Raw genomic sequence first — 55,983 nt, forward strand, 5'->3', positions numbered from 1 at the left:
CCGATCATGGTCGGCACGTCGTGGCCCATGGCGTTCATGGTGTGGTGGCTCTTGTGGCAGTGCATGGCCCAGTCGCCTTCTTCGTCGGCGATCAGCTCGATCTGGCGCATTTGCCCCACCGCCACATCGGTGGTGACTTCGTACCAGCGTGTGCCGGGCGGGGTTGGTCCACCGTCGGTGCCGGTGACCAGAAACTCATGACCATGCAGGTGAATGGGGTGGTTGGTCATGGTGAGATTGCCCACCCGGATGCGCACGCGGTCGTTCAGACGCACGTTCAAGGTGTCGATGGCCGGGAACACCCGGCTGTTCCAGCACCAGATGTTGAAGTCGGTCATGGTGTTGATCTTGGGTGTTTTGCTGCCGGGCTCGACGTCGAAGGCGTTGAGCAAAAAGCAGAAATCCCGGTCCACGTCGCTGATGTGCGGGTGTTTGGCCTTGGGGTGGGTCACCCACATGCCCATCATGCCCATGGCCATTTGCACCATCTCATCGGCGTGCGGGTGGTACATGAAGGTGCCGGGGCGACGCGCCTCGAACTCGTAGACAAAGGTCTTGCCCACAGGAATGGCGCGTTGGGTGAGTCCGCCGACGCCATCCATGCCGCATGGCAGGCGCTGGCCGTGCCAGTGGATGGTGGTGTGCTCTGGCAACTTGTTGGTGACAAAAATGCGCACGCGGTCGCCTTCAACCACTTCAATGGTCGGGCCCGGGCTTTGGCCGTTGTAGCCCCACATGTTGACCTTGAAACCCGGCGATACCTCGCGCACCACCGGCTCGGCCACCAGGTGAAATTCCTTGACGCCGTTGTTCATGCGCCAGGGCAGGGTCCAGCCGTTGAGGGTGACCACCGGGTTGTAGGGCCGACCCGTGCTGGGAACCAACGGTGGCGCGGTGGCCACCGAGTTCTGGATCACCGGCTCGGGCAAGCCGGCCAGCGCCGAGCGCGCGACGGCCAGGCCCGCCACCGATGCGGCTGCACCGGCAAAAAATTGTCTGCGTGAGTTAAGTTGCATGTTGTTCGTTCCTGTTAATGCGCAGCGGGGGTAGCTGCCTCACCGCCACCGCCCAGTGCTACAAAACTGTCGGGTGCGCCGCCTTGCAGCACCCACTGCAGGTCGGCCTCGGCGATCCAGAAGTCACGCTGCGCAGCGATGGCATCGATCGCCGCCTGGGACTGGTTGCGCGATGCGTCCAGCACATCCCACACGCTGCTGAGCATGCCGTTGTAGCGCAACACGGTTTCTTCGCTGATGAATTCTTGTGTCTTCTGCGCATCGCGTGTGCCCTTGGCCAGCGCGTGGCTGGCCTGGTAAGCCGCCAGCGCCAAGCTGAAGTTGGCCTGGTTGCGCAGGCCCTCGGCCTCCGGCAGTTGCGCCTGCACGGCCTGTGCCTTTTGTCGCCATACGTCAGGCAGGACAAGTTCCGGCGGCAGCTCTGGCAGGGCTTCGGGCAGCGTCACGTTGGTGACATTTCCAGTCAGGCCCAGTGTTCTGATCAAAGTGGCCTGGGCCTGCGTGGCGGCGTACTGCGCGCGCGCCAGGGCCATCTGCGCCGATGATTGCACCAGCTGCACCCGGGCTTGTTGCAACGCGCTCCAGTTGCCCACGTTCACCATGCGCTGTCCCAGTTCGCTTGCTGAGTCAGCAGCAAGCACGATGGCCTGGTGATGGGCCAGGGACTGACGTGCGGCAAGTGCCTGCAACCACGCTTTCCTGGCTTGCACCGCCACGTGCAAGACCTCGTCCATGTCGTCCACCTTGCGTTGCAGGACAGGGTCGATGTCGGTCCAGCGACCGGTTGCCACCCGTGCCTCATTGGCCGTGCCCAGGCGTGCCAACGGCCGTGCCAGATCGCGGTGGTTGCGCCAGGCCTGACGCGTGACATCCTCCACCGTCAACAACTTGATCCCCTCTGCGACCGGCCCTTGCAGCGCCGGGGGCGGCACATTGGCTTGCTCCCATTTGAGTACGTCCGCATGGCCGCGTTTGAGCTGGCCCACCGCCTCGTTGGCTCGTCGCCAGTCGGTCTCGGCGCCGGGGGCTGCCGTCTGTGCAGCCAGCGCCAACGGCACCGACACGAGGCCCAATGCCATGGCCGGCCACATGTTTTGTGGTTTAAATTTGAGAATCACTATTTCCAATCCTTTTGATATAGATCAAACAAGTTTTATTTTGCTGGTGTTTCGGTATCAGCCCGATGTCGCGCAAATTACAAAAAAGTAATGTCGCGGTCATGTCGAAGTCGACACCCCGGTCACACACTCCATCTACAGTTTCAACAACGACAAAGGAACCAGAAAATGCATGCAAGCTCAATGACAGGCCGTCGCTTTTGGCTCATGGGGGCACTGATGTTGCCGCTGGCGGGCATGGCCGCCGCACCGAAAAGCATTCCCATGGAAGTCTGGAAAGACCCCAGTTGTGGCTGCTGCAAGGACTGGATTGCGGCGATGGAGCAGGCCGGGTTTTCGGTGCGGGTGTCCGACATCGGCAACAAGGGTGTGCGTGCCCGGCTGGGCCTGCCGGCCTCACTGGGCTCGTGCCACACCGCCCGCGTGGGCGGCTACGTGGTTGAGGGCCATGTCCCGGCGCGCGAGATCAAACGCCTGCTGCGTGACAAGCCCGACGCCCTGGGGCTGACCGTGCCCGGCATGAAGGTGGGCTCACCCGGCATGGATGGCCCGGCCTACCAGGGCCGCAAGGACCCGTATGACGTGTTGCTGGTGCGGCGCGACGGCAGCACTTCCGTTTATCAAAGCTATGCGTGACGGGATTGCAAACCGCCCGGATGAAAATACGAGTGACTGTTTGCGCCGCGGCGCGCATTGGGTATCTGACTGCGCTCATGTCCCCCGGTTCGGGCTGACGCCCGAACCTCCTCCTTGACTTCGCTCCGCCAAACACCCAACACACGCTGCTCGGGTTGTGGTCGCCGCGTTGGTGCGTAAACCCGATTGCACCAATCAGGGCAGAATAGCCACAGCTTGATCCTGAAAGAAAAACCACCATGAAAATCCTCATCGTCGAGGACGAAGTCAAAACCGGGGACTACCTGAAACAAGGCCTGACCGAGGCCGGCTTTACGGTGGACCTGGCGCGCGATGGTGTCGACGGGCTCCACCTTGCCTTGACCGAGCACCACGACATGGCCATTCTGGATGTGATGTTGCCCGGCATCGATGGTTGGGGCGTGCTGGCCGGCATTCGACGTTCCGGCAAAGACCTGCCCGTGATGTTTTTGACCGCCCGCGATGCGGTGGATGATCGCGTCAAGGGACTGGAGTTGGGCGCCGACGACTATTTGCTCAAACCCTTTGCGTTTTCCGAGTTGCTGGCGCGCGTGCGCACGCTGTTGCGCCGTGGTGGCAAAGCCCCGACCGACCCCTTTTTGCGCGCGGCCAATCTGGAGCTGGACTTGATGCGTCGGCGTGTCAGCCGCGCGGGTCAACGCATTGACCTGACCGCCAAGGAATTTGCTCTGCTTGAGCTGCTGCTGCGGCGTCAGGGCGAGGTGCTGCCACGCTCGCTGATCGCCTCGCAGGTGTGGGACATGAATTTTGATTCCGACACCAATGTGATCGAGGTTGCCATGCGCCGCCTGCGTGCCAAGGTGGACGACGACTTTAGCCCGAAACTGATCCGCACGGTGCGCGGCATGGGTTATGTGCTGGAAGACCCCACTTGCGCGCCCTGAACCGAATTTCGCTGACGCAGCGCCTGACGCTGATGTTCGTTCTGGCGGCCTCCAGTGTGCTGCTGGGGCTGGGTTTTGTCGTTGCCGCGTCGGTGGAGCAGCACTTTGAAGACCTTGACATGGAGGTGCTTTCGGGCAAGATGGAACTCACCCGCCAGGCTTTGCTGCGCGTGCATTCCCAGCAAGGCCTGACCGAATTCACCCACCAGCTGGCCTATTCCCTGGTGGGCCACCACGGCATGGAAGTGATGGTGATCGACGCCGATGAAGCGGTGATTTTTGCCACCGGTCACGCCGGTTTTGATCCTGCGCTGGTGATCCGGCAAGCCACTCAGGCGTCAAATCAACCGGCGCTGTGGCAGCTCGACGCACAGACTTACCGCGGCCTGGCCGCCCGATTCCCCACGGCGATCGCGGATGCCGCCGGGCAGCCGCTGCGGGTCTATGTGGCGGTAGCCGCCGACATTGGCCACCACCAGGCCTACATGCAGTCTTTTTTGCAAACCCTGTGGCTGTTTGTGGCCGGCGCGGCCTTGCTGACCGGCATGCTGGGTTGGGTGGCGGTGCACCGGGGTTTGGCGCCCCTGCGCGCCATGCGCCGGCAAGCACAGGGCGTGACCGCGCAGCAGCTCAGCCAGCGTCTGCCGGTGAACACCATCCCGCGCGAGCTGGCCGAACTGGCGCAGTCGCTCAACGAGATGCTGGCGCGCCTGGAAGAAGCTTTTCAACGGCTCACCGAGTTTTCGTCGGACATTGCCCACGAGTTGCGCACGCCGGTGAGCAACCTGTTGACGCAAACCCAGGTGACCTTGTCGCGCGCCCGCGGCGCCGACGACTACCGGCAGATTCTGGAGTCGAACGCGGAGGAATTCGAGCGCATGGCACGCATGATTTCAGACATGCTGCTGCTGGCCAAGTCAGACCACGGCCTGGCGTTGTTGCAGCGGCAAGAACTGTCACTGGCCGATGAAGTGCGCGCCCTGTTTGATTATTTTGACGCGTTGGCCGAGGAAAAAAATGTGACGCTGCGCCTTCTGGGGGACGGCACGGTCAGTGCCGACCGCCTGATGCTGCGCCGGGCGCTGGGCAACCTGCTGTCCAACGCGCTGCGCCACGCCGACCCCGCGAGCACCGTGACGGTGCGCGTGCAGATGCTGGAGCGGGGCGTGGAAATCAGCGTGGCCAATCAGGGCGAACCCATAGCGCCCGAACATTTGCTGCGCGTCTTTGACCGTTTTTTCCGGGTCGACCCGGCGCGTCAGCGCAGCTCCGAGGGCACCGGCCTGGGCTTGGCGATTACCCAGTCGATTGTGCAAGCGCATGGCGGCAGGATTTCGGCGGCATCGAATGAGGGGGTCACCACGTTCACGATGTCCTTGCCTGATCAGTTGGGGTCAGAGCACGTCGCTGCGCGAGTGGTCTGACCCGCAAAGTATCAGTCTTGTTGGGGTCCGCGCACGTCGCCTCGCGAGTGGTCTGACCCGTAAGTTTTCAGAGTATCCGGTGATAGGCCTTCAACACCAGCGAGGTCAGGCGCAGTGGGGCATGACGCAGCGGCCCGGGCAGCCACTGCGGCGCATTCAATGAGAAACGCGTTGCCCAGCGCGTCACCGGGCGCAGCCATTGCGTGGACTGGACAAAACGTTGCTGTTGGTTCATGGCGGGAAACCTTTGATGGCGTGAAAAGATGCTGCATTGTTGTGCTTTAACGAAAACCTTGCTGGCTGTTCAGGAAGTTCGGACCATGGCCGCAATGTCAGTCAAGCTGCAAGGCTTCCGCTGTTGTGCCCTAATCCGGCATCGTTGCCCTGTGAACCTTCGCCTTGAAAACACCCCCTGACGCTCTCAGCTCGCCCGTGCCCAGCAGCCGTCTGGGCCGACTGGCGCGCCTCGGGCAAATGGCCACGGGGGTGGCTGGCAACATGTTGCTGGCAGGTGCACGCCAATTGGCCCAGGGTAAACGGCCCAATCTGAGCGATTTGCTGCTGACCCCTGCCAATGTCAGCCGGGTGACGCAGCAACTGGCGCAAATGCGTGGTGCGGCGATGAAGCTGGGGCAGTTGGTCTCGATGGATGCCGGCGACCTGCTGCCGCCCGAATTGGCCGCCATTCTGGGGCGTTTGCGCTCCGACGCCCAGCCCATGCCGCAGCGCCAGGTGCAGGCGGTGCTCAGCGCCGCTTGGGGAGCAGGCTGGCAACAGCGTTTTGAGCCGTTCTCGTTCACCCCGATTGCCGCCGCGTCGATTGGCCAGGTGCATCGCGCCAGGACACTGGACGGGCGCGACCTGGCCATCAAGATCCAGTACCCCGGCGTGCGCCGCAGCATCAGCAGCGACGTCAACAATGTGGCGTCGCTGCTGCGCCTGTCGGGCCTGATTCCCAAGACGCTGGACATGGCGCCGCTGCTGTCTGAGGCCAAGCGCCAACTGCGCGAAGAAGCCGACTACCTGGCCGAGGGTGCCCACCTGCAGCGCTTTTCCGAGCTTCTGGCCGATGCACCGGAATTTGTGGTGCCCGCTCATCACGCCGACCTGAGCACCCGAAACGTGCTGGCCATGTCTTTTGTTGGCGGTGTGCCGGTGGAGTCGATGGTGGATGCATCCCAGGCCGAGCGCGACCGCATCGTCAGCCTGCTGGTAGGCTTGCTGTTTCGGGAATTGTTCGAGTTCGGTTTGATGCAGACCGACCCCAACTTTGCCAACTACCGCTATGACCGGGCGACCCGACAGCTGATCCTGCTCGACTTTGGCGCCACGCGCAGTTTTGCTCCTGGCTTTGGTCAAGGCTATCGCGCGTTGATGACGGCTGCCATGGCAGGCGACCGTGCCGCCATGCGGCGGGCGCTGCTGGCGATTGGTTATTTCTCCGGGCAGACGCAGCCCAAGCACCAGGAGGCCGTGTTGTCCTTGTGTGAAATGGCGCTGACGCCGTTGCGCCATCAGGGTCACTTCGACTTTGCCAATTCTGATTTGGTGCCGCGCCTGCGCGAAGCCGGCATGGCCCTGGGTCTGGAGCGCGACTTCTGGCACATTCCTCCCATCGACACGCTTTTTTTGCACCGCAAGCTTGGCGGTCTGTACCTGCTGGCGGCCCGCCTCAAGGCGCGCGTGAACGTGCAGCAACTGGTGCGTGCCTACCAGGCCACCTGAGGTCGGTGCCGGGCTCGACTTGTCGGCCATTCAATCTGTTACAGAACTTGCATTTTCAGTGGCGACTTGGCGCACCCAAACGCCTAGCATGAGGGTTTTAAAAGGAACCCCATGGCCATGTCACCGAATTTCTTCAATAAACGTGAAACCGAATCTGCCACCGCGCGGCATGTGGTGCCTCTGCCGGCGCAAGGCACGACTTACGGTGCCCCCGTTGCTGCGGCAACCCCGCCCGTGGCGAGTTCTGCGGTCGTGGCTGCCAACAATGCCAGCGCAGCCGCGCCGGCGGGCGGCAGCAAGCTCATCGTGGGTCCCAACATCAAGCTCAAGGGCGTGGAGATCACCGACTGTGACACGCTGGTGGTTGAGGGCTTGGTCGAAGCCACGATGGATTCGCGGGTCATGGAAATTGCCGAACAAGGGGCTTTCAAGGGCTCTGCGGAAATTGACGTGGCCGAGATCTACGGCCAGTTTGACGGCAATTTGACGGTGCGCCAGAAACTCGTGATCTATGCCACGGGCAAGGTCACCGGCAAGATCCGTTACGGCAAACTGGTCATTGAAGAAGGCGGACAAATTTCTGGCGATATCCAGTTTGGTGCCGCCCACAGTCCGCGCGCGGACAAGCCCGCCTTGGCCGTGGCCAGCCGGTAAAAATCGGAGCGTCAGAGTGCTACAGGGCGGGGCTGGTGGTCGCGGCAATCTGGCGCAGCGCCTGCTCAAAGACTGCCGCCGGCTGGCCGCCTGAAATCAGATGGCGGTCGTTGATGATGACGGCGGGCACCGAATGGATGCCCAGTCCCGTGTAAAACGCTTCGGCCGCGCGCACCTCGGCAGCAAATTCGTCGCTGGCCAGAATCTGGCTGGCGCGCGCCACATCCAGACCCACTTGCGCCACCGCATCCAGCAACACCTCGGCTGATTCCATGGCCTGGCTGTGGCTGTGGCAGGCCACCAGCAGGGCTTTCTTCAGGGCCAGTTGCCGCTCGGACGATGCCAGCCCGACCCAGTGCAGCAGGCGGTGCGCGGCAAAGGTGTTGTAGACGCGACCGCGCCCCGACGGGTTGAAGACAAAACCGACACCGGCGCCGCGCTGGCGGATGGTGTCGCGGATTTGCGCCTGCTCCTGTGCGGTGGAGCCATATTTTTGCGTCAGGTGTTCGGTGATGTCCTGGCCGCCGGCCGGCATCTGCGGGTTGAGCTCAAAGGGCTGGACGTGCAACTGCACCGCCACGTCGCCCTGCACGTGGGTGATGGCCTGCTCCAGCGCGGCCAGACCAATGGCGCACCACGGGCAGGAGATGTCGGAGACAAAATCAATTTTGAGAGAAGCGGTCATGTGTCGGTTCAGGCTGAAGATGCCAGATTGTCCGGCAAGCCTGATAACCGTGTGTGGCGGGCTTATTTGACGGGTGTGACGGTCACGCCCTGGCGCAGGATGCCACCGGTGGCCGCGCTGCCTTCGGTGCTGCCCTCGGCGCCCATGCGCGCTTCACAGGCCAGCCGGTCCTCGCCTTCATGCACTTGGCAGCGACGCAGCGCATTCTGTTGGTACTGCCCCGGTGCATCGTTCAGCTGGCCGCGTCGGGCCTCCGCCAAGGCGTTGCCGGCCTCGCGGCGGCAGGTGGCGAGGTCCTGATGGCTTTGGCCGCTGTTGCAAGCGGTCATGTCCTGGCGATACCGTGCCTGGGCCTCGGTGGCTGCCGTTGGCGGCGCAGCCAGTGCCGCAGCGGAGCACAAAAGGCTGACCGCCGCAATGGCGGTAAGAGAACGAAATGGGAGAAGGAAAACGGTCATGATGGCGCCTCTTGAAGTGAGGGGCCAAGACTAAAGTTGCGGCAGAGGCCTGTCTGTGTGGTGACGCACGGTGTGCGGCTGCGTCAATTTACTCCGGCTGGGAATATCAGGCTCACGGTGGTTCCTTCTGCGGGGGCGCTGCAGATGTCCATGCTGCCATAGTGCAGCGCCATGATCTCCTTGACGATGCTCATGCCCAGACCCGTGCCCGATACCTTGCCGGAGGTGTCGGCGCGGTAAAAGCGCTCGCCCACGCGCCCGGCCTGTTCCGCCGTCATGCCTACGCCCTGATCGGTGATGTGGATGGCGATTTGGCCCGGCAGGCTTTGCACCGTAATGTGCACCGGCTGGCCCGGCGCTGAATACTTGTAGGCGTTGGACAGTACATTGAGCAAGGCCATCTGGGCCTTTTTTTGATCCGCCCGCAAAAATGCCGGCTCGGCGGTAAGCGCCATGGTGGGCGGCGTCCGGTCCTTGGGCAGCTTGAGGCCGCGCACCACGTCCTCGATCAGGGATTGCACCGGTATGGTTTCAAAGACAACGTCCTTACCCTGCAAGGCTTCGATCCGGGCCAGATCCAGCAGTTCATTCAGGATGGATGCCATGAGCTTGGACTGGCGGTAAATGATTTCCAGAAACTCCTTGCGCTCCGCCTCGCTCAGCTGCTCGGTCAGCAGCACCTCGGCGAAGCCGAAAATGCCCGACATGGGGGTGCGCAACTCGTGCGCGGCGGTGGACAGGAATTCGCTCTTCATGCGCTCCACCGCCGTTTCATGGCTGATGTCGCGCAGCGAGAGAATCTGCGAGACCGATTGCTCCTGCGATTCGCGCAAGCTCATTCTCAAAACGCGCCGGCCGGCGGCGGCGCCTGCAGCCTGCTTCAACTCGAACACCTGGTGCGACTCATGGCCACGGCCGGTGTGCGCCGCGCTGCGCAGCGCGGCCAGATCCTGAAAACGTGCCTCTGGGAGACACAAGGCCGCCAGTTTGTGTGAAAACGCCAGCTCGTCGAGCCCGATCACCTCGGCGGCAGTCAGTCCGGTGAGGGTGGTGAACGCCGGGCTGACATACTTGACCAGGCGCCTGTGATCAAAGGCCACATAGCCGTCCGGGCTCAGGGCAAAGATGGCATCGAGTTGTGCGCTGTGCTCGCTCAGCAGCGCCTCGGCGGCCTTGCGCTGGCTGATGTCGACAAAGCTGCCGACCATGCGCAGCGGCTGTCCGTCGGCGTCACGCTCGACCACGTCGCCACGGTCCAGTACCCAGACTTCCTGCTGGCCGCTCAGACGCATGCGGTGTTCGCTTTGGTAGCGTCCCTTGCCGGCCAGGCAGTCTCGCAGCCGGGCCATCACCCCGGCTTTGTCGTCGGCATGTAACAGCGCGGCAAATTCGTGCAGCGGGTGCTGCAGGTAGGCCTCGTCGAGCCCGGTGATCTGGCACCAGCGCCGGTTGTGCGTGACGACGCCACTGCGGATGTCCCAGTCCCAGATGCCTTCACCCGTGGCGTCAAGCACATAGTTGAGACGTCGCTCGCTTTCTTCCAGCTTGAGCTGCACCCTTTTCAGTTCCGAGACATCATTGGCGATCACCAGGATCTGCTTTTTGCCTTCGGGCGTGGTCAGGGGGATCTTGATGGACTGGTAGTAAACGGTCTCGCCGGTGGTGGCGTCGGTGGACTCTTCCATGACCACCCGGGTCTCGCCCTGCGACATGACGTCACGCACGTTTTGCAGGTAAAACGCCACCTGCTCGGCGTTGGGGTTGAAGGCACCATCGTCCTTGCCCTCCAGCTGGTCGGGCGTGGTGCCGTAGAGCTGGGCCAGCGCGCGGTTGCCGAGCAAAAACTTGCCATCCCAATCCTTCATCAGGATGATGTTGGGGTTCTCGTCGATGACGGTGCGCAGCAGCGTGTTGGCGTCCTGCAAGTGGCTGTTGAGCGTGTCGGTGCTGCGTCTACGGTGTGTTGTCATGACTGGGAGTGCTGAAGTTGGCGCTGTAAGCGGGTCAGTTGCCGACGATCGTGGCCAGGTGGGCCGCCTTTTTCTGCAACGCTTCGTCGCTGTCGGCATAACGCGCAGCGATGTCCCGAAATTCATCTTCGAGCGCCAGGAAGGCATCGACCACGTCCGGGTCAAAGTGTTTGCCCCGGCCCTTCACCAAAATGGCCCGGGCCTTGTCGTGGTCCATGCCGTCCTTGTAAACGCGACGGCTGATGAGGGCGTCATAGACGTCAGCCAGTGCCATCAGGCGCGCGGGGATCGGAATCGCATCCCCCACCAGGCCTTGTGGATAGCCCGAACCGTCCCACTTCTCGTGGTGCGAATAGACGATCTGCTTGGCAATCTGGATGAATTCCAGCGACTCCATGCTCGCCACCTGCGCCTGCATCAGGGCTTCATAACCCAACCGGGGATGCGTTTTCATGATCTCGAACTCGTGAGGCTCATAGCGCCCGGGCTTGAGCAAAATGCGGTCTGGAATGCCCACCTTGCCGATGTCGTGCAGCGGCGCGCACTTGAACAGCATGTCGATCACGCTGGGGCTCAGGAAACTGGAAAAACACGGGTGCCCGCTCAGGTGTCGGGCCAGGGCCCGGATGTAGTGCTGGGTGCGCCGCAAATGGTTGCCGGTTTCCACGTCGCGCACCTCGGCCAGCGAGGCCAGCGCCAGAATGGTGACCTCTTGCAGCGCTGCCATGTCGCGCGCCCGTTTGGCCACCTCGAATTCCAGATACTCGTTGTTGACCCGCAGGGTCCGGGCGTGCGTGGCATCGACCAGGTGCGCGCGTAGCCGGGACAGCAGGATCTCGGGGCTGATCGGGCGGGTGATGTAGTCGACCGCACCCAGGGCCATGCCCATTTCCTCGTTTTCCACCTCGTTCTTGCTGGTCAAAAAAATCACCGGGATATGCTGCGTGCGCGGGTTCCGCTTGAGCTCGCGGCAGACCTCGTAGCCGTTGATATCGGGCATCATGATGTCGAGCAGGATCAGGTCGGGCTCGTCCTGGCTCACCATGGCGAGCGCCTTGGCGCCATGGTTGACTGCCTTGACGGTGTAGGACCCGTGCAGCAGGCCAAACAGCAGGGACAAGTTGGCCGGCGAGTCGTCCACGACCAAAATGGTGGGTTTAACGGGGAGAAACAGGTCCATGGCCACTCTAGTTTGGGGCGATGCGCGCGTCGGCTGCCGCTTGCTGGAGCGTTTGCAGTGCGTCCGAGAATTCAAACTCCTGCACTTGTTGCGCCAGTAGCTCGAATTTAACACCCAGTCCGTTGCGCAGCAAGCCGGCTTGGGTTTGCAGCAATAACTCGGCTTCCGCATTGTTGGCCGCCAGCAGCCTGGCCAGCGTGCTGCAGGTGTCCGACAGTCGCTGGGCATCCATTGGCTGCCCGGCTTGGACCGGGTCTGGCGTGTCAGGCAAGGCCTTGCGCAGACGCAGTGCCAGATGCGCCAGGTGCGCCGTTAGCGGCGCAAGCAGGCTCTGTACGGCCATGGGTGGCTGGCCCGCTTGCACCGCCTGGTGCAGGGTGTGCTCGACTTCGCTGCTCAGCGCGCTGCAACGGACGGCACCCACGTTGGCCGAGACGCCCTTGAGGTTGTGCACCAGGTGCTGTGCCTGTAACCACTGGCCGGCATCGGCGAGTTCTGCCAGCTGGTCCGGCAGGCGGCTGATGGTGTTCAAGAATTTCTTCAGAACGCCGTGGTACAGCGTCTGGTTGCCCCCGCACAGTCGCAAGCCCTGCACCGTGTCGATGCCGCTGACGCGCAGCGTGTTGCGTGGCCGCTGCGGCGCGTCGGGCACGGCCGATGCACTGGCAGTGGGCCGGGGTGACGCCGGTTGGCCCCACAGGGCCAGGCTTTGATGCAGTGCTTCGGGGTCGATGGGTTTGCTCAGGTGGTCGTTCATGCCCTCTTCGAGGCACCGGGCCGCGACCTCGATGTCCGCGTGCGCCGTCAAGGCGATGATCGGCAAATCTTTAAAACGCTCTTGCTGGCGCAGTGCCAGCGTGGCCTGGTGGCCGTCCATGACTGGCATTTGCAAGTCCATCAGCACCAGCGACCAGGGCAGGGGCTGGGCTGTGTTTTGCAGCATGTCCAGCGCCTGCTGGCCGTTGTCCGCCAGCGTCACGCGCACGCCCATCGCGGTCATGAGTTCGCTGGCAATTTGCTGGTTGATCTCGTTGTCTTCGACCAGCAGCACGGCCAAGCCATCCAATGGGTGCCTGCCAGTGGCCGACAAGCTCGATTCACCCGGCGTCACGGGCTCCGGCCATGCTGCCAGCGCCGCAGGCAACTCTTCAAAGGCCGTTGGTGGGGCGTCCTGCGTCGGGCTGTCGTCCACGTCGGTGCGGGCTTTATGGGTTGGCAGATCCAGCCAGGCGGTGAAGGTGAACGTGCTGCCCACCCCCTGCTCAGACTGCACCACCAGATGGCCGCGCATCATTTCAACCAGGCTTTTTGAAATCGTCAGGCCCAGCCCGGAGCCGCCAAAACGGCGGGTGGTCGAGCTGTCGGCCTGGCTGAAGGCGGTGAAGAGTTTGCTGCGCTGTTCCGCCGTCATGCCAATGCCACTGTCCTGCACCGACACCGTCAATTGCACCCGCTGACGCTGGCGCTGCGTCGCCACAACAGTCACCTTGACGCGGCCGTGCTCGGTGAATTTGATCGCGTTGTGGCTCAGGTTGGTCAGCACCTGTTTGAGGCGGGTGGCATCGCCCATCAGGGTTTGCGGTACGTCGGGCTGCACCTCGATCGAAAATTTGATGAGCTTCTGATGCGCCAGTTGTCCCACCAGCGTGGTCACGCTGTCGAGCACCTGGTTCAGCCTAAAGGGCGCTGATTCCAGGTTCATCTTGTTGGCACCAATCTTCGAGTAATCCAGGATGTCGTTGATGATGCCCACCAGCGCCTTGCCCTCGGTGTTGATTTTTTGCAGATAGTCGCGCTGCTTGGCATTGAGATCGGTTTCCAGCGCCAGGCCTGACAGGCCGATCACCGCATTCATCGGGGTGCGGATTTCATGGCTCATGTTGGCCAAAAATTCACTCTTGGCGCGGTTGGCCTCATCGGTCTGCTGGCGCGCTGCGCGGGTCAGTTCGAATTGCTGGTGCAGTTCACTGGCCTGCTGGATCAATTCCTGTTGCTGCACCTGGAGCACTTCCCCGGACTGTTGCAGGTCGTGCGCCTGGTCCTGCGTTTTCGCCATCAGGTCTTGGGTGACCCGGTTGCGCTCGAAGATTTCCAGGTTCAGCGCCACCAGCGGCAGCAGTTCGTCCAGCAGGGCCCGGTGGCGCGGGTCCAGGGCGCCATGGGTGGCGAGCACCAGGTACGCCAGCACCTGTTTTTTTCCTGCCGGTATCACCGGAACCATCAGTACCGAGCCTGCTTCAAACCCCGGCAGCTCGGCCAGCTCGTCGGTGTTGGCAAAATTGGTTACCAGTGGCGCAGGGTCCGCCACGCCGGCCACGCCGAGCAGGGCATAACGCTGGCTCGGTCTGTCCAGAATATAGAGCAGGCCGGCCTGGGCGCCCAACAGCGCGATCAATCGGGCCAGCAAGGTGTCGGCAAACGCGTTCAGCGTTTCCAGCGACAGCACGCTGGAGGCAATGTCAGCGGTGTTGGACTTGATCCAGCGCAGCACTTCCACCTCGCGCGCGGCATGCTGCAGCACGGTGAGGGCGCGGGCCATGGCGCCCACATCGTTGTGGAAATCGGTGTGCGGCACGGGGCTGTCCAGCTGGCCGCGCGCCATGGCTTCAATGCGCAAACGCAGGCGCTCCAGGGGTTGGCTGATGGATCTGATCAGCAACAGGCCGGTGCCCAGGGCCACCAGCAGTCCCAGCACCAGCAGCAGCAAGCTCAGGTGCTCATAAGCTGTGGCAAAAGCTTCGGCGTTTTCCCAGGCCTGGAGCGCGTTGCTTTCCTTGTGCTGCACCAGCGCATCCAGCCGGCGGTCAACTTCCTCAAACAAGGCCAGGTTGCCCGGCTCGAACAGCAAGGCCGCTGCCGCCGGGTCAAAGCGCTGGTCGGTTGCCACCCGATCGGTGATCTGGTTCACGCGCTGCAGGTAGCGCTCCAGCGTGTCAAGGGTCTCGGCCAGCAGGCGCTGGCCTTTTTCCGAACGGAAGCGAGTTTTGCTCTCTTCCATGTTGCGCCGCAACTCCTGGTGCGCGAGGTCCAGCGCGCGCCGGGCATTGTCGCGCTCACCGGCATTGCGGGCCAACAGCATTTGCCGCAGGTTGCGCCCAACTTCCATCAGGTGGGTCTGGGCCTCCTTGGTCACAGACAAGCCCACCAGCTTGAGTGTGTACATGTCGCGCAGCTGCGCTGCCTGCTGGCGCTCGCCGTAGATGGCGTGCGCACCCAGCAGCAAAATAATGCCCAGCAGGACACCCAGTCCGAAACGAAGCTTGCAGCCCAGCGTGAGCCGCTCAAGAAAGTCCATGCCGCTGTGCAACAGGAGAGGCTGTGACTTGATTGCACTCACAGGCGTCAGTCCAGCACGACGGGGCGGGTGTCCTGGATTGTGTCGTCCAGCTCTGAGCGGCTGGGACCGGCCGCGTCAAAGCTGTCCTGCAGGGTGGTGTAGGTGGGCAGGCACAGGCGTACCGTGGTGCCCGCGCCGGGCGCGCTGTCAATCTCAAGCGTGCCATGGTGCAGCGCAATGATTTCCTTGACGATGCTCATGCCCAGACCGGTGCCGGGAATCCTGCCCGAGGGGTCGGCGCGATAAAAGCGTTCACCCACGCGCGCCCGTTGCGCTGCGTTCATGCCGATGCCGCGGTCGGTGACCTCGATGCACACGCCGGGAGCCTGGGCGGCCGTGTTCCTGACCCACGCCTTGAGCACCACCGGACCACCGTTCGGCGAGTATTTGAATGCGTTGGAGACCACGTTGAGCAGGGTCTGGCGTAGCTTGCCGGCGTCGGCCATCAGGTACAGGGGGTGTTCGGGCAACGTCAGTTCCAGGCCCCTGCGGCCATTGGGCACGGGGTAAGTGCGGGCCAGGTCGGTGACCAGCAATTGCAGGTCGACACGGGTGTAGCGGAAGTCCTTGTCACGGCGCGCCTCGATGCGGGCCAGGTCCAGCAGTTCGTTGAGGATGTTGTTCATCAGCTTGGACTGGACGTAAATGGTATTCAGGAACTCGTGCTGGGTTGCCTCGTCGAACTTATCGTTGAGCAAGACCTCGGCGTAGCCAAAAATACTGGCCATGGGGGTGCGCAGTTCGTGAGCGGCGGTGGCCAGGAATTCGCTCTTCATCTGGTCGACCTCGGCCTCATGGGTGACGTCACGCAGGTGCAAAATTTGAGACACGCTGGTGGATTGGCTGGAGCGCAGACCGAGTTGCAGTACGCGCTTGCTGTCTTGGTTGAGTTCAATCAGCACGCGCTGGTCGGGTCGGCCCCTGTTGACGGCTGTGCGCAGCGCGGCCACGCCCAGGAAAGGCGTGCTGGCGGAGCAACGCCACGACAGCCAGATCGAGAAATCGTTTTCATCCACGCCTTCCAGCGCCTCCTTGCCCATGCCGGTCAGCTTCCTGAAAGCCGGACTGATGTAATTGACCCGTTTTTTGGCATCGAAAGAGACAAAGCCGTCGGGGCTCAAATCGAAAATGGCGTTGAGCTGGGCGTTGAGCTCTTCGGTCTGATGTTGTTCCCGCTCGCGCAAGCGCATTTCGCTGCGGATTTGCCGCAGATGGCGCGTCAGTGCCGTGGCCAGCGCCAGCACCAGCAGGCTCACAATGGCGGCCTGCAGCCACAAGGCCTGCTTGGCCGTGTTGTGGTTGGCCAGCACCGTCTTGGTATCCAGACCCGCTGCCACCACCAGGGAATGGCCGGGTAGCTTTCGGAAATGCACCATGCGCTCGACCTTGTCGACCGGCGAGTGGGCGGTGAATTGGCCCTCCTGCTCGCCCGCGGCGATGCGCGCAAAAACGAGGGAACTTTTGGCCTCGCTGCCAAACTCTTCGCGGGTGCCCACGCTTCGGGCACGAGCCACACCATCGAGACCGTAGAGCGCCATCAAGCCTTGGTCGCCCAGTTTGAGTTCTTTGTAGAAGCGGGTGAAGTAACCCGGGTCGACCGACACCACCACCACGCCGGCGAAGTCGCCATTCGGGCGGCTGATGCGGCGCGTCAGCTGGATCGACCACTTGCCGGTGGCGCGCCCCAGCACGGGTTGTGAGACAAACAGCGCATCGCTGGGGGTGGTGACATGCACCTTGAAGTGCTCCCGGTCGGACAGGTCGATGTTGCTTGTGATGGGCCGGTTGGCCAGAACATAAATGCCTTTGGCGTTGATGACGCCCACCTGCGGAAAAATCTCTACGTCGATCACACCCTGTGTGGTCAGCGCCGTCAGGTCAAGCTGGTCGCCCAACTCGAGGTAGCGCGACTGAATGAAGCGAATCACCTGGTCGGCGCCGCGAAAGGTCCGGTCGGCGTGCTCCTGGCTGACGCGGGTCAGGTTGGCCAGGTCACGCCTGGCGTTGGCAAGTTCCCTGGTGTGGCTGTCGTTCACCAGCGAGAAAACGTGCCACCACGTCAGGCCCAGCAGCACCGCCGCAGCCAGCCAAAGCAGCAGCACAATACGTCGGTAATGGGAAATGCTGGCAGGCACGGCAGGCTTTCGGGGAGAGGGATATTCGGCTGACGCTTGTTTACTTGAGGTGGTTGCGCACCCAGGTGACCACTTGCAGCGGGCTGAAGGGCTTGATGAAATAGGCATCCGCGCCGCGCGCGCGCGCATCGTCGTGGTCGGCGACTTGACCGCGTGCGGTGATCATGCCCACCAGGGTGTCGCGCGTGTCGGGGTCGGCCTTGATGGCTTGTAGCACCTGCAGGCCGTCGATTTCACCCGGCATCATGATGTCGAGCAGAACCACTTTGGGGTGGTGATGGCGCACCGCGGCAAGCGCGCTCACGCCGTCCTCGGCTTCAAGAATATGGTACTCCTTGCCCAGTGTGATGCTGATCAGGCGGCGGATGTCGGAGTGGTCGTCGACGATGAGGACGGTGTTCATGAGGGCACTTTACGCAGGGGTGTTAAGCAAATAACGGCTTTGGTTGACGATGACGGCGGCAATTTCTTGCAGCCGGTCGAACGGAATGGGTTTGGCCAGGACGAGGATCCCAGGTGGCAGGCCGCCGTGGGCGGCGATGGCCGCCTCATCAAGGCCGGTCACGGCGACGATGGTGGTGTGGGCCAGTTCGGGCGCTTGTTGCAGGATGCGCAGCATGCTGAAGCCGTCCATCTCCGGCATGCTGAGGTCGGTGATCAACAGGTCCGGACTGCGCCGGCCGATCGCCAGCAGGGCTGCAATGGCGCTGCTCATTTCCGTGACTTTGGTGGGCATGGGCCAGCGCGTCAGCTTGGCCTGGTACAAACGCAACAGGTCTGCATCGTCCTCGACCACCATGACGTCGAGCTGGCGCGGCGGGTTGAACAGGGGCTCGGCCGACACCGACTTGACGGGCAGCTCTGGTTCTTGGCGCAGCAGTTGCGCAATGGAGTCGCGCATCACACGGCGGTGGCCGCCTGCGGTTTTCCAGGCCCGTAGCAGGCCGCTTTCTACCCAAAGCTGCACGGTGCCTACCGACACACCAAGCAATTTGGCGGCCTCACGGGTGGTGCAAAACGATTTTTCAATGGTGATGGTGGACATGAGTGTGCGTGCCGGTTTCGCTAAATTATACAATAATTATCACTTTTTGATAAATATTGTTGAATTTAAAGCTGTGATTTGAATTATTTGTGTTGTAACTGCAGCGTCAAAGCGCTTTATTGCACGGTTTGCATGGGTGTTTTCCTTAATGGTCGGACGAGTGCAGACCCGCTAAGCTTGTGCCATGAGTCATTTTCCCCCCGAAGTACCGCCCCCGCTGTATGTGCCGCCGCCCTCCGAGGCACCCCCCAAGGAAGTCATTGCCATGGCCTGGTCTGCGCCGCCGGGTTGGCTGCTACGGGGCTGGCGCGATATGGCAGCGCATCCGGCCATCAGCCTGTTTTACGGCCTGGCATTCTGGTGCATGGCGCTCATTTTGGGCGCGGTGTTCCGCGCCAACCCCGAATACACCATGACCATCGCGTCGGGCTGCCTGCTGGTGGGGCCGTTCCTGGCGATGGGCCTGTATGAGGTGAGCCGCCGCCGTGAACTCGGTCTGGCGGCCGGTTTTGCCAGTTCCATGACCTGCTGGAAAAGCCACTTGCGCAGCATGGGCCTGCTGGTGGGCGTGCTGATCGTGCTGGAGTTGCTGTGGGGCCGGGCCTCGCTGGTGGTGATCGCGGTGTTTTTCAACACCGGCATGCCGTCGTCGGTGGGCGTGGTGCAGGCGGTCTTCAATCCGGACAACCTCGAATTTGTGCTGGCCTACACCTTGGTCGGGGGCGCCTTTGCGGCGCTGGTGTTTGCCATCACCGTGGTCTCTATTCCGATGATTCTGGATCGCGACACTGATGCCATTACCGCGGCCATTGGCAGCATTGAGGTGGTGGTGACGCAGCCCGGTGTCATGCTGTTGTGGGGGGCGCTGATTGTGGCGCTGGTGGCGATGGCCTTGCTGCTGCCCTGGGCGATCGGTCTGGTGCTGGTCGGACCGCTGCTCGGGCACGCTACCTGGCATGCCTATCGGGGGTCAGTGCGCTGGCTGTAGCGCTTCTTTTTATGGGCACCATCCAGCGCCGAATATATTTGTGTTCGCAAGATCCGCGTCGTCGCGAATTGCTCAAACAGATCGGCATCAATTTCGAAGTGCTGCTGTTGCGCTGTGATCCTCGCCGCAGTTCGGATGTCAACGAAACGCCGTTGCACGATGAGTCGGCAGAAGTTTATGTGCGACGCCTCTGTCAAGAAAAAGTCCGTGCAGGTTCGGAATCGCTGCGCTTGCGTAATCTGCCGCTTTTTCCGGTGTTGGCCGCTGAAACCGTCATTGTGTTCAACGGCCAAATTCTTCGCAAGCCGGTCAACGCCAATCAGGCAGCTGACATGTTGCGTCAGTTATCCGGCCATGAGCATCAGGTTCTGAGTGCCGTTGCGGTGGCCTTGGGCAATCGAACTGAAGTTGCGCTGTCGGTCTCTTCGGTACGGTTTGCCAGGCTCAGTGAAGACCGCATCAGCCGCTATCTGCGCAGTGGCGAATATGCCGGCAAGGCCGGTGCCTATGCGATGCAGGGTTTGGCCGGCGCCTTTGTTGAGCATCTGGCAGGGAGTTATTCGGGTGTGATGGGGCTACCCTTGTCTGAGACGGTCGATCTGTTGCAGCGGTTTGATTACCCGACACCCTGAACACGGTCATGCCCAACGGCGTGGTGTCGTGATTGGCCTTACAGCCCCAGCGTCTGCCAGAGTGCGTCAACCTTGGCGGTGACCTCCGGGCTCATGGTCAGCGGCCGGCCCCACTCACGGCTGGTCTCACCGGGCCACTTGTTCGTGGCGTCAATCCCCATCTTGCTGCCCAGCCCGCTCACCGGGGAGGCAAAGTCGAGGTAATCGATGGGCGTGTGGTCGGCCAGCAGGGTGTCACGCGTCGGGTCGACCCGGGTGGTGATGGCCCAGATCACGTCGTTCCAGTCGCGCGGGTTGATGTCGTCGTCGACCACCACAATGAACTTGGTGTACATGAACTGGCGCAAAAAGCTCCAGATGCCAAACATCACGCGCCGGGCGTGGCCGGGGTAGGCCTTTTTGATGCTGACCACCGCCATGCGGTAACTGCAGCCCTCGGGCGGCAGGTAAAAGTCGGTGATCTCGGGGTACTGGCGCTGCAGCAGCGGCACAAAGAGTTCGTTCAGCGCCAGCGCCAGCATGGCCGGCTCGTCGGGCGGCTTGCCGGTGTAGGTGGAGTGGTAAATGGGCTCACGCCGCTGCGTGATGCGGTCAACAGTGAAGACCGGAAACTCGGCCTGCTCGTTGTAGTAGCCGGTGTGGTCGCCAAACGGACCTTCCAGCGCATGCTCGAAGCCGCTTTTGTGGTTGGCGTCCGGGTAGATGTGACCCTCCAGCACAATCTCGGCAAAGGCGGGCACGCGCAACTCGCTGCCCAACGCTTTGACCAGTTCGGTGCGGCTGCCGCGCAACAGCCCGGCAAACTGGTATTCGCTCAAACTGTCGGGCACTGGCGTCACCGCGCCCAGAATGGTGGCCGGGTCGGCACCCAGCGCCACGCACACCGGGTAGGGTTGGCCCGGGTTCTGCTGGGTGTGGTCGCGGAAGTCGAGCGCGCCGCCGCGGTGCGGCAGCCAGCGCATGATGACCTTGTTGCGGGCCAGCACCTGCTGGCGGTAAATCCCCAGGTTTTGCCGCGCCTTATGCGGCCCTTGGGTAATCACCAAGCCCCAGGTGATGAGTGGCGCCACATCGCCGGGCCAGCAGTGCTGGATCGGCAGCCGGGCCAGGTCGACGTCGGTGCCTTCCCACACCACGTCCTGACACGGCGCGCTGTGCAACTCCTTCGGTGCCATGCTCCACAGCGTCTTGACCAGGCTGCCCATGCCCATGAGTTCTTTGAACCTCTTGGGCGCCTCGGGTTCCTTGAGCGTGGCCAGCACATGGCCAAACTGGCGCAACTCGCTCACGTCATTGACGCCCATGCCCAAAGCGACGCGGCGCGTGGTGCCAAACAGGTTGCCCAGCACCGGGATGTGGTGGCCGGTGGGCTGCTCGAACAGCAGGGCCGGGCCGCCGGCGCGCAGCGTGCGGTCGCACAGGACGGTCATCTCCAGGTGTGGCGACACCTCGGCCTGGATGCGCTTGAGCTCGCCCAATTGTTCGAGTTGGGTGATGAAGTCTCGGAGGTCGCGGTAGGCCATGGTGATGAAATGAATGGGGGTCAGATTCCAATTAAATTGGGCGTAGCGTTGCGGACTGCCTGCCTTGCGGGTTTTATAGCGGAATTTACAGCCCGTTCCAGCGAACGGCATCGGCCTGCGGCAGGTCCAGCAAATCGAGCACCCGGCTCACCGTGTGACCCACCATCTCGTCAATCGTCTGCGGCCGCTGGTAAAAACCCGGCACTGGCGGAAAAACGATGCCGCCCATTTCGGTCACGCTGGTCATGTTGCGCAGGTGCGCCAGGTTGAGCGGTGTTTCGCGCACCATCAAAATCAGCTTGCGGCGCTCCTTGAGCATCACGTCCGCTGCGCGCGTGATCAGGTTGTCCGACAGGCCCAGGGCCACGGCCGCCAGGGTGCGCATCGAGCAGGGGGCGATCACCATGCCGTCACAGCGAAAGGAACCACTGGCAATCGTGCTGCCAATGTCGTGCACCGGGTAGGTCACATCGGCCAGGGCTTCGACCTCGGCGCGCGGCAGGCCCAGCTCCTGCTGCACATTGAGCCAGCCCGCGTCGGACACCACCAGGTGCGTTTGCACATCAGCCAGCTCGCGCAAACCTTGCAGCAGGCGCACGCCGTAGACAGCACCGCTGGCGCCAGAGATGGCGACGACGATACGTTTGCTGGGCTCGACTGTTGTGGGCATGGTGAACTAGCGCGGCTTCAGGTTGGCGAACAGCGACTTGAAGTGTGCCCGGGCCTGCGCCAGCACATGCGGCGGCCTGAATGACGCCAGGTTCATGACCGGCAGCTCGATCGCGTCGATGGTATTTTTCACCAGCAGGCCGAGTTCGGTGTCGCCCTCCATGGCCAGGCGGCGGTTGAAAAACAGCGTGTCGGGGTCTTCCTCGCGGCGTGCCAGCTTGACGAAATCATGCGCGCTGGCGCTGATGGTGAGATCGGCCGTGCCGGCGTTCTGGCAGGCGACAAAACGGCCGTTGCGCCATTCAAAGTCAAAGGCCCAATGCGCGTCCAGCACACACAGTCGCAATTTCTTGCCGATCAGCATGCTCGTGACGTCGGCATTGAGTTGCTTGGCCAGCGCCAGATTCAGGGCCGTGACAAACAACATCGAGCCAGGCAAGCCAGGCAGCCGCCCCAGCAGTTGTCCGACAGGTTTCGGGATCAGCCATGTTTTTTCGCTCATCAAAGACTCCTTTAAGCCGGAACCGCCACCGCCTGGGGGCTGACCAGCTCCAGCCCGGGTTTGCCGTACCAGTAACCGTTGCAAGGCTTTTCAACCATCAGGCCCAGCAGCTCGGTGTTGGCCGTGGCTGGGTCGGCACGGCCCTGCATCACGCTCTTGAACAGGTCGATGATGCGCTGCGTGTGTTGTGACTGTGGGCTGATGCGCACCACGTCCACCCCCATTTCCTGCATGGCAGGCAACTCGGGCAGCAGGTTGTGCACGCGCGCGGATTGGGTCTGAATACCGTTGAGCACCAGGAATTCCTCGTTCTCGCGGGTGCGCATCAGCAGGCCATCGGGGTGTTCGATGCACTTGAACTGGCAGTCGTCCTTGGGCAGATTGCAGTGCCGCGCGGTAAAACAGCGCGCTGAAAACGCCAGCGGCATGCGGCCGTAGGCAAAGACCTCGGTTTGCAGACCCGCCGGGCTGCCAGCCAGCAGCAAGCTCAGGTCGTCCCTGCCCATTTCCAGTGGCATGACCCAGCGCTGCAGCCCCAAGGCCGCCATCCATTGCAGCGTGGGCAGGTTGTAAATGTTGAGGTGCGGCCCGGCGACAAAAGGCACCTTGCCCTCCAGGCAATGCACCGCGCCCATATCGTTGGCTTCGACCAGATAAGTTCCGTTGGCGCAGATCTTGTGCAGCACCGTGACATCGGCACCTGATTCGATCAGCACCTGGGTCGACAGCACAACCTCCTTGCCGGCCTCGCGTAGCACCGCCGCAATGTCGAGCCAGTCGCTCAGGCGCACCTCGTGGCGGCGTGAACAGACGGCTTCGCCCAGGTAAACAATGTCCATCGGCGACTGTGCCACGGCGTCGTAAAAAGCCAGCACCTCGTCGCGCGGCCAGTAGTATTGGATGGGGCCTAGAGAGAGTTTCATGGTTACTTCCACGGGCGATGGTAAGCGCCGAGTGTGTGCTGCTGGCCTTCGGCGACCTTGTCGAGCGCGCTGAACCAGGCGGTTTTGGCGTTGTAGTGGTGCGGGTTGGCCTGACAGCTGTCAATGGCCGCGCGCCAGACCTTGGTGACCTGTGCCACGTAGGCCGGGCTGCGCTGGCGGCCCTCGATCTTGATGGCGCGCACGCCGATTTTCATCAGGTCAGGCAGCAGCGAGAGTGTGTTCAGGCTGGTGGGCTCTTCGATGGCGTAGTAGTTTTTTTCGTCACCGACGTCAAAACGGCCCTTGCACAGCGTCGGGTAACCGGCGTTTTCGCCGGGCGCGTAGCGGTCGATCAGCACGCCGTTCAAGCGCGACTCGCGGCCCTGCGGTGTCTCGACCCAGCGCACCGCTTTGGGTGGTGAACACACGCCATTGGTGTTGGGTGCCTCGCCGGTGGCGTAGCTCGACAGGGCACAGCGCCCTTCGACCATCACGCACAGGCTGCCAAAGCCGAACACCTCGATTTCGACCGGGGTTTTTTCGATCACCTGGGCGACCTGGGTGATGGAGAGCACGCGTGGCAGCACGGCGCGCGCAATGCCAAAGTGCTGGTAATAGAAGTCCAGCGCCTCGTAGTTGGTGGCCGAGCCCTGCACCGACAAATGCAGGCGCAGTTGCGGCTGGTGGCGGGCTGCATAGGCCATCATGCCGGGGTCGGCCAATATCACGGCATCAACACCACTGTGGGCGGCCCGGTCCACGGCGCGCTGCCAAAGTTCGGCCTTGGCCGCCTGCGGGTAGGTGTTGAGCGCGACAAACACCTTGCGCTGGCGGTCATGCGCGTAGCGAATGCCGGCCTCAATGGCGGCTTCGTCAAAGTTCAGGCCGGCAAAATTGCGTGCATTGGTGGCATCGCGAAAACCCAGGTAGACGCAGTCCGCGCCGTTGTCCACGGCGGCCTTGAGCGCGGGCAGGCTGCCGGCGGGGCAGACCAGTTCCATGGGCGTGGACGCGGCGGGTCGTGTTGGGGGTATGGGGTCAGCAACTGTGTTCATGGAGATTTGAAAAGCGCCTTGGGCGCGAAGGCAAAGTCAAGCGGCAGAGCGTAACCATGCTTGGCTTCCAAGTAAATGATGCAGGTCAAGCTATTCAAAAAAATAAAAAACTGGTGACAATCAGTCTCTCCTTATATTCTGGTCTTCGCCCCCATGAACCGACACCTCTGGCTACTGGCCATCTGCCAAGGCCTTTTCCTGACCAACAACGTCACTTTTATCGCCATCAATGGCCTGGTCGGTTTCAGCCTGGCGCCGCTGGGCTGGATGGCCACGCTGCCGGTGATGGGCTACGTGGTGGGCGGCGCGTTTTCGACCGGGCTGGTGGCCAAAAGCCAGCACCGCTTTGGCCGCAAGACGGCGTTTCAAATGGGCTTGGTGGTGGCGGCCTTGAGCGCGCTGCTGTGCGCCTATGCCGCCTGGAGCAGCAACTTCTGGCTGCTGTGCACGGCCACGCTGATTGCCGGCTATTACAACGCCAATGCCAACCTGTACCGCTTTGCCGCCGCCGAACTGGCCAAGGTCGGTTACAAGGAAAAAGCGGTGTCGATGGTGATGGCCGGCGGCCTGATCGGTGCCGTGGCCGGACCCAATCTGGCTGCGCAAACGCGCACCCTGACCGATGTGCCTTTCATGGGGGCTTACCTGGCGCTGGCCGGCGTGGCGCTGCTGTCAATGGCCGTGCTGGCCTTCATCACCTTTCCCCCTTCACCGGCCAAACAAGCCAATAACGAGGGCCGGCCGCTGCGCGAGATCATGCGCCAGCCGGTGTTTATCGTCGCGGCGGCCTGCGGTGCCCTGGGTTTTGGCGTGATGAACCTGCTGATGGCGGCCACGCCGCTGGCCATGCAGCAGTGCAGCCTGCCGTTTTCCGATGTGGCGCTGGTGCTGGAGTGGCATGTGATCGGCATGTTTGCGCCGGGCTTTTTTACCGGCCACCTGATCAAGCGCTTTGGCGTGTTGCCGATCATGGGGGTGGGTGTGCTGCTCAATGCCGCGTGTATTGTCGTGGCCCTGTCGGGCGTGGACCTGCACCAGTTCCTGATCGCGCTGTTCCTGCTGGGCGTCGGTTGGAACTTCTTGTTCACCGGCAGCACCACCTTGTCGCTGCAAACCTACACCCCGGCCGAGAAAGACCGGGCCCAGGGGGCGCTGAATTTCTTTGTGTTTGCCGTCACCGCTTTAAGCTCTTTTGCCTCGGGCGTGCTGGTCACCACCCAGGGCTGGCAGCTGCTCAATGCAGGCTCGCTGATCCCGGTGGCCCTGACTGGCGCAGCCCTGGTTTGGCTCAAGATGCGGCCCCAAGCCGCACCGCTCCATTCCCTGTGACCCAGCCGCTATGATTCGCTTCTGACAGGGCTCATTCAGAGGCCCTGCTTTTAACCACCTGGAGACATACCTCATGCAAAGAAGACACCTGATTGCCGGCGGCCTCGTTGCTGCCACCCTGCCGCACTGGGCGCTGGCGCAAGCGCTGGAAAAGCCGAAAGTCACGCTGGCCGTGGGCGGTAAAAACCTGCTGTATTACCTGCCGCTGACCATTGCCGAGCAGTTGGGCTACTTCAAGGCCGAGGGGCTGGATGTGACCATTGTTGACTTTGCCGGCGGCTCCAAGGCCCTGCAGGCGGTGGTGGGTGGCAGTGCCGACGTGGTCTCAGGTGCGTTCGAGCACACCATCAACATGCAGTTCAAGGGCCAGCCCATGCGCGCCTTTGTGCTGCAGGGCGCGGCGCCGCAAATTGTGCTGGGCGTCAACCCCAAGACCATGCCCAACTTCAAGACGGTGGCCGACCTCAAGGGCAAAAAGGTGGGGGTCTCGGCACCGGGCAGCTCGACCAATGTGATGGTCAATTTTGCGCTGGCCAAGGTGGGCCTGAAACCTGGCGATGTCAGCATCGTCGGTGTTGGTACCGGCAACGGTGCGGTGGCTGCCATGCGCTCGGGCCAGATCGATGCCATGAGCAACCTCGACCCGGTCATCACGTTGCTGCAGCGCTCGGGCGACCTCAACATTGTGTCGGACACGCGCAAGGTGTCCGAGTCCGAAAAAGTGTTTGGTGGCCCCATGCCCGCCGGTTGCCTGTACGCACCGCAAGCCTTCATCGACAAGAACCCGGCCACCACGCAGGCGCTGACCAATGCCATGGTGCGCGCGCTCAAGTGGATCCAAAACGCGGGTGCAGCCGACATCATCAAGACCGTGCCCGAGGGCTTTTTACTGGGCGACCGGGCGGTCTACATCGACGCCTTTCTGGCGGCCAAGGGCGCGCTGTCGCCTGACGGCACGATTCCCGACAAAGGTGCGCAAACGGCCTTCAATGCGCTGGCCAGCGTGGACGCCAAATTGGCTGCCGCCAAGCTTGACCTGAAGGCGGTTTACACCAACGACTTTGTCAAAAAGGCCAACGCCAAATACCCCAAGGGCTGACATGACGGCGGCCTTGGCGTTGCAGGACGTGGCCTGCACCTTTGTCAGCAAGGACCAGCCCGGCCAGCGCTACACCGCGGTCCAGCAGGTGGACCTGACGGTGGCGGCGGGCGAGTTTGTCAGCGTGGTCGGGCCCACCGGCTGCGGCAAAAGCACGCTGCTCAATGTGGGCGCCGGCCTGCTGGTGCCCAGCACCGGCTCGGTCACGGTGTTCGGCCAGCCGCTGACCGGCATCAACCAACGCGCCGGTTACATGTTCCAGGCCGACAGCCTGATGCCCTGGCGCACCGCGCTGGCCAACGTGTCGGCCGGTTTGCAGTTTCACGGCGTTGCCGAGCGCGAGGCCGCCGCCCAGGCCGATGACTGGCTGCGCCGCGTGGGTCTGGGTGGTTTTGGTGACCGCTACCCGCACCAGATGAGCGGCGGCATGCGCAAACGCGTGAGCCTGGCGCAGACTCTGGTGCTCGACCCCGACATCATTTTGATGGACGAGCCGTTTTCGGCGCTGGACATCCAGACCCGTCAGCTCATGGAAAACGAGTTGCTTGAGATTTGGCAGGCCAAGAAAAAGGCCGTGTTGTTCATCACCCACGACCTCGACGAGGCCATTGCCATGAGCGACCGCGTGGTGGTGATGAGCGCCGGGCCTGGCAGCCGCCTGATAGGCGACTTCCCCATTGACATCGAGCGCCCGCGCGACGTGGCCGAGATCAAGACCTCGCCGCGCTTTTTGCAACTGCACAAGGCGATTTGGGACGTGCTGCGCGAAGAGGTGCTCAAGGGTTACCAGCAACAGTTGAAAGCGGCCTGAAACCATGTGGAAATTGATCAAGCCGCACGGCGGTAATTTGTGGCTCTGGCAAGTGGGCCTGCTGCTGGCGCTGTTTGCCTTCTGGCATGTGATGACGGTACCGGGTCTGATCCCGCCGATGATGTTTGACAACGACAGTCAGGCCGCTTTTTTCTTTGGTGAACCACTCAAGGTGGCCGAACGCATCTGGGCCTGGTTTGTCACGGATGCCGACATCTACCAGCACCTGGGCGTGACGCTGGCCGAGACCATGATGGCCTTTGCCGTGGGCGCCGGGCTGGGCCTGGGTGGTGGGCTGTGGCTGGCGCTGGCGCCCATGGCGTCCGCCATTCTGGAGCCCTACATCAAGGCCATGAACGCCATGCCGCGCATCATTCTGGCGCCCATTTTTTCGGTCTGGTTCGGGCTGGGCATGGGCTCCAAGGTGGCACTGGGTGTGACGCTGGTGTTTTTCATCGTGTTTTTCAATGTTTACCAAGGCGTGAAAGAAGTGAGCCCGGTGGTGCTGGCCAATGCCCGCATGCTGGGTGCGGATGCGCGCCAGCTGCTGCGCCACGTTTATCTGCCCAGCGCCACCAGCTGGGTTTTCAGCTCCTTGCACACCAGCGTTGGACTGGCGTTTGTGGGTGCCGTGGTGGGCGAGTACCTGGGCTCCAGCCAGGGCGTGGGGTATTTGATTTTGCAGGCCGAGGGCAGCTTTGACATCAACACCGTGATGGCCGGCATCGTGGTGCTGACCGCCTTTGCGCTGGTGCTTGACAGCCTGGTGGGCAAGGTGGAAAAACGCCTGATGAAGTGGCAACCCAAGTCCGGGGAGACCGAGAAGCTTTAGCTGCCCTGCAAAATCCGCTCGCTCTTCCAGTACACGTCATCCCCCACGCTGCCGTCGGTGCGGTAGCGGTTGAGCACGCGGGCCAGCACAAACATCAGATCCGACAAGCGGTTGAGGTAATGCCGGGGCGTGTCTTTCAGCGCCTCCTGGCCATCGAGCGCCACCACGGCGCGCTCGGCGCGGCGGGCCACGGTGCGGCAGACATGGGCCAGGGCGGCGGCGCGGGTGCCGGCGGGCAGGATGAATTCCTGCAGGCGCGGCAAGGCCTCGTTGTGCTGCGCCAGCGCGTTGTCCAAGACCAGTACCGCGTCGGCCTTGAGCAACTCAAAGCCCGGGATCGACAGTTCGCCGCCCAGGTTGAACAACTCGTGCTGGACTTCGACCAACAGGGCGCGCACGTCGTCGGGCATGGCCTCGCACAGCAGCACGCCGATGTTGGAGTTGAGCTCGTCAACGTCGCCCATGGCGTGCACGCGCAAGCTGTTTTTGGAAACGCGGGTGTTGTCACCCAGGCCGGTGGTGCCGTTGTCCCCGGTGCGGGTGGCGATTTGTGTCAGTCGGTTGCCCATGGTTCAGCTCTCAAAAAAGTGGAAAGACGCTTTGTGTAACGCACTGGTGAGGGCGCATTTGAGGATAATGATTGATTATCACGGAGACCCATCTTGAACGCACCCGCCCCTTCGTTACACCCGGAAATTGACAGCCGCCCGGTACCCGCCGCCTTGTTGCAAGCTCTTTCAGAGCGCTTTGGCGCGCAGTACTCCGCGGCGCTGGTGGTGCGCGAGCAACATGGCCGGGACGAGTCGTCCTTCAGCGTGCCACCGCCCGCAGCCGTGGTGTTTGCCGAATGCACGCAGGATGTGGCGGATGCCGTCAAGCTGGCTGCGCAGTTCAAGGTGCCGGTGATTCCTTTTGGCGTCGGCTCGTCGCTGGAAGGCCATTTGCTGGCGGTGCAGGGTGGTATCAGCATTGATGTGGGTCGCATGAACCAGGTGCTGGCCATCAACGCCGAGGACCTGACGGTGACAGTGCAGGCTGGCGTGACGCGCAAGCAGCTCAACGAGGCGGTCAAGTCGACCGGCCTGTTTTTTCCAGTGGACCCGGGGGCCGATGCCACGCTGGGCGGCATGGCGGCTACGCGCGCCAGCGGCACCAACGCCGTGCGTTACGCCACCATGCGCGAAAACGTGCTGGCGCTGGAAGTGGTCACGGCCCGTGGCGAAGTGATGCGCACCGGCACGCGTGCCAAGAAGTCCAGCGCGGGCTACGACCTCACGCGCCTCATGGTGGGCAGCGAGGGCACGCTGGGCGTGATCACCGAAGTCACGGTCAAACTCTTTCCGCTGCCCGAGGCGGTGATGGCCGCCACCTGCTCGTTCAACAGCCTGGCCGATGCCGTCAACACCACCATTCACATCATCCAGATGGGTGTACCAATTGCGCGCTGCGAGCTGCTTGACGCCAACACCATTCGTATCGTCAACAAGCACTCGAATCTGAGCCTGCGCGAGGGTGCCATGCTGCTGATGGAATTTCATGGCTCGCCCGCCAGCGTGCAGGAGCAGGTCGACACCGTGCAGACCATTGCCAGCGACTTTGGCGGCCAGACCTTTGAGTGGGCCAGCACGCCCGAGGCGCGCACCAAGCTCTGGACGGCGCGGCACAACGCCTACTACGCCGGCATCCAGTCGCGCCCGGGCTGCAAGGTCATCACCAGCGACACCTGTGTGCCGATTTCGAAACTGGCCGACGCGCTGCTGGACTCGGTGCTTGAGGCGCAAGCCAGCGGCATCCCGTACTTTCTGGTCGGCCATGTGGGCGACGGCAATTTCCACATGGGCTACCTGATCGACCCCGATTCAGCCACCGAGCGCGCCACCGCCGAACAGCTCAATAGTCAGCTGGTACAGCGCGCACTGAACCTGGGCGGCACCTGCACCGGCGAGCACGGCGTGGGCCTGCACAAAATGGACTTCCTGGTGCAGGAAGCGGGTGTCGGGGCCATTGCCATGATGCGCGCCATCAAGCAGGCGCTGGACCCCGACAACGTGATGAACCCGGGCAAGATTTTCAGGTAGCCCGGATTGTCACCCGGGCTACTTGCCGTTGATCGCCAGCAGCTCGACTTCAAACAGCAGCGTCGCGTTGGGCGGAATCACCCCACCGGCACCGCGTGAGCCATAGGCGATGGACGCGGGACAGGTCAGCTTGGCCTTGCCGCCGACCTTCATGCGCTGCACTCCTTCGGTCCAGCACGGAATGACGTTGCTTAAGGGGAATTCAATCGCCTTGTTGCGCTTGTACGAGCTGTCGAATTCCTTGCCGTCCGGGAAGGTGCCTCGGTAATTGACCTTGACGGTGTCACTGGCCTTGGGGCTGGCGCCGCTGCCGTCCTTGACCGACTTGTAGACCAGACCGCTGGCGGTGACCACGGCACCGGCTTCCTTGGCGGCGGCCGCCAGCGTGGCGTCAGTGGCGTGGCTGGCAGTGGCAAAAGACAGGGTGGCGGTCAGAAGGGCGAGGGGAAGAAAGTTTTTCATGGGGTTGGCGCTTGCGGGTTGAGGTACTTGTGTAAAAAAATGGGAATGACAGGGTTTACAAACTGGCCGCCGGCATGGACAAAATGCGTTCATCCAGCCAGCGCGGGCGGTCGTCGTTGTTGATGACCAGGCCCAAGGGGCAATTGTGAGTGTTGATAAATTCAGATAGCGACCGCAGCGCGCGTTTGTCGCCATGCTGATTGAGTTTGATTTCAACGGGCAGCAGGTCACTGGGGCCAAACCGACCCTGCAGAATCAGGTCAATTTCTGCGCCACCACGGGTGCGGTAGTGATAAGGCTGCACTTCAAGCCCCGCATTTTCGAATCCTCTGAGCAGCGTTTCCACCACCATGCCCTCCCACGATTTGCCCGCCACCGGATGCGTGCGCAACATTTGCGCATCAGGAATGCGCAGCAATCGATGCAGCAAGCCGCTGTCGCGCAAATAGCCCTTGGGATGTTTGACCAACTGCTTGGCGGTGGATTGATCCCAGGCGGGTATGTGCCGCCACAGAAAGGTGTCGTTGGCAATGGCCAGCCAGTCGCGCACCGTGGGTTCGCTCACGCCCAGGGTTCGGGCGATGTCGGCGTTGTTGAGAATGTTGCCGGAATGTTGGCTCAGCACGGTGATGAATTGGCGAAAGCGATCCCGATTGAGCCCGGGGAACAAGGCGGCAATGTCGCGCAGCAAATACGAATCAAGGTAATTGCGCTGCCACAGTGCGCGGAATTCGTCACTGGTGCTTAACCATGGCTCGGGGTAGCCACCGGCAAACCAGTAGTCACTGACCTGTTGTGCGCTCAAGTTGGGTGCGGCGGCGGCCATCACGTCTGCCAACGGGGCGCCTTGGGTGAGCAAGCCGTAGAGCCTGGATGGCGCCTGTTGCCAGGCTTCCGATAAAGACAGGGGCGCCATTTCCGCCCGGGCCACGCGACCGGCCAGACTTTCGGAAATCTGACTCACCAGTTGGGGTGAACTGGAGCCCGAGAGCAAAAAACGGCCTTTTTGCGAGCGATTGCTGTCAATGGCCACTCGCAGCGCGGCAAACAAGGACGGTGCCAATTGCGCTTCATCCACGATCAGTTTTTGCGGGTGCAGGCGCAGGAACAGGTCCGGGTCGGCCAGCACCTGCTGGCGGTCGGCCGAGTTCTCCATGTCAAAGCGTTGCCAGTCGTCGCCCAGTGTGCGTAGCAGGGTCGTCTTGCCACATTGGCGCACGCCCGTGAGCACCACGCACGGGAAATGCGTCAACAAGGTCTCAAGGTGTTTTTGGAGATGGCGGGCTAACATTAGTGTCAATTCTAAACTCGCTGTTTAGAAAATACATTATTCTTTTGCTCACCAAAACGTATGTCTGGGTGATGAAAGAAAAACGTCATTGCGAGCCGCCCGTATCCGGCCCGCTACCGCACACGGACCTTGAACATGCGTTGTCATGCCGGGCTCGACCCGGCATCCAGGAAGTCCGGGGTTCATGGATTGCGGGTCGTAGCCCGCAATGACAAGCTGTTCATGGAAAGTCGCGCAGCGACGCGGCAAAACAGGCAATCTGGGGCCATGGATTGCTTCACTGCGTTCGCAATAACGATGATCTTTCACGCTAAAAAGCATATGTTCGTTCAAGCTGATGCCGATGCGGTGGATGGAAGCCACTGCACCAAGGTGCAAGGTCGCCTTGTCCGCTGGGCTGCACCAGGGTTGCTTGGTTGCAGGTTTTGCGCAATGACACGGAAAAAATTGGCAGCAACATATTTAGCACTGCCCGGTCGCGCTGCATGAGGTAGCGCCAATAGCCCTCGCCTTAACCCTCTTCCAGAGGGATGAAACCTTACACCTCGCTCACGACTTTTTCGCTCAGCTCGGCCTGCCTCTGCGCCCGGTTTTCGTGGAAGAAAATCGCCAGCCCCGCGCTGACGATGAGCGCGGCGCCGCCCAGAGCGGCGGGCGTTGGCACATCGCCCCAGACCAGGTAGCCCAGGGCCATGGCCCAGACGATGGCGGTGTACTGGAACGGCGCCACCACATTGGCCGGTGCCAGTTTGACGGCGTGGTTGAGCATGAAGTGCGCCGTGGTGGCGACGACGCCCAGCAGGCAGATCAGGCCGAACGCAAGCGGGCTGGGCGAGACCCAGCTCAGCGGCAGCGTGACTGCGCCGGCCAGGGCCACGCCCGAGGTCTGCAGCGTGATCAGGTGAAAGCCGTTGCTGGCGCGCAGGCGACGCGCCAGGATCATCATCAGGGCCAGCGAGAAGCTGCCGGCCAGCGCCATCAGGGCTGGCAGCGTGAGGGCGGCGGCGCTGGGCGGAAAGATCAGCACCACCCCGGCAAAGCCGACGGCCACCGCCACCCAGCGCGCCAGCCCGACCCGTTCACCGAGAAAAACCACCGACAGCAGGGTGACGAAAATCGGCGAGGCCAGGTAGAACATGAAGACATCGGCCAGCGGCAGGTGGCGCACCGCCAGATAGAACAAGGCAACCTCGGCCACCACCAGCGTCACGCGCAGGGCTTGCAGCCCGGGCTGTTCGATGCGGAACAGGCCAGCCAGCAGACCCTGGCGCCAGAGGTAGGGCAGCAGGATGAGCAAGGCGGCGGCACTGCGGACAGCCAGGATCTGGCCGACGGGATAGTCCGCGACCAGCCACTTGCCGATGGCGTCGTTGAGCGTGAACAGAAACATGCCGCCAAGCATCAACAGGATGCCGGCGAGGTGGGGTTTGATCTTCATGGGTGCTGGGTTCAGAGGGTTGATGCTGGCATCCTATCAAGCGGATAGGAAATTCAACCGCATGAGGCGAAGCATGGTACGGGTTTTGGGCGTGAAATTACTGCGGTGTCCTAAATTCTGAACACGCGCAGCCAATTGCCGGCTGCGCCGCCAGATCCCAGTCCGGCTCGTTTTGCACCCCGTCATCCATCGGCGCATCACCGCCCACAGGTAATACGCTGGGCGCTTGGGTGGCACGGTTTGAACGAATTCGAGTGCCTGCTGTGGAGCGCGCAAATTGGTCACCGCTATGCTTGGTAACACACCCTGGCAGCAAAAAACCCCCGTCAGTCGCCAGGACCGAGGGGGTTTTGATGGCTTAGGTGTCTGGGGCAGACAGCCGGGCTGCCTTACACCAGCAGCGCGTTCACCCGCTTGACATAAGCCGCCGGATCAGCGGGCAGGCCGCCTTCGGCCAGCAGGGCCTGGTCGAACAAGATGTGAGCCAGGTCATTGAAGTGCACCGAGCCGTCGAGCTTTTTCACCAGCGGATGTTCGGCATTGACTTCGAGCACCGGTTTCACGTCAGGGGCGGCCTGGCCGGCCTGCTTGAGCATGCGCGCCAGCTGCGTGCTCATGCCGTGGTCCTGCACCACCAGGCAGGCCGGTGAGTCGACCAGACGCGTGGTCACGCGCACGTCTTCGGCCTTGTCCTTCAGCGCTTCCTTGAGTTTGGCCAGCATCGGCTTGAAGGTCTCGGCGGCCTCTTCGGCGGCTTTTTTCTCGGTTTCGTCCTGCAGCTTGCCCAGGTCGACGGCGCCCTTGGCCACGCTTTGCAGCGGGGTTCCGTCGAAGTCCTGCAGGTAGTTCAGCGCCCATTCGTCAACGCGGTCGGTCATCAGGAGCACTTCGATGCCCTTCTTTTTGAACACTTCCAGCTGCGGGCTGTTTTTGGCAGCGGCCGCGTTGTCGGCGGTGATGTAGTAGATGGCTTCCTGGCCCTCTTTCATGCGCGCCTTGTAGTCGGCAAATGAGACGCTTGCAGCGTCCGAAATGCTGCTGGAAAAACGCAGCAGCTTGGCGATGCGGTCCTTGTTGGCGTAGTCCTCGCCCAGGCCTTCCTTGAGCACGGCGCCGAATTCGTTGTAGAACTTGGTGTATTTGCCCGCATTGGCGGCAGCCTCAGCCTTGCCTTCCTCGCTGACCACATCGGTCACGCCTTCTGCCGTGGTGGTGGCCTCCGGCAGCTTGTCGTTCTTGGCCAGGTCTTCGAGCATGCCCAGCACGCGCTTGGTGCAGCCTTCGCGGATGGCTTTCACGTCGCGGCTTTCCTGCAGCAGTTCGCGGCTCACGTTGAGTGGCAGGTCGCTGGAGTCGACCACGCCCTTGACAAAACGCAGGTAGGTCGGCAACAGCGCCTCGGCGTCGTCCATGATGAAGACGCGTTTGACATACAGCTTGACGCCCGCCGATTTTTCGCGGTTGTACAGGTCCATCGGCGCTTTGCCGGGAATGTACAGCAGTTGGGTGTACTCGGTGCTGCCTTCGACACGGTTGTGGGTGTGCGCCAGGGGCGCCTCGAAGTCGTGGCTGATTTGCTTGTAGAACTCGTCGTATTGCTCCTGGGTGATGTCTTTCTTGGCGCGTGCCCAGATGGCGTTGGCTTTGTTGACGGTTTCCCATTCGCCGGTCTTGACCATGGCGCCCGGCTGGCGGCCACCGTTCTCGTCGCTCGGGTTGATGAGTTCGCCGTCTTTCCACTCTTCCTTTTCCATCAGGATGGGCAGGCTGATGTGGTCCGAGTACTTGTTGATGATGCCCTTGACTTTCCAGGCGCTCGCGTAATCCATCGAATCGTCGCGCAGGTGCAAAATCACGCTGGTGCCGCGCTCGGCACGGGTGATGTTTTCCACCTCGAAGTCGCCGGCGCCACCGCTGATCCAGCGCACGCCTTCATCAGCTTTCATGCCGGCGCGGCGGGATTCGACGGTGATCTTGTCGGCCACGATAAAGCCCGAGTAAAAGCCCACGCCGAACTGACCAATCAATTGCGAGTCGGCCTTCTGGTCACCACTGAGCTTGCTCACAAAGTCCTTGGTGCCGCTCTTGGCAATGGTGCCGAGGTGGTCGATGGCTTCCTGCGTGCTCATGCCGATGCCGTTGTCGGTGATGGTGAGCGTCTTGGCGTCCTTGTCAAAGCTGACCTTGACCTTGAGTTCGGTGTCGTTTTCGTACAGACCGCCGTCGTTGATGGCCTCAAAGCGCAGCTTGTCGCAGGCGTCTGACGCGTTGCTGATGAGCTCGCGCAGGAAAATTTCCTTGTTGGAGTACAGCGAGTGAGTCACGAGGTGCAGCAGTTGCGCGACTTCGGCCTGGAAGGAAAGGGTTTGTTTGGTCATGGGAGGTGCTTGGTTTCAAAAAAATGGGTCACTGCCTGACAGCATCAGGCCCTTCTGAGAAGTTGCTAGGTAGGGGCGATGGCGGCGGTTTCAAGGGGGGCCACGAACAGAATCGTCATGGCGATAACCAGGTTATCAGTTGCTGCGCCACTGCCGGACTGTTGAGCAGGGCCAGGTGGCTGGTGCGGTAGACAATGCATTGGTTTTCGGCGGCAAAGTGCAGGCAGCGCTTGGGATCATCATGTTGGCCCAGCGCGCTGTGCAGCGGCACCAGGCCGTCACCCAACAACCGGTCCGCCAGCGCGCTGCGTTTGGCGGCGGTGGTGGCGGCCACGGCAAAACAGGCCACACCTGCCGGCAAGGGCAGTGGGACGCGGCTGTCGGGTTTGCTTTGAAATCGGTCATGGCCCTGCCAGTCGGCGTCCAGCACATGGCCATAACGCAGGTCGGTGATGCCCGCGCTGCGCAATTGCCCGAGCTTGGCCAGCGGGCGACTGTAGGGGGTGCTGCCCAAAATCACATCGATCCAGTGGCCGGCGCGCTCCAGCGGTGAGCCGTGGTGCGGCGTCCCCAGAAAGACGATGTTTTTTAGCGCGTCAGGCCACCGCATGCCCGACTGGCGGGCGGAAAACAGCGCGCTGCGCGTGACCAGTCCGCCCATGCTGTGCGCCAGCACGCTGAGTTCGGTCACGGGCACCGGCCAGTGGCGCCCCAGGTCTTCCAGCTGCTGCGCCAGCAAGTGGCCGTTTTCTGACACATGCAGGCCGGAGTTGTAGCGCACATAGACCGGGGTGTAGCCCAGCGTGGTGGCGAGTGTTTCTGCGTGGTTGACGGTTAAACCGGCCTGCTGGCTGGCCCATTGCCGCTCGTTCATGCACAGGCCGTGGATGACGATCAGCAGCTTGCCGGTGACGTGTGTGTTTTGAAAACGCAGCGTCATCGGTGTTGCCAGCGGATTGCCTGCGACTTGCAGCCGGTCGCCCATGACACCGTTGAGGGCCGCCAGCATGGCTGCGCGTTCCAGCGACTCCTCGCCTTGGACCTCAAGACGCTGCAGCACCGGCTCCAACCGTGTCAGGGCTGCGCTCAGACCTCGCCCAACGCGCTGTGTGAGCCCGTTGATGCTTTGGTAAATCAGCCCGGTCAGGCCGCGTGCCTGCTCTGGGGTGGCGCCGCTGGGGGCGCCCAAGGTGCGCCAGACCGACTGGTGCACGCCTTCGGCCATGCGCGTCACCGCCGCGGTGGCATCCGTGGCCAGCAGTGTGACGGCGCGCAGGTCGGAGGCGCGCCAATGCGGGCCGGGCTTGTCAGAAGTGCTCATGCGGCGCCAGGTAGCGCCATTGGCCGACCGGCAGATTGCCCAGCATCACCTTGCCGATGCGCACGCGTTTCAGGCCCACCACCTTCAGGCCCACCTGTTCGCACATGCGGCGGATCTGGCGCTTTTTGCCCTCGGTCAGGACAAAGCGCAGTTGTTCGGGGTTTTGCCATTCGACCTTGGCGCGTTGTAAAGGCTGGCCATCCAGGCTCAGGCCGTGGCGCAACAGCGCCAGCTTGTCAGCGGGGAAAATCGACTGCACGTCCTGGCTCACCGGGTCATCGTCGTCGATGCGGCTGAGCTGGGTGATCTGACCAGGTTGCGCCGGCCGGGGCGCTGCGGCGTAAGTGGCGGCCGCCGAGTTGGCCGCCGCGGTATTGAGCACCCCGGTGTACATCACGCGCACCAGGTACTCTTTTTCCATCACTGCGTCTTCACCAATCAGCTGGCGCGCCACCCGGCCGTCCTGCGTCAGCACCAGCAGGCCGGTGGAATCGATGTCGAGCCGTCCCGCGGGCACCAGGCTTTTGAGTTGGCTGGGGTGAAAGAAAAAGCGCGAATTGTCTTCGGCCCAGCGGTTTTGCGGCTGCACCAAAGTGATGGCGGGCTCATGGCCGTCCTCGGCCTGCCCGCTGACCAGGCCGAGCGGCTTGTTGATCAGCACCGTGACCTGTTTGGCCTGCGCTCCAGTGGCTTGTTTGTCGATCTCGATGCGCACATCGGGCGTCACCTGCATGCCCATTTCTGCCACCCGGCCATTGACCTTGACCCAGCCCTTGCCAATCCATTCGTCGGCCTCGCGGCGCGACGCCAGGCCAAGCTCGGCCATGCGCTTGTTCAGGCGCAGCGTGCCGCCCGCGCCATGGGCCGCGGTGTTGCTTTGCCCGGCGGGAATGGGCGCTTTGGCAGGGGGTGGCGCGGCGCGGCGAAAGGCTGGGGCTTTGGGGATATCTGGTGTATTGCTCATGTGCTATTCAATTGGTAGCTAGTTGTGCTCATTTTAGTTGGGCTGTTTGCGTCTCTTTAGCGTCCTCGACGGCTCAGAAGACACGGCTGCGCAACGCCTGCAGGTCAGTCACGCGCAGGCCACCATATTCGACCCGGATCGCCTCCTGTGCCGCCAGCGTGTTGAGCGCCTCGTTGACGCGCTGGCGCGACAGGCCCACCAGGTAAGCCAGCTCCTGCTGGGTGATGCGCAGCACGGCGCCCAGGCCGGGGTAGAGCACCGGGTTGAACAAGGCCGCCAGGCTGCGCGCCACCCGGATGTTGGGGTTGGTCATGCGGTCGATCTCGCGCGCGGCAATGAACTGGCCCAGGCGCTCGTTGAGCTGGTTCATGACGAAGCGGTTGAAGCCAATCGAGTGGTCCAGCAGCCAGTGAAAGGTGTCCACATGCAGGCCCGCCACCAGGCTCCTTCGCAGCGCCTGGATGTTGTAGCGGTAACTCTCGCGCTTCAGGGCCGTGCCTTCGCCGAACCAGCCGCCGGGCGGGATGCCGGTGAAGGTCATGGTCTGGCCGTCGATGTTGTCGGTGCTCATTTTCAGCAAACCATCGACCACGCCAAACCAATAAGTCACCGGGCGACCCGTGCGGCAGACAAAATCACCCGCCTCGGCATCGGTGATTTTGAGGTCTTCCACCGCGCGCTCCCGCTCTGACGCAGAGAGCAATCTAAGCCACGGAATCACGTCAAGCTCAGCCGCGGTCAAGGGGCGGCGACGTTGAAACAGGGTGACGTCAGGCTTCATGTGGGCGCACTCCGTGGGTCAATCAAGGGCCAGGGGGTGCAGGGAAAACACCTATCTGGAACGCCCTGAATTGTCGTCCAAACGACAACATAACGTCAAATCGAGTTCTATTATTCGGCCATGTCAGCTGCAGGGACATGTGACCCCGGCTGTGATGATTCAGAGACAAGGTGTTGTGATGCAAACGACGTTTCCCAAATTACTGTTAGACCACGCTGCCCAGCGCCCCCGGGACGCGGCCATGCGTGAAAAAGAATACGGCATCTGGCAGGCCATCAGCTGGGGCGACATGGCCTCGCTGGTGGAGCATCTGGCTTGCGGCTTGCACCAGGCCGGTTTGCGTCAACATGATCACATGGTGGTGATCGGTGCCAACCGGCCCCGCTTGTACGCCACCATGCTGGCGGTGCAGTCGCTGGGTGCGGTGCCGATTGCGCTGTACCAGGATGCCGCGGCGCTGGAATGTGTTTTCCCGCTCAACAATGCCGAGGTGTGCTTTGCCTTTGCCGAAGACCAGGAGCAGGTCGACAAGTTGCTGGAAATTCGTGATCAGTGCCCACAGCTCGGCCACATCTACTTTGACGACCCGCGCGGCCTGCGCAACTACGACGAACCCGGTCTGCAGTCGCTCGACGATCTGATCACCGAGGGCAAGAACTTTGCCGCGCAAAACGCCGATTTTTTCAAGTCCGCCGTTGACCGGGTCAAGCCTGACGATGTGGGTGCCATGTTTTTCACTTCCGGCACCACGGGCAACCCCAAAGGCGTGGTGCACACGCACGACTCGCTGCTCAATCGCGCGCGCGCCGGCGCCGAGTTCGACAAGCTGACCCACACCGAAGACGTGCTGGCTTACCTGCCGCCGGCCTGGATCGGGCAAAACATCTTCAGCTATGCCCAGTGGCTCAGTTGCGGTTATGTGGTGAACTGCCCCGAGTCGGCGGCCACGGTCACCATCGATCTGAAGGAAATTGGCCCCACCTACTACTTTGCACCGCCACGGGTGTTCGAGGGCCTGCTGACCAGCGTGATGATCCGCATGGAAGACGCTGGCTTCATTAAGCGCAAGATGTTCCAGTACTTCATGAGTGTGGCCAAGCGCGTCGGGCCGACGCTGATGGACGGAAAAACGATCGGCTTGATTGATAGGGTGTTGTACGCCTTGGGCAATTTCATGGTGTATGGCCCCTTGCGCAACAGCCTGGGTTTCAGCCGGGTGCGTGTGGCCTACACCGCCGGTGAAGCCATCGGGCCGGACCTGTTCAGCTTTTACCGCTCGATTGGTGTCAACCTGAAGCAGCTCTATGGGTCCACCGAAACCGCTGTGTTCGTCTGCCTGCAGCCCGACCATGAAGCGCGCGCCGACACTGTGGGCGTGCCGTGCAAGGGCGTCGAGATCAAGGTGGCCGACAACGGCGAGATTCTGGTCAAGTCGCCAGGCCTGCTCAAAGGCTACTTCAAAAATCCCGAGGCCACGGCCGAGGTGCTGACGGCCGACGGCTGGTACCACACCAGCGACGCCGGTTTTTTGGATGCCCATGGCCACCTCAAGATCATCGACCGCGTGAAAGACGTGGGCCGCATCAAGGGCGGCGCCAACGACGGTGCCATGTTCGCCCCCAAGTACGTCGAAAACAAACTCAAGTTTTTCCAGCATATCAAGGAAGTCGTGGCTTATGGCGACGGTCGTGAAAAAGTGTGCGTGATGATCAACATCGACTTTGACGCGGTGGGCAACTGGGCCGAGCGGCGCAACCTGCCCTATGCCGGTTACACCGACCTGGCGCAAAAGCCCGAGGTCTACCAGCTCATCAAGGAATGCGTCGAAAAGGTGAATGCCGACCTGAGCGTGGACACCCTGCTGGCGGGCAGCCAGGTGAGCCGCTTCCTGGTGCTGCACAAGGAACTCGATGCCGATGATGGCGAACTGACGCGAACCAACAAGGTGCGCCGCGGCTTCATCGCCGAGAAATACGACGTGCTGATTGACGCCCTGTATGGCGGCAAAACTTCGCAGTTCATCGAAACCCAGGTCAAGTTCGAAGACGGCCGTACCGGCAGCGTCAGCGCCACCTTGGCGATTGACGATGCCAAAACCTTCACCCCCGTCAAGGCGGCAGCATGAGCAAACTAATTGGCGATGTCATTCTCGACGTCAAAAACATCTCCTTGAGTTTTGGCGGCGTCAAGGCGCTGACCGACATTTCGTTCGACGTGCGTGAGCATGAGGTGCGCGCCATCATTGGCCCCAACGGTGCCGGCAAGAGCTCGATGCTGAACTGCATCAACGGCGTGTATCGGCCGCAAGACGGCGCGATCACCTTCAAGGGCCAGACCTTCAGCCACATGGACAGCTACCAGGTGGCCAGCATGGGCATTGGCCGCACCTTTCAGAGCCTGGCGCTGTTCAAGGGCATGAGCGTGATCGACAACATCATGACCGGGCGCAACCTCAAGATCAAAAGCAACCTGTTTTTGCAGGCGCTGCGCATTGGCCCGGCCCAGCGCGAGGAAGAAATGCACCGCGAGTTTGTCGAGCACATCATCGACTTCCTGGAGATCCAGGCGTTTCGCAAAACGCCGGTGGGCCAGTTGCCCTACGGCCTGCAAAAGCGCGTCGACCTGGGCCGCGCACTGGCCATGGAACCACAACTGCTGTTGCTCGACGAACCCATGGCCGGCATGAACGTGGAAGAAAAGCAGGACATGAGCCGCTTCGTGCTGGACGTGAACGAGGAGTTTGGTACCACCATTGTGCTGATCGAGCACGACATGGGCGTGGTGATGGACATTTCTGACCGTGTGGTGGTGCTCGATTACGGCAAGAAGATTGGTGACGGCACCCCTGAAGAAGTTCGCAACAACGAAGAAGTGATCAGCGCTTACCTTGGAACAGGACACTAATCATGGCATTTTTTCTTGAAACTTTACTCGGCGGTCTGATGGCCGGCATGCTGTATTCGCTGGTGGCGCTGGGCTTTGTGCTGATCTACAAGGCCTCTGGCGTGTTCAACTTTGCGCAAGGCGCGATGGTGCTGTTTGCGGCGCTGGCGATGGCGCGGTTCTCGGAGTGGATCCCGCTCTACACCGGCATTGACAACCTCTTCGTGGCCAATTTGCTGGCTTTCATTGGCGCCGGGATCATGATGTTCGGGGTGGCCTGGCTGATTGAGCGGTTGGCCTTGCGCCATCTGGTCAACCAGGAAGGCACCACGCTGCTGATGGCCACGCTGGGTATCAGTTACTTTCTGGACGGCATCGGCCAAACCATCTTTGGCAGCGACATTTACAAGATTGACATCGGCATGCCCAAAGACCCCATCATCGCTTTCGAGAGCGTGTTTGAAGGCGGCATCCTGATCAACAAGGAAGACCTGTATGCCGCGCTGATTGCGGCGGTGCTGGTCGGCCTGCTGACACTGTTTTTCCAGAAGACGGTCACTGGCCGCGCCCTGCGCGCGGTGGCCGATGACCACCAGGCGGCGCAAAGCATCGGCATCCCGTTGAACCGGATCTGGGTCATTGTGTGGTGCGTGGCCGGTGTGGTGGCGTTGGTGGCCGGCATGATCTGGGGCAGCAAGCTGGGCGTGCAGTTTTCCCTGACCACCGTCGCCTTGCGCGCCCTGCCAGTGGTGATTTTGGGGGGGTTGACCTCGGTGCCGGGCGCCATTGTGGGCGGCCTGATCATTGGTGTCGGCGAAAAATTGTCCGAGGTGTTTTTGGGGCCGTATGTGGGCGGCGGCATCGAGATCTGGTTTGCCTATGTGCTGGCGCTGGTGTTTTTGCTGTTCCGCCCGCAAGGGCTGTTCGGCGAAAAGATCATTGACCGGGTCTGACTTGCGCTGTCCTCAACTGATTAAAAAAGAAGCATATGTTTTACAGAGAAAACGGCCAATTCAAAACTTCTTACCGGGCTGACCAGCAGATATTTGCCATCACCCAGGACCGGGTGGCCGTGTTGCTGCTGATCGCTGCGGCATTTCTGGTGGTGCCCATGGTCACCAGCGAGTACATGTTCAGGGCCATCCTGATTCCGTTTCTGATCATGTCGCTGGCGGCCCTGGGGGTGAATATCCTGGTGGGTTATTGCGGCCAGATTTCACTGGGTTCGGGTGCTTTCATGGCCGTGGGGGCCTATGCGGCTTTTAATTTCTTTGTCCGTATTGACGGCATGCCGGTGCTGCTGGCCTTGCTGCTGGGGGGGCTGTGTGCTTCGGCGTTCGGGATCTTGTTTGGTCTGCCGAGCTTGCGCGTCAAGGGCTTGTACCTGGCGGTGGCCACGCTGGCGGCACAGTTTTTCAGCGACTGGATGTTTTTGCGCATCAATTGGTTCACCAACAACAGCACCTCGGGGTCGGTGTCGGTGTCCAACCTGCAGGTGCTGGGTTACCCGATTGCCAGCCCGATTTCCAAGTACCTTTTTTGCCTGGCGATCCTGGTGGTGCTGGCGCTGCTGGCCAAGAACCTGGTGCGCAGCGCCATTGGCCGCGAGTGGATGGCGATCCGTGACATGGATGTGGCCGCCTCCGTCATCGGCATCCGTCCCATGTACGCCAAGCTCACGGCCTTCGCGGTCAGTTCGTTCATCATTGGTGTGGCGGGCGGCTTGTGGGGCTTCGTGCACCTGGGCTCATGGGAGCCGGCCGCGTTCTCGGTGGACCTGTCATTCCGGTTGCTGTTCATGGTCATCATTGGCGGCATGGGCTCCATCATGGGCAGCTTCTTTGGCGCTGCCTTCATTGTGGTGCTGCCAATTTTTCTGAACCAGTTTTTACCAATGTTGGGCAGCCTGTTTGGCATAGAAATTTCAACCTCTGGCATTTCCCATGCCGAGCTGATCATCTTTGGCGCGCTGATCGTGTGGTTCCTGATTGTGGAGCCGCATGGGCTGGCCAAACTGTGGTCTACGGCCAAGCAGAAGCTGCGCCTGTGGCCATTCCCGCATTGATGGCGTCGTTGATTCGTTTTTCGTTAACCAAAGCACTGCGGTGCATTACAACCAGGAGACTTGCATGAAAATTAAACACATTGCGTTAGCGGCTCTTATGGCCTCGGTGGGCGCCACGGCGTTTGCTCAAGCCAAGGAGCAGTTTTTCCCCGGTTTGCCGTACCGCACCGGCGCCTACGCCCCCAATGGCGTGCCATGGGCCAACGGCTACGCTGACTACCTCAAGCTGGTGAACGCCCGCGGTGGTATCAATGGCGTCAAGATCATTTACGAAGAGTGCGAAACCGGCTACGCCACCGACCGCGGCGTGGAATGCTACGAGCGCCTGAAAGGCAAACATGGCGGCGCCACCGTGTTCCAGCCCCTGTCCACCGGCATCACCTTTGCCCTGACCGAGAAAGCCCCGGTCGACAAGATTCCTTTGATCACGGCGGGTTATGGCCGCAGCGAAAGCCAGGACGGTCTGGTCTTCAAATGGAACTTCCCGATCGCCGGCACCTATTGGCTGGCCGCTGACGTGCTGGTGCAAACCATTGCCAAGAAAGAAGGCGGATTCGACAAGCTCAAGGGCAAGAAAATCGCCTTGGTGTACCACGACTCGCCTTATGGCAAAGAACCCATTGCCCTGCTGCAGGAGCGTGCCGCCATGCACGGTTTCAACCTGCAACTGCTGCCGGTGGCCCACCCCGGTGTAGAGCAGAAAGCCACCTGGCTGCAAGTGCGCCAGGCACGCCCTGACTATGTGTTGCTGTGGGGCTGGGGAGTGATGAACTCCACCTCGCTCAAGGAAGCCCAAGCCACGGGTTACCCGCGCGACAAAATGTATGGCGTCTGGTGGTCGGGTGCCGAGCCCGATGTGAAAGACGTGGGCGAAGGCGCCAAGGGCTACAGCGCGGTCACCATGCAGCACGGTGCCGAGCCTGATTCGGCCGTGGTCAAGGAGATGCTGGTCAAGGTGCACGACAAGGGCCAGGGCACTGGCCCCAGAGAAGAAGTGGGTTCGGTGCTTTACATGCGCGGTGCCATCAGCGCCATGTTTGCGGTCGAGGGTGTGCGCCGCGCGCAGGAGCGTTTTGGCAAGGGCAAGTGGATGTCGGGTGAGCAGGCGCGCTGGGGTTACGAAAACCTGGCGCTGGACCAGAAGAAGCTTGACGCCCTGGGTTTTGCCGGCGTCATGCGCCCAGTGCAGACCACCTGCGCCGACCATATGGGCGCCAACTGGGCCCGCATCCACACCTGGGACGGTAAAAAATGGGCGTTTTCGTCGGATTGGCTGCAGGCTGACGAGCAGGTCCTGAAGCCTCTGGTGAAGTCGACCGCTGCCAAGTACGCCGCTGACAAAAAGCTGGCGCCACGCACGCCGGCGGACTGCCAGTCCTGATGTCAACTGCGCATCCCGGCGTGTGTCGGGATGCCAACAGGCAGCCTTGCGTGCAGGGTTGCCTATTGGTGAAGGCAAGGAAATATGGAAGCTAAAAACATCGTTCTCAACGTCAATGGCATCGAGGTCATTTACAACCATGTCATTCTGGTGCTCAAGGGTGTGTCCCTGAACGTGCCCGAGGGCAAGATTGTGGCCATTCTGGGCGGCAACGGCGCGGGCAAAACCACCACGCTGCGGGCCGTGTCCAACCTGCTGCGCGGCGAGCGTGGCGAGGTCACCAAGGGCTCGATCGAGCTGCGCGGCGAGCGCATCGAGAATTTGTCGCCGGCCGACCTGGTGCAGCGCGGCGTGGTGCAGGTGATGGAAGGGCGCCATTGTTTTGCCCACCTCACCATCGAGGAAAACCTGCTCACCGGCAGCTACACGCGCAAGGACAAAGGCGAGATTGCCGCCAACCTGGAGAAGGTCTACACCTATTTCCCGCGCCTGAAGACCCGCCGCAGCAGCCAGGCGGCCTACACCTCGGGCGGCGAGCAGCAGATGTGCGCCATCGGCCGCGCGCTCATGACCAACCCCAGCATGGTGCTGCTCGATGAGCCCTCCATGGGGCTGGCGCCGCAGATTGTGCAGGAGGTGTTCGAGATCGTGAAAGACCTCAACGTGCGTGAAAAGGTCACCTTTTTACTGGCCGAGCAAAACACCAACATGGCCCTCAGATACGCCGACTACGGCTACATCATGGAGTCAGGCCGTGTCGTGATGGACGGCATTGCCAGCGACCTGGCCAACAACGAAGACGTGAAAGAGTTTTACCTTGGCATGGGCGGTGGCGAGCGCAAGAGCTTCAAGGATGTCAAGAGCTACAAACGCCGAAAACGCTGGCTGGCGTAGGGCCAACTGTCATCGTGAATTTGTTTTGAATGGATCTTTCCCATGGCTGATTATTTTGATGCGTTGGAAACGCGTGACCCCGCTGTTCGCGAAGCAGCTTTGCTGGCAGCTCTGCCGCTGCAGGTGGCGCACGCCAAACTGGCCGCGCCGGCTTTCGCCGGAATTCTCAAGGACGTCAATCCGGCCGAGGTCACCACGCGTGCCGCACTGGCCCGGCTACCGGTCACGCGCAAACATGAACTGCTGGCGCTGCAATTGAGCAGTCGCAATCACGGCGGCAGCGTGTTTGGCGGATTCAGCGCCGTCGGTTTGGGCGCCCATGTGCCGCGCATCTTTGCCAGCCCAGGCCCCATTTACGAACCCGAAGGCACGGCACGCGACTACTGGCGCATGGCGCGCGCCATTTTTGCCGCCGGTTTCCGTCCGGGTGAGTTGATCCACAACAGCTTCAGCTACCACTTTGTGCCGGCTGGTTCGATGATGGAAACCGGTGCCCATGCGCTGGGTTGCACCGTGTTCGCGGGGGGGACCGGCCAGACCGAGCAACAAGTGCAGGCCATGGCTGAACTGCAACCCGCTGGCTACATCGGCACACCGAGCTTTTTAAAAATCATTCTGGAAAAAGCCGCCGAGATGGGTGTGGCCCTGCCCAGCCTGACCAAGGCGATGTTCGGCGGCGAGGCCTTTCCGCCCAGCCTGCGCGACTGGTTTACCGCACACGGCGTGGCCGGTTACCAGTGCTATGCCACCGCCGACCTGGGCTCCATTGCTTATGAGACCTCGGCGCGCCAGGGTCTGGTGCTTGACGAAGGTGTGCTGCTGGAAATTGTGCGCCCCGGCACGGGCGACCCAGTGGCCGAGGGTGAAGTGGGCGAGGTGGTGGTGACCACGCTCAACCCCACTTACCCGCTGATTCGTTTTGGCACGGGCGACTTGTCGGCCGTGTTGCCGGGCCCTTGCCCCAGTGGGCGTACCAACGTGCGCATCAAGGGCTGGATGGGCCGGGCTGACCAGACCACCAAGATCCGCGGCATGTTTGTGCACCCCGGCCAGGTTGACACCATCGCCAAGCGCTTCCCCGAAATCACCAAGGCCCGTCTGGTGGTGACCGGCGAAATGGCCAACGACCAGATGACGCTCAAGGTTGAAACCGCCTGCAGTGGCCCAGACAGTCTGGCTGTGAAGGTGATGGAAGCGATTCGCGACGTGACCAAGTTGCGCGGCCAGGTCGAGGTCGTGTCGCCGGGCAGTCTGCCCAATGATGGCAAGGTGATCGAAGACGCGCGCAGCTACCAGTAATTTCATTTCTAAATCATCCGTGTCGTTGTTGCTTCGCCTTGTCGTGCGATAGCACTGCCTGCGGCTTCGCGCCTGGACACAAATGATTTGGAAACGGAATAACGGGTCAAACCCCCCAGGTGATCGCCGCGTCGTCCTTCAGACACTGCCTGATCATGTCCATGAAAGGCAGGGTGCGCTGGCGCAGGCCGATGGCCTCGAAACGGGGCGCAGGCAGGTTTTCTGCGTGAGCCTGATGGATGGCCTCCTTTTGTTGCGCCTCTTCAAGCGCCACCGCGTCTTTCAGCGCCGCCAGCGCTTGCGGCATGTGTTCGGGCAGCAAAATGCCCTTGGTGCTGGGCTCGGAAGCCGAGTGTTTGCCGATGATTTCCAGCACGCGCTGGCCGTTGGCTTGCAACATAATCACATCCCCGGTGACTTTGGATTTGAACTTGTACAGCATGCGTTTCCTCGCGTTGGTGAATCGTCTCAAGGGGCTCATGTTAGTCCCCTGCCTGCTGCTGGGGCTGACCGGCTGCGCCGACACGCGTTATTACTGGCAGTCGGTCACGGGCCATTGGCAACTGATGCAGGCGGCGCGGCCCATAGACCATTGGCTGGCTGACCCGACGACGCCATTGGCGTTGCAGCAGCGCCTCAAGCTGGCCCGGGACATGCGCCGATTTGCCGTGACTGAACTCCATCTGCCCGACAACGCCAGTTACCAGCGCTACGCCGACCTGCAGCGCCGTCATGTGGTGTGGAACGTCGTGGCCGCGCCCGAGTTTTCCCTGACGCTGAAAACCTGGTGCTTCCCGGTGGCGGGTTGTGTGGGTTACCGGGGTTATTTTTCCGAGGCTGATGCGCAGGCCGAGGCCCAGGCGCAACGTGCCGCCGGGCTGGAGGCCAGCGTTTATGGTGTGCCTGCCTATTCCACGCTGGGCTGGATGAACTGGGTGGGCGGCGACCCGCTGCTCAACACCTTCATCCATTACCCCGCAGGCGAGGTGGCGCGTCTGCTTTTCCATGAGCTGTCGCACCAGGTGCTGTATGTGCCCGACGACATGGTCTTCAACGAATCATTTGCCACCGCGGTGGAACGGCTGGGCGGCGCCCTCTGGCTGGCGCAACAAGCCAGCCCTGAGGCGCGCCAGGCCTATGCCGACTTTGACGCGCGCCGCCAGCAGTTCAGGCTTCTGACGCGTAACACGCGTGACCGACTGAAGGAAATTTACAGCACCGATGGCCCGCAAGCCACGGCCAAAAAAAACCAGGCCGCCCTGAAGCAGCAAACCATGCGGGACTTCAGGGCCGCCTATGCCGAGCTCAAGGCGAGTTGGGGTGGTTACAGCGGCTTTGATGCCTGGGTGGCTCAGGCCAATAACGCGACTTTTGGTGCGCAGGCGGCATACGACGAATTGGTGCCCGGCTTCGAGGCGCTGTTTGTGCGCGAAGGCCGCCAGTGGCCCACGTTCTATGATGCGGTCAAGGACCTTGCCAAGCGACCCCAAAAGGAGCGGGCGCAACAACTGAAACAATTAGCAGCAGAACAAAAAGGCTGACAGACCATGGCTGAACTCAATATCGTTCGTGAACACACGCTGGGCCTGGCCAAGGCGCGCAAGATCGCCTTTCAGTGGGCGGAACAGGTCGAGCAGGAATTTGCCATGCAGTGCAATTACGCCCAGGGCAAGCACATCGACGAAGTTGAATTTGTGCGCTCAGGTGTCAAGGGCAGTTTGACGGTGACCAAAACGCACTTCGAGCTGCGCGCTCAATTGGGCTTTTTGCTCGGTGCGTTCAAGGGCACCATCGAGGCTGAGATTGTGAAGAACCTCGATGCCTTATTGGCGGCGCCCACGCCAGTTCCTAAAAAGCGGCCAGTGCCAAAGGCTTGATCAGCTCAGCGATTTGATCAGGTCGATGTACTGCTGCATCGCATCGGCACTGGGGGTGCCCTTGAGGGTGTTCCACGCATCCCATTTGGCGCGGCCCACCATGTCGGTAAAGCCGGGTTTCTTTTCTGCGTTGTCCCCGGCGCTGGCCTGTTTGTAAAGTGCGTAAAGCTTGAGCAGGGTCATGTTGTCGGGGCGTTCGCTTAAGGTTTTGGAGTGGGCCACGGCGGCTTCAAATTGGGTTTGCAGGTCAGACATGATGAAATTTCTATCCATTAAAAAGAGGGGGCATCAGGGTAATCAGGGTTGATCTTAATGGGCGTTTTGATCGCAAAATAGAGAACCTTCCCGAAAGCGTTCTCATGGTCACACGTTTGCCTCGTTCCCGTTCCCGAACTGCCCCGCAACAGTTGTCTGCCAGCCCGGTGCACGAGCGCATGAGCAAGGTCGACACCGCCTGGTTGCGCATGGACAGCGCCAGCAACCTGATGATGATCATGGGCGTCTGGATCATCAAGCCGGCGGTCAGTTATGAGGCTACTTGCCAGCGCATCGAAGAACGTTTGTTGAAGTACCCGCGCTTCAGCCAAAAAGTGGTGCAGGATGCAACCGGTGCCAGCTGGGTGACCGACACCGGCTTTGACATCCAACGCCATGTGCTGCGCGACAAGCTGCCGCCCTCGGCCAAAAGCCACCCGCAGCAAGCGCTGCAGGATCGCCTGGCCGAGCTGGCCTTGCAGCCGCTGGACCCGCGTTACCCGCTGTGGGACTTCAGGCTGGTGGAACATTACCAGGGCGGCTCGGTCCTGCTGGTGCGCATTCACCATTGCATTGCCGACGGCCTGGCGCTGATCGCCGTGATTCAGTCGCTGGTGGATGGCGGCACCGAGCCACCGCAGCGCCAGGTCAGGCACGACTCGGCTTCTGGCTGGGAGGCGGCGGAAGAATGGCTGTCGCACACGGTGATCGAACCGTTCACCGGGGCGGCCGTGAAGGCCTTGGATTTTGCGGGCGACAGCGCGGCGCAAGCACTGGGCGCCATGGGTCACCCGCAAACCCTGTTCGACAAACTCATCACCAAGGGCGTGAGCAAGGGCAAGGACGGGTCGGCAGAAATCGCCAAACTGGCCTACCAGGTGCTGCGCGACAGCGCCGCGCTGGCCCTGATGCCCGACGACTCCCCCACCCGACTCAAAGGCAGCCCGGGCCACGCCAAGCGGGTGGCCTGGTGCCAGCCGATTCCGCTGGATGAAGTGCGCGCCGTGAGCAAGGTGCTGCATTGTTCGATCAATGATGTGCTGCTGGCCTGCGTGGCGGGCGCCATCGGCCAGTACCTCAAAGCGCAGGGCGATGCGGTGGCGGGCAAGGAAATTCGCGCCATGGTGCCGGTCAACTTGCGGCCCATGGCGCAAGCCTACCAATTGGGCAACCAGTTTGGGCTGGCACCGGTGGTGCTGCCGATCGGCCTGGAGCACCCGTTGGCGCGGGTGTTTGAAGTGCGCCGGCGCATGGGGGAGCTCAAAGGCAGCATGCAACCGCTGCTGAGTTTTGCCCTGCTGGCGCTGGCGGGCATGCTGGTCAAGCCGGCCCAGGACGCCTTGCTGAGCCTGTTCTCGAAAAAAACCACGGCAGTCATGACCAATGTGCCCGGGCCCCGGGAAAAGCTCAAGTTCTGTGGTGCCACCCTGGAGCAGCCGCTGGTCTGGGTGCCGCAGTCGGGCAGCGTGGGTTTGGGCGTGTCGATTCTGAGCTACGGCGGCGGCGTGCAGTTCGGCATCGTCAGCGACGCCACCCTGTGCCCCAACCCGCAGGCCATCATTGACCAGTTTGAGCCCGAGTTCGAAAAACTCCGTCTGCTGACCCTGATGCTGCCCTGGGAGAATTGAACTTCAGTCTTCCAGCTCGGCCTTGGCCATTTCGACGTCCAGGCGTTCCATGGCGTCGATGGGCTTGGCGCTGGCGGCTTGTTGGTAGAGGCGGGTGGCTTCGTGCACCACGGCATCACCGTCGAGCATCAGCAGCGCGTGGGCGTATTCGACCATGCCCATGGCCGACGCCATGTTGAACTTGAGCGCTTGCTGAAACAGCGTGAGCCCGGTGGCCTTGTGGGCGCCGTAGGCCATCGCGCCAATGAGCTCGCCGACCTTGTCGATCACTTCGGCATGAAAGGCACCCAGCGCAATGTGGGCGTCGGCGTGCATGGGTTGCTTCTGGATGACGTGTTCCAGGTCGGTCTTGACGCGGGTGCCAAGGCCTTGCGCCAGCGCCTTGGCCACGCTGATGCCCTGGCTGTAGCGCCCCAGGGCGTAGGCGCGCCAGTAATAGGCGTTGATGTTGTCGGGCTGCTGTTTGATTTGCGCCTCGGTGCGCTCGGCCACCTCGACAAACAGGGCCTGCCGGATGGCTTCCTGCCGCTCCAGGTAAGTGGCGTACACGCAGACGGCCTTGTTGGCCACATTGAGCCCGGACAGCCCCAGATCGAGCCCCATGGACATGGATTTGTAAAAGTCACCATTGTGAAAATGAGCCCAGGCCTGCAACAACTTGGGGTCTTGGGGGAGCGGCTCCAGATCCCCCGCATGCAGTCTGGCCCACGAACTTTTGACGCCTTCCGCGTCAAAGTTGTAATCGCCCGCAAAGGGGAAAGGTGTCCATTTGGCCATTGGTTTCTCCGGTGCCTTGTTGTTTTATTTGTTTTCCTTATTGTAGGCATCGGAGAGTTTGAGCAGGTGGCTGCGCTGCGACGACTCCAGGTAGGGCGCCAGCAGGTTCAGCACATGCTGGGCACCGCGCAGCAGCGCTGCCTGCGCGTTCTGCTCTTCCAGGGCATTGCGCGGGTCACGCACGTACTCAAAACTGAACCAGTAGGTCAGCACCACCACCATGCTGGTCGCGGTGGCCTCGATCTCGCGCGAGTCGATGTGCAGGGCACCGCCGCGGCGCATGCCGTCGAGCAGGGCCTTGATGGAGCGGGTCTTGTTTTTCAGGATCGACTGAAAGTGGGTTTCCAGACGCCGGTTCTTGCTCAGCAGGTCGTTCAGGTCACGGTACAAAAACCGGTATTGCCAGATCAGCTCAAACAGCGTGTGCATGAAAAACCAGGCATCTTCAACGTCGCGCACATCATCACCGGCGCCCAGCAACTCGTTCAAGGGGCGCTCGAAACGGTCAAACAGCGCGTTGATGAGCTCGTCCTTGGCCGGGTAGTGGTAGTACAGGTTGCCGGGGCTGATGTTGAGTTCGGCCGAGATCAGCGTGGTCGACACATTGGGCTCGCCAAAGCGGTTGAATAGCCCCAGCGTGACCTCCAGGATGCGCTCGGCGGTGCGCCGCGGGGCTTTTTTTACCATGTCGGCTGACCATTTTTGGGGGCTGCCACCTGCACCACCTGGTTCAGGGTGTTCAGGGTGGTGTGCAGCTTGGTCAGGGCATGGCTGACCCGGGTGGGTTCGCGCTGGGGGCGACACAGGTGGCGGCTGGTGTCGTCCAGCAGCGCATGGTTCAGCGTGATGCCGTGGTCGCCGAGCTGGGTGACCAGGCCGGCCTGGTTTGAGCGCAGCAACTGGCGGGTTTGCTGGTAGGCGTGTTCGGCCAGATGGCGGCGCTGGCTGTAGCTGAAGGTGTTGGCCAGGTACAGCTCGGGGTCGCGGTGGTCGGGCTCGATCAGCAGAATGTCGGTGTTGGGGTAGGCCTGTTGGTAGCTTTTGAGCCCCAGTACCAGGCGCGAGTGGATGAGCGACCTGAAGGTCTGGCTCAGCACCGCGGGCAGGCCGCCGTCGGCAATACGCGGAATGGGTTCGGGCGCGGCCCAGGGCGTGTTGGGCTCGGTGGTGGCTTGCCGCTTGGAAGCGTCAAAAGGCACCAGCGGGTTGATGCACAGCATCAGGTCCACACCCTCTTCCAGCGCAATCGAGGCGTGCATGGTCTTGATCAGGGCGCCATCGACAAAATGCTGGCCGTCGATCTCGACCGGTGGAAACAGGCCCGGCAGGGCGGCGCTGGCTTGCACGGCTTTGGAAATGGGCACATGGTCCCAGCCCGGGCGGCCAAACGCAACCGTCTGGCAACTGTCGAGATGCGTGGCCACCAGCGTCAGGCGGCTTTTGAGTTGGCGGAAATCGTTGCTGCGGCCGGGTTTGGCAAACAGCCGCGCCAGCTCGATGTCAATCTGGTCATTGGAGAAAACGCCAGTCGGCAGGCTCGGGCTCAAATATTCCAGCGCGCGCATGAGCGACTTGCGTCCCAGCGTGCCCTGCCACGTGCCTGCCAGCAGCAAGCCCGGCACCAGCAGCCCGCGCGAAAAAAATTCGCCAAACGCAGGCCGCAGCAACCAGGCCGGATCGAACGCCTCGGCCTGATGTTTGCGGTCTTCAATGAACAGGGAAAACAGCTGGCGTGGCGTGACGCCATTGGCCAGACCGGCGGCAATGAAGCTGCCGGCCGACACCCCGACGTAATGTTGCAGCCGGTTGAAATCGATGCCCTGCAGCGACTCCTGCAACGCGCACAGCGCACCAATTTCATAGATGGCACCCAGCGGGCCACCACCAGCCAGTGCCAGGGCGATCTTGGGTGCGTGGGCTTTTTGACGCGTCATACCACGCCAGTGTAGGGCGCTCGCAGCCCTTTGTTATTCAGGGTTTACCTGAGGCGCCGGCGCGACCTTGGGCGCTGCCTTTTTGGCGGCTGGGGCTTTGCGGGCCGGGGCTTTTTTGGCCACGGGCGCGGCCGCCACCGTCTTGGCTACGGCTTTTTTGGCCGCTGGCTTGGCTTTGGCCGGGGTCAGCTTGTGCACGCTGGCATTGAGCGCGTCAATGCGGGCAATCAGCGCGTCGATGTCCTTGGCCGACGGCACGCCCAGCTTGTTGAGTGCCTTGGCCACGCGGTCTTCAAAAATGTTTTCCAGCTTGTCCCATTGGCCCGAAGCCCGACTGCCGATGTCGCTGGCCATGCTGGTCATCTTGTGGGTGGCCTCGTTGATTTTTTCCTCGGCGGCCGACTGGGTCTTGCGCTGAAAACTCACGCCTTCCTTGACCAGTGCCTCGAACGCCTTGGTGCCTTCCACCTGCGCTTTGGTAAAAGCGCCCAGGCCAGCTTGCCAGATCTGTTGGGCCGAATCTTTCACCGAGCCCGACAAAATGGATGACTTGGACGCCGCCGATTTGGCAGACTTTTTGCTGGCCGACTTGACGCTGGATTTGGCTGCGGGTTTGGCTGCGGCGCTGACTTTTTTGAGTTTGGTGACCATGTGACACTCCTGTGGGTAAAGGGTAAAACTGTTGCACCAAGGTCGTCGGTGCATGGGGGTGACTGTAAGGACGACGCGCGCAAATGTGTAGGGGCAGCTTCCTAAAACCAGGACCCCAAGCCATGGATTGCCACGTCGCTGTGCTTCTCGCGATGACGGACAGGGGTCTCAACTTGATTACGAGCATGCTTGCCTCAATCCATCGTTCCGGTAACAATACAATCTAGACAGACTAGACAGGAGTTAATAATGCATACATGGCAATTACAGGAAGCGAAGAACCGCTTCAGCGAAATAGTGGACATGACGCTCAATGAGGGGCCGCAGCTTGTCACGCGCCGGGGGCAGGACGTTGTGGTCATTCTTGCGGCCAAGGACTACCGACGCATGAGCGGTGCGCCGTCATTGCTCAGCACCTTGTTCAGCGCGCCACGAGGCGAGCCACTTGATCTGGCGCGCGCGAAGGAGCCCATTCGCGAGGTCAAGCTGTGAATTACCTGCTTGACACCTGCTTCCTGTCCGAGCTGGTCAAGCCAGCGCCCGCGCCAGCGGTTTTGAGTTGGATGGGTGAGCGCACCGAGACCGAATTATTCGTGAGCGCAATGACCATGGCAGAGCTTCAGCGCGGTATCGAGAAACTTGCGCCGTCGCGCCGGCAAGCTGAGCTCTCGACCTGGCTGCAGCAGCTCAAAATGGGGTTTGAGAATCGTATGCTGTCGTTCACGATCGAGACCGCTAGTGTTTGGGCTCACATGTGCGCCAAAGTCGAGTCCGAGGGCAAACCCATGGCCGCCTTCGACTCCATCATTGCTGCGACTGCCCTGGAGCATGGCCTGGCTCTGGTCACACGCAACGTGCGCGACTTCGCGCAAGCCCCGGTTGTGCTGATGAACCCCTGGTCTGTTGGTTGACGTCAAAAATGCATGGATCGCCACGGTCTGCGGCCTCGCGTCG

The 55,983-nt window shown here is 61.8% G+C and carries 54 protein-coding genes; 24 read left to right on the forward strand and 30 right to left on the reverse strand.

Annotation, left to right across the window (positions count from 1 at the left end):
* A partial coding sequence (locus Q7U49_RS14575) for a multicopper oxidase family protein (RefSeq protein WP_304765238.1) occupies positions 1–1,016 on the reverse strand: 1,016 nt, incomplete at its 3' end.
* Positions 1,017–1,030: 14 nt separating this feature from the next.
* The gene (locus Q7U49_RS14580; protein ID WP_304765241.1) at positions 1,031–2,095 is read right to left on the reverse strand and encodes a TolC family protein; all 1,065 of its coding nucleotides are present in this window, start codon (positions 2,093–2,095) and stop codon (positions 1,031–1,033) included.
* A gap of 207 nt (positions 2,096–2,302) precedes the next feature.
* On the opposite strand from Q7U49_RS14580, the gene Q7U49_RS14585 reads away from it, so the two are divergent.
* The 3 genes from Q7U49_RS14585 to Q7U49_RS14595 all read left to right on the forward strand — a co-directional run bounded on the left by Q7U49_RS14585 (position 2,303) and on the right by Q7U49_RS14595 (position 5,120).
* Complete coding sequence (locus Q7U49_RS14585) at positions 2,303–2,770, forward strand: DUF411 domain-containing protein (protein ID WP_370654018.1); 468 nt, start codon at positions 2,303–2,305, stop codon at positions 2,768–2,770.
* Positions 2,771–3,009: 239 nt separating this feature from the next.
* Positions 3,010–3,696, forward strand: coding sequence for a heavy metal response regulator transcription factor (locus Q7U49_RS14590; RefSeq protein WP_304765244.1), 687 nt, complete (start codon positions 3,010–3,012; stop codon positions 3,694–3,696).
* Positions 3,684–5,120 (forward strand): heavy metal sensor histidine kinase, encoded by a 1,437-nt coding sequence (locus Q7U49_RS14595; RefSeq protein WP_304765246.1) that lies wholly within the window; start codon positions 3,684–3,686, stop codon positions 5,118–5,120. The genes Q7U49_RS14590 and Q7U49_RS14595 overlap by 13 nt, the downstream gene beginning before the upstream one ends.
* A gap of 67 nt (positions 5,121–5,187) precedes the next feature.
* Here the strand turns inward: Q7U49_RS14595 and Q7U49_RS14600 are convergent, their stop codons facing one another.
* Positions 5,188–5,355, reverse strand: coding sequence for a hypothetical protein (locus Q7U49_RS14600; RefSeq protein WP_304765248.1), 168 nt, complete (start codon positions 5,353–5,355; stop codon positions 5,188–5,190).
* Between the two features lie 164 nt (positions 5,356–5,519).
* Here Q7U49_RS14600 and Q7U49_RS14605 point away from each other — a divergent pair, with 164 nt between their 5' ends.
* Both Q7U49_RS14605 and Q7U49_RS14610 read left to right on the forward strand, forming a co-directional pair.
* On the forward strand, positions 5,520–6,845 hold the full coding sequence (locus Q7U49_RS14605) for an AarF/ABC1/UbiB kinase family protein (protein ID WP_304765250.1): 1,326 nt from the start codon (positions 5,520–5,522) through the stop codon (positions 6,843–6,845).
* A 111-nt stretch (positions 6,846–6,956) separates the two neighbouring features.
* Positions 6,957–7,499, forward strand: coding sequence for a polymer-forming cytoskeletal protein (locus Q7U49_RS14610; RefSeq protein WP_304765253.1), 543 nt, complete (start codon positions 6,957–6,959; stop codon positions 7,497–7,499).
* Between the two features lie 19 nt (positions 7,500–7,518).
* Here the strand turns inward: Q7U49_RS14610 and Q7U49_RS14615 are convergent, their stop codons facing one another.
* The 8 genes from Q7U49_RS14615 to Q7U49_RS14650 form a co-directional block, all read right to left on the reverse strand.
* Positions 7,519–8,184 (reverse strand): DsbA family oxidoreductase, encoded by a 666-nt coding sequence (locus tag Q7U49_RS14615; protein ID WP_304765256.1) that lies wholly within the window; start codon positions 8,182–8,184, stop codon positions 7,519–7,521.
* A gap of 62 nt (positions 8,185–8,246) precedes the next feature.
* On the reverse strand, positions 8,247–8,642 hold the full coding sequence (locus Q7U49_RS14620; RefSeq protein ID WP_304765259.1) for a hypothetical protein: 396 nt from the start codon (positions 8,640–8,642) through the stop codon (positions 8,247–8,249).
* An 83-nt stretch (positions 8,643–8,725) separates the two neighbouring features.
* Positions 8,726–10,612 carry a PAS domain-containing sensor histidine kinase gene (locus Q7U49_RS14625; RefSeq protein ID WP_304765262.1) on the reverse strand — a complete coding sequence of 629 codons (1,887 nt, stop codon included), beginning with the start codon at positions 10,610–10,612 and terminating at the stop codon, positions 8,726–8,728.
* A 34-nt stretch (positions 10,613–10,646) separates the two neighbouring features.
* A complete protein-coding gene (locus tag Q7U49_RS14630) occupies positions 10,647–11,792 on the reverse strand; it encodes an HD-GYP domain-containing protein (protein ID WP_304765265.1) in 1,146 nt (381 codons plus the stop codon).
* Between the two features lie 7 nt (positions 11,793–11,799).
* The gene (locus Q7U49_RS14635) at positions 11,800–15,087 is read right to left on the reverse strand and encodes an ATP-binding protein (protein ID WP_304765268.1); all 3,288 of its coding nucleotides are present in this window, start codon (positions 15,085–15,087) and stop codon (positions 11,800–11,802) included.
* A 47-nt stretch (positions 15,088–15,134) separates the two neighbouring features.
* Positions 15,135–17,264 (reverse strand): ATP-binding protein, encoded by a 2,130-nt coding sequence (locus Q7U49_RS14640; RefSeq protein ID WP_304765270.1) that lies wholly within the window; start codon positions 17,262–17,264, stop codon positions 15,135–15,137.
* A gap of 40 nt (positions 17,265–17,304) precedes the next feature.
* Complete coding sequence (locus tag Q7U49_RS14645; protein WP_304765273.1) at positions 17,305–17,667, reverse strand: response regulator transcription factor; 363 nt, start codon at positions 17,665–17,667, stop codon at positions 17,305–17,307.
* Positions 17,668–17,676: 9 nt separating this feature from the next.
* The gene (locus Q7U49_RS14650) at positions 17,677–18,309 is read right to left on the reverse strand and encodes a response regulator (protein ID WP_304765276.1); all 633 of its coding nucleotides are present in this window, start codon (positions 18,307–18,309) and stop codon (positions 17,677–17,679) included.
* A 184-nt stretch (positions 18,310–18,493) separates the two neighbouring features.
* On the opposite strand from Q7U49_RS14650, the gene Q7U49_RS14655 reads away from it, so the two are divergent.
* On the forward strand, positions 18,494–19,297 hold the full coding sequence (locus tag Q7U49_RS14655) for a DUF2189 domain-containing protein (protein ID WP_370654019.1): 804 nt from the start codon (positions 18,494–18,496) through the stop codon (positions 19,295–19,297).
* An 11-nt stretch (positions 19,298–19,308) separates the two neighbouring features.
* Entirely contained in the window at positions 19,309–19,929 is a 621-nt protein-coding gene (locus tag Q7U49_RS14660; RefSeq protein WP_304765279.1) for a nucleoside triphosphate pyrophosphatase, read from the forward strand.
* A 38-nt stretch (positions 19,930–19,967) separates the two neighbouring features.
* Here Q7U49_RS14660 and ubiD read toward each other — a convergent pair whose 3' ends face one another.
* From ubiD to Q7U49_RS14685, 5 genes are all read right to left on the reverse strand, one after another.
* Positions 19,968–21,452 carry a 4-hydroxy-3-polyprenylbenzoate decarboxylase gene (gene ubiD, locus Q7U49_RS14665; protein ID WP_304765282.1) on the reverse strand — a complete coding sequence of 495 codons (1,485 nt, stop codon included), beginning with the start codon at positions 21,450–21,452 and terminating at the stop codon, positions 19,968–19,970.
* Positions 21,453–21,537: 85 nt separating this feature from the next.
* Complete coding sequence (locus tag Q7U49_RS14670) at positions 21,538–22,122, reverse strand: UbiX family flavin prenyltransferase (protein ID WP_304765284.1); 585 nt, start codon at positions 22,120–22,122, stop codon at positions 21,538–21,540.
* A 6-nt stretch (positions 22,123–22,128) separates the two neighbouring features.
* Positions 22,129–22,623, reverse strand: coding sequence for an SCP2 domain-containing protein (locus Q7U49_RS14675; protein ID WP_304765287.1), 495 nt, complete (start codon positions 22,621–22,623; stop codon positions 22,129–22,131).
* Between the two features lie 11 nt (positions 22,624–22,634).
* Positions 22,635–23,546: a U32 family peptidase gene (locus Q7U49_RS14680; protein ID WP_304765291.1), complete on the reverse strand. Its 912-nt coding sequence runs from the start codon at positions 23,544–23,546 to the stop codon at positions 22,635–22,637.
* 2 nt (positions 23,547–23,548) lie between these two features.
* The gene (locus Q7U49_RS14685) at positions 23,549–24,601 is read right to left on the reverse strand and encodes a peptidase U32 family protein (RefSeq protein WP_304765294.1); all 1,053 of its coding nucleotides are present in this window, start codon (positions 24,599–24,601) and stop codon (positions 23,549–23,551) included.
* A 153-nt stretch (positions 24,602–24,754) separates the two neighbouring features.
* On the opposite strand from Q7U49_RS14685, the gene Q7U49_RS14690 reads away from it, so the two are divergent.
* The 4 genes from Q7U49_RS14690 to Q7U49_RS14705 all read left to right on the forward strand — a co-directional run bounded on the left by Q7U49_RS14690 (position 24,755) and on the right by Q7U49_RS14705 (position 28,672).
* Positions 24,755–25,930, forward strand: coding sequence for an MFS transporter (locus Q7U49_RS14690; protein ID WP_304765297.1), 1,176 nt, complete (start codon positions 24,755–24,757; stop codon positions 25,928–25,930).
* Between the two features lie 73 nt (positions 25,931–26,003).
* The gene (locus tag Q7U49_RS14695) at positions 26,004–27,029 is read left to right on the forward strand and encodes an ABC transporter substrate-binding protein (RefSeq protein WP_304765300.1); all 1,026 of its coding nucleotides are present in this window, start codon (positions 26,004–26,006) and stop codon (positions 27,027–27,029) included.
* 1 nt (position 27,030) lies between these two features.
* Positions 27,031–27,840 (forward strand): ABC transporter ATP-binding protein, encoded by an 810-nt coding sequence (locus Q7U49_RS14700; protein WP_304765303.1) that lies wholly within the window; start codon positions 27,031–27,033, stop codon positions 27,838–27,840.
* 4 nt (positions 27,841–27,844) lie between these two features.
* Complete coding sequence (locus Q7U49_RS14705; RefSeq protein WP_304765305.1) at positions 27,845–28,672, forward strand: ABC transporter permease; 828 nt, start codon at positions 27,845–27,847, stop codon at positions 28,670–28,672.
* Here the strand turns inward: Q7U49_RS14705 and Q7U49_RS14710 are convergent.
* Positions 28,669–29,241: a cob(I)yrinic acid a,c-diamide adenosyltransferase gene (locus Q7U49_RS14710; RefSeq protein WP_304765308.1), complete on the reverse strand. Its 573-nt coding sequence runs from the start codon at positions 29,239–29,241 to the stop codon at positions 28,669–28,671. The two genes, Q7U49_RS14705 and Q7U49_RS14710, sit on opposite strands and share 4 nt — an antisense overlap.
* A 93-nt stretch (positions 29,242–29,334) precedes the next feature.
* On the opposite strand from Q7U49_RS14710, the gene Q7U49_RS14715 reads away from it, so the two are divergent.
* A complete protein-coding gene (locus Q7U49_RS14715) occupies positions 29,335–30,750 on the forward strand; it encodes an FAD-binding oxidoreductase (RefSeq protein WP_304765311.1) in 1,416 nt (471 codons plus the stop codon).
* 18 nt (positions 30,751–30,768) lie between these two features.
* Here the strand turns inward: Q7U49_RS14715 and Q7U49_RS14720 are convergent, their stop codons facing one another.
* From Q7U49_RS14720 to Q7U49_RS14755, 7 genes are all read right to left on the reverse strand, one after another.
* Positions 30,769–31,212 carry an FKBP-type peptidyl-prolyl cis-trans isomerase gene (locus Q7U49_RS14720; protein WP_304765314.1) on the reverse strand — a complete coding sequence of 148 codons (444 nt, stop codon included), beginning with the start codon at positions 31,210–31,212 and terminating at the stop codon, positions 30,769–30,771.
* A 55-nt stretch (positions 31,213–31,267) separates the two neighbouring features.
* Positions 31,268–32,467 (reverse strand): ATP-binding protein, encoded by a 1,200-nt coding sequence (locus Q7U49_RS14725; RefSeq protein ID WP_304765316.1) that lies wholly within the window; start codon positions 32,465–32,467, stop codon positions 31,268–31,270.
* Between the two features lie 574 nt (positions 32,468–33,041).
* A complete protein-coding gene (locus Q7U49_RS14735) occupies positions 33,042–33,941 on the reverse strand; it encodes a DMT family transporter (RefSeq protein ID WP_304765319.1) in 900 nt (299 codons plus the stop codon).
* Positions 33,942–34,330: 389 nt separating this feature from the next.
* Positions 34,331–36,319: a molecular chaperone HtpG gene (htpG, locus tag Q7U49_RS14740; protein ID WP_304765322.1), complete on the reverse strand. Its 1,989-nt coding sequence runs from the start codon at positions 36,317–36,319 to the stop codon at positions 34,331–34,333.
* A gap of 115 nt (positions 36,320–36,434) precedes the next feature.
* Positions 36,435–37,640 carry a triacylglycerol lipase gene (locus Q7U49_RS14745; RefSeq protein ID WP_304765324.1) on the reverse strand — a complete coding sequence of 402 codons (1,206 nt, stop codon included), beginning with the start codon at positions 37,638–37,640 and terminating at the stop codon, positions 36,435–36,437.
* The gene (locus tag Q7U49_RS14750; protein ID WP_304765327.1) at positions 37,627–38,604 is read right to left on the reverse strand and encodes a pseudouridine synthase; all 978 of its coding nucleotides are present in this window, start codon (positions 38,602–38,604) and stop codon (positions 37,627–37,629) included. Before Q7U49_RS14750 ends, Q7U49_RS14745 begins: the two co-directional genes overlap by 14 nt.
* Positions 38,605–38,677: 73 nt before the next feature.
* On the reverse strand, positions 38,678–39,385 hold the full coding sequence (locus tag Q7U49_RS14755; RefSeq protein ID WP_304765330.1) for a Crp/Fnr family transcriptional regulator: 708 nt from the start codon (positions 39,383–39,385) through the stop codon (positions 38,678–38,680).
* Positions 39,386–39,563: 178 nt separating this feature from the next.
* On the opposite strand from Q7U49_RS14755, the gene Q7U49_RS14760 reads away from it, so the two are divergent.
* From Q7U49_RS14760 to Q7U49_RS14790, 7 genes are all read left to right on the forward strand, one after another.
* Positions 39,564–41,510, forward strand: coding sequence for a long-chain fatty acid--CoA ligase (locus tag Q7U49_RS14760; protein ID WP_304765333.1), 1,947 nt, complete (start codon positions 39,564–39,566; stop codon positions 41,508–41,510).
* Positions 41,507–42,289 carry an ABC transporter ATP-binding protein gene (locus Q7U49_RS14765; protein ID WP_304765336.1) on the forward strand — a complete coding sequence of 261 codons (783 nt, stop codon included), beginning with the start codon at positions 41,507–41,509 and terminating at the stop codon, positions 42,287–42,289. The genes Q7U49_RS14760 and Q7U49_RS14765 overlap by 4 nt, the downstream gene beginning before the upstream one ends.
* Positions 42,290–42,291: 2 nt before the next feature.
* Positions 42,292–43,221 carry a branched-chain amino acid ABC transporter permease gene (locus tag Q7U49_RS14770; protein ID WP_304765339.1) on the forward strand — a complete coding sequence of 310 codons (930 nt, stop codon included), beginning with the start codon at positions 42,292–42,294 and terminating at the stop codon, positions 43,219–43,221.
* Positions 43,222–43,256: 35 nt separating this feature from the next.
* Positions 43,257–44,333: a branched-chain amino acid ABC transporter permease gene (locus Q7U49_RS14775; RefSeq protein WP_304765341.1), complete on the forward strand. Its 1,077-nt coding sequence runs from the start codon at positions 43,257–43,259 to the stop codon at positions 44,331–44,333.
* Positions 44,334–44,397: 64 nt separating this feature from the next.
* Positions 44,398–45,714, forward strand: coding sequence for an ABC transporter substrate-binding protein (locus tag Q7U49_RS14780; RefSeq protein WP_304765343.1), 1,317 nt, complete (start codon positions 44,398–44,400; stop codon positions 45,712–45,714).
* Positions 45,715–45,798: 84 nt separating this feature from the next.
* Positions 45,799–46,608: an ABC transporter ATP-binding protein gene (locus Q7U49_RS14785; RefSeq protein WP_304765346.1), complete on the forward strand. Its 810-nt coding sequence runs from the start codon at positions 45,799–45,801 to the stop codon at positions 46,606–46,608.
* A gap of 42 nt (positions 46,609–46,650) precedes the next feature.
* On the forward strand, positions 46,651–47,907 hold the full coding sequence (locus tag Q7U49_RS14790) for a phenylacetate--CoA ligase family protein (protein ID WP_304765349.1): 1,257 nt from the start codon (positions 46,651–46,653) through the stop codon (positions 47,905–47,907).
* Between the two features lie 106 nt (positions 47,908–48,013).
* On the opposite strand, the gene Q7U49_RS14795 is transcribed toward Q7U49_RS14790, so the two are convergent.
* Positions 48,014–48,349, reverse strand: a complete 336-nt coding sequence (locus Q7U49_RS14795; protein WP_304765352.1) for a DUF1840 domain-containing protein — start codon at positions 48,347–48,349, stop codon at positions 48,014–48,016.
* A gap of 37 nt (positions 48,350–48,386) precedes the next feature.
* On the opposite strand from Q7U49_RS14795, the gene Q7U49_RS14800 reads away from it, so the two are divergent.
* Positions 48,387–49,448 (forward strand): aminopeptidase, encoded by a 1,062-nt coding sequence (locus Q7U49_RS14800; RefSeq protein ID WP_304765354.1) that lies wholly within the window; start codon positions 48,387–48,389, stop codon positions 49,446–49,448.
* 6 nt (positions 49,449–49,454) lie between these two features.
* A complete protein-coding gene (locus Q7U49_RS14805) occupies positions 49,455–49,784 on the forward strand; it encodes a polyhydroxyalkanoic acid system family protein (RefSeq protein WP_304765357.1) in 330 nt (109 codons plus the stop codon).
* Here the strand turns inward: Q7U49_RS14805 and Q7U49_RS14810 are convergent, their stop codons facing one another.
* The gene (locus Q7U49_RS14810) at positions 49,785–50,039 is read right to left on the reverse strand and encodes an acyl-CoA-binding protein (protein WP_304765360.1); all 255 of its coding nucleotides are present in this window, start codon (positions 50,037–50,039) and stop codon (positions 49,785–49,787) included. It lies immediately after the preceding gene.
* 104 nt (positions 50,040–50,143) lie between these two features.
* On the opposite strand from Q7U49_RS14810, the gene Q7U49_RS14815 reads away from it, so the two are divergent.
* Positions 50,144–51,667: a wax ester/triacylglycerol synthase family O-acyltransferase gene (locus tag Q7U49_RS14815; RefSeq protein ID WP_370654020.1), complete on the forward strand. Its 1,524-nt coding sequence runs from the start codon at positions 50,144–50,146 to the stop codon at positions 51,665–51,667.
* A gap of 3 nt (positions 51,668–51,670) precedes the next feature.
* On the opposite strand, the gene Q7U49_RS14820 is transcribed toward Q7U49_RS14815, so the two are convergent.
* Genes Q7U49_RS14820 through Q7U49_RS14835 form a run of 4 tightly spaced genes read right to left on the reverse strand, consistent with a single transcriptional unit; the run spans position 51,671 to position 55,029 of the window.
* Complete coding sequence (locus Q7U49_RS14820; protein WP_304765363.1) at positions 51,671–52,444, reverse strand: hypothetical protein; 774 nt, start codon at positions 52,442–52,444, stop codon at positions 51,671–51,673.
* A gap of 24 nt (positions 52,445–52,468) precedes the next feature.
* On the reverse strand, positions 52,469–53,131 hold the full coding sequence (locus Q7U49_RS14825) for a TetR/AcrR family transcriptional regulator (protein WP_304765365.1): 663 nt from the start codon (positions 53,129–53,131) through the stop codon (positions 52,469–52,471).
* The gene (locus Q7U49_RS14830; RefSeq protein WP_304765368.1) at positions 53,125–54,378 is read right to left on the reverse strand and encodes a patatin-like phospholipase family protein; all 1,254 of its coding nucleotides are present in this window, start codon (positions 54,376–54,378) and stop codon (positions 53,125–53,127) included. The genes Q7U49_RS14825 and Q7U49_RS14830 overlap by 7 nt, the downstream gene beginning before the upstream one ends.
* A 33-nt stretch (positions 54,379–54,411) precedes the next feature.
* Complete coding sequence (locus tag Q7U49_RS14835) at positions 54,412–55,029, reverse strand: phasin family protein (protein WP_304765371.1); 618 nt, start codon at positions 55,027–55,029, stop codon at positions 54,412–54,414.
* Positions 55,030–55,278: 249 nt separating this feature from the next.
* On the opposite strand from Q7U49_RS14835, the gene Q7U49_RS14840 reads away from it, so the two are divergent.
* Together Q7U49_RS14840 and Q7U49_RS14845 are read left to right on the forward strand one after the other, a co-directional pair.
* A complete protein-coding gene (locus tag Q7U49_RS14840) occupies positions 55,279–55,521 on the forward strand; it encodes a type II toxin-antitoxin system Phd/YefM family antitoxin (RefSeq protein WP_304765375.1) in 243 nt (80 codons plus the stop codon).
* Positions 55,518–55,940 carry a type II toxin-antitoxin system VapC family toxin gene (locus Q7U49_RS14845; RefSeq protein WP_304765377.1) on the forward strand — a complete coding sequence of 141 codons (423 nt, stop codon included), beginning with the start codon at positions 55,518–55,520 and terminating at the stop codon, positions 55,938–55,940. The genes Q7U49_RS14840 and Q7U49_RS14845 overlap by 4 nt, the downstream gene beginning before the upstream one ends.
* Positions 55,941–55,983 lie beyond the last annotated feature (43 nt).

Origin of the sequence: Rhodoferax sp. (assembly GCF_030653815.1) — a bacterium.
GTDB lineage: Bacteria > Pseudomonadota > Gammaproteobacteria > Burkholderiales > Burkholderiaceae_C > Rhodoferax.

Coding starts and splice junctions, on each gene's coding strand:
- Q7U49_RS14625 (WP_304765262.1), bottom strand. CDS start 10,612: ATGACAACACACCGTAGACGCAGCACCGACACGCTCAACAGCCACTTG.
- Q7U49_RS14620 (WP_304765259.1), bottom strand. CDS start 8,642: ATGACCGTTTTCCTTCTCCCATTTCGTTCTCTTACCGCCATTGCGGCG.
- Q7U49_RS14815 (WP_370654020.1), top strand. CDS start 50,144: ATGGTCACACGTTTGCCTCGTTCCCGTTCCCGAACTGCCCCGCAACAG.
- Q7U49_RS14790 (WP_304765349.1), top strand. CDS start 46,651: ATGGCTGATTATTTTGATGCGTTGGAAACGCGTGACCCCGCTGTTCGC.
- Q7U49_RS14600 (WP_304765248.1), bottom strand. CDS start 5,355: ATGAACCAACAGCAACGTTTTGTCCAGTCCACGCAATGGCTGCGCCCG.
- Q7U49_RS14645 (WP_304765273.1), bottom strand. CDS start 17,667: ATGAACACCGTCCTCATCGTCGACGACCACTCCGACATCCGCCGCCTG.
- Q7U49_RS14800 (WP_304765354.1), top strand. CDS start 48,387: ATGTTAGTCCCCTGCCTGCTGCTGGGGCTGACCGGCTGCGCCGACACG.
- Q7U49_RS14760 (WP_304765333.1), top strand. CDS start 39,564: ATGCAAACGACGTTTCCCAAATTACTGTTAGACCACGCTGCCCAGCGC.
- Q7U49_RS14710 (WP_304765308.1), bottom strand. CDS start 29,241: ATGGGCAACCGACTGACACAAATCGCCACCCGCACCGGGGACAACGGC.
- Q7U49_RS14785 (WP_304765346.1), top strand. CDS start 45,799: ATGGAAGCTAAAAACATCGTTCTCAACGTCAATGGCATCGAGGTCATT.
- Q7U49_RS14810 (WP_304765360.1), bottom strand. CDS start 50,039: ATGTCTGACCTGCAAACCCAATTTGAAGCCGCCGTGGCCCACTCCAAA.
- Q7U49_RS14670 (WP_304765284.1), bottom strand. CDS start 22,122: ATGCCCACAACAGTCGAGCCCAGCAAACGTATCGTCGTCGCCATCTCT.
- Q7U49_RS14650 (WP_304765276.1), bottom strand. CDS start 18,309: ATGTCCACCATCACCATTGAAAAATCGTTTTGCACCACCCGTGAGGCC.
- Q7U49_RS14825 (WP_304765365.1), bottom strand. CDS start 53,131: ATGGTAAAAAAAGCCCCGCGGCGCACCGCCGAGCGCATCCTGGAGGTC.
- htpG (WP_304765322.1), bottom strand. CDS start 36,319: ATGACCAAACAAACCCTTTCCTTCCAGGCCGAAGTCGCGCAACTGCTG.
- Q7U49_RS14700 (WP_304765303.1), top strand. CDS start 27,031: ATGACGGCGGCCTTGGCGTTGCAGGACGTGGCCTGCACCTTTGTCAGC.
- Q7U49_RS14630 (WP_304765265.1), bottom strand. CDS start 11,792: ATGGACCTGTTTCTCCCCGTTAAACCCACCATTTTGGTCGTGGACGAC.
- Q7U49_RS14590 (WP_304765244.1), top strand. CDS start 3,010: ATGAAAATCCTCATCGTCGAGGACGAAGTCAAAACCGGGGACTACCTG.
- Q7U49_RS14750 (WP_304765327.1), bottom strand. CDS start 38,604: ATGAGCAATACACCAGATATCCCCAAAGCCCCAGCCTTTCGCCGCGCC.
- Q7U49_RS14820 (WP_304765363.1), bottom strand. CDS start 52,444: ATGGCCAAATGGACACCTTTCCCCTTTGCGGGCGATTACAACTTTGAC.
- Q7U49_RS14675 (WP_304765287.1), bottom strand. CDS start 22,623: ATGAGCGAAAAAACATGGCTGATCCCGAAACCTGTCGGACAACTGCTG.
- Q7U49_RS14775 (WP_304765341.1), top strand. CDS start 43,257: ATGTTTTACAGAGAAAACGGCCAATTCAAAACTTCTTACCGGGCTGAC.
- Q7U49_RS14835 (WP_304765371.1), bottom strand. CDS start 55,029: ATGGTCACCAAACTCAAAAAAGTCAGCGCCGCAGCCAAACCCGCAGCC.
- Q7U49_RS14705 (WP_304765305.1), top strand. CDS start 27,845: ATGTGGAAATTGATCAAGCCGCACGGCGGTAATTTGTGGCTCTGGCAA.
- Q7U49_RS14655 (WP_370654019.1), top strand. CDS start 18,494: ATGAGTCATTTTCCCCCCGAAGTACCGCCCCCGCTGTATGTGCCGCCG.
- Q7U49_RS14690 (WP_304765297.1), top strand. CDS start 24,755: ATGAACCGACACCTCTGGCTACTGGCCATCTGCCAAGGCCTTTTCCTG.
- Q7U49_RS14615 (WP_304765256.1), bottom strand. CDS start 8,184: ATGACCGCTTCTCTCAAAATTGATTTTGTCTCCGACATCTCCTGCCCG.
- Q7U49_RS14720 (WP_304765314.1), bottom strand. CDS start 31,212: ATGAAAAACTTTCTTCCCCTCGCCCTTCTGACCGCCACCCTGTCTTTT.
- Q7U49_RS14585 (WP_370654018.1), top strand. CDS start 2,303: ATGCATGCAAGCTCAATGACAGGCCGTCGCTTTTGGCTCATGGGGGCA.
- Q7U49_RS14795 (WP_304765352.1), bottom strand. CDS start 48,349: ATGCTGTACAAGTTCAAATCCAAAGTCACCGGGGATGTGATTATGTTG.
- ubiD (WP_304765282.1), bottom strand. CDS start 21,452: ATGGCCTACCGCGACCTCCGAGACTTCATCACCCAACTCGAACAATTG.
- Q7U49_RS14580 (WP_304765241.1), bottom strand. CDS start 2,095: ATGGCATTGGGCCTCGTGTCGGTGCCGTTGGCGCTGGCTGCACAGACG.
- Q7U49_RS14635 (WP_304765268.1), bottom strand. CDS start 15,087: ATGGACTTTCTTGAGCGGCTCACGCTGGGCTGCAAGCTTCGTTTCGGA.
- Q7U49_RS14745 (WP_304765324.1), bottom strand. CDS start 37,640: ATGAGCACTTCTGACAAGCCCGGCCCGCATTGGCGCGCCTCCGACCTG.
- Q7U49_RS14770 (WP_304765339.1), top strand. CDS start 42,292: ATGGCATTTTTTCTTGAAACTTTACTCGGCGGTCTGATGGCCGGCATG.
- Q7U49_RS14805 (WP_304765357.1), top strand. CDS start 49,455: ATGGCTGAACTCAATATCGTTCGTGAACACACGCTGGGCCTGGCCAAG.
- Q7U49_RS14680 (WP_304765291.1), bottom strand. CDS start 23,546: ATGAAACTCTCTCTAGGCCCCATCCAATACTACTGGCCGCGCGACGAG.
- Q7U49_RS14685 (WP_304765294.1), bottom strand. CDS start 24,601: ATGAACACAGTTGCTGACCCCATACCCCCAACACGACCCGCCGCGTCC.
- Q7U49_RS14610 (WP_304765253.1), top strand. CDS start 6,957: ATGGCCATGTCACCGAATTTCTTCAATAAACGTGAAACCGAATCTGCC.
- Q7U49_RS14830 (WP_304765368.1), bottom strand. CDS start 54,378: ATGACGCGTCAAAAAGCCCACGCACCCAAGATCGCCCTGGCACTGGCT.
- Q7U49_RS14695 (WP_304765300.1), top strand. CDS start 26,004: ATGCAAAGAAGACACCTGATTGCCGGCGGCCTCGTTGCTGCCACCCTG.
- Q7U49_RS14780 (WP_304765343.1), top strand. CDS start 44,398: ATGAAAATTAAACACATTGCGTTAGCGGCTCTTATGGCCTCGGTGGGC.
- Q7U49_RS14840 (WP_304765375.1), top strand. CDS start 55,279: ATGCATACATGGCAATTACAGGAAGCGAAGAACCGCTTCAGCGAAATA.
- Q7U49_RS14765 (WP_304765336.1), top strand. CDS start 41,507: ATGAGCAAACTAATTGGCGATGTCATTCTCGACGTCAAAAACATCTCC.
- Q7U49_RS14755 (WP_304765330.1), bottom strand. CDS start 39,385: ATGAAGCCTGACGTCACCCTGTTTCAACGTCGCCGCCCCTTGACCGCG.
- Q7U49_RS14735 (WP_304765319.1), bottom strand. CDS start 33,941: ATGAAGATCAAACCCCACCTCGCCGGCATCCTGTTGATGCTTGGCGGC.
- Q7U49_RS14660 (WP_304765279.1), top strand. CDS start 19,309: ATGGGCACCATCCAGCGCCGAATATATTTGTGTTCGCAAGATCCGCGT.